Below are 54,217 nucleotides of genomic sequence, written 5' to 3'. Positions count from 1 at the left end.
ATTGCAGCCGATAACGAAGTCGAGCTATGACCAGTTTCCCATACATCATGCTCACTCTCGCAACGTTTCGGGAAACCACATAGACCTTGATATTGCCTTAATGTACCAAACTCTTTCGCGCGTCCAGTTAAAATTTTATGTACATAGGATTGATGTCCTACATCCCATAAAAATTTATCTTGCGGGCTATCAAATAATTTGTGCAGAGCAATTGTGAGTTCTACTACACCTAAATTAGGTGCAATATGTCCACCTGTTTGAGAGAGCTCTTCAATTAAAAACTTACGAATATCCTCACTCAATCCCTCTAGTTCACTGATAGACATATCTTTCAAAAAACTAGGGTTTTGAATTTGCGTTAGATCCACATGGATCACTCACTTTCATTTCATAATCTGTCAACATGTCAAATATTATAAAAAACATTTACACAAAACAAGAAATTCTCTTTTCTATTTTTCGTCTTGTCCCGCTATTAACCAGTCTATTGCGCCTTAATCCTATTATAAACCATATTTCTTTAGGCGATGAAAAAAATAGCCGCTAACACGAAGTGATAACGGCAATGTAATCTACATATATTTTTGCCAATAACAAGAAAAGAAAAACCTTTTCCTACATTTATATCATAAAATGATGAATGACTCAACAAATGAAAACGCTGTTATATTAGTTATTACGTTTTGCAATCAAATCGCAAATAGATAGTAAATATTCATCTTGTAATTGCAAGGAGCTAATTGCACCTTTTGCTTCTGCAATTGTTTCTTCTAAAATATCCTTTGCTCTATCTACAGTAAACAACGTCGTATATGTGCTCTTTTCATTAGAAAGATCGCTACCAATCGGTTTTCCAATCTCTTCTTCGGTGCCTTCGACATCTAAAATATCGTCTCGAATTTGGAAAGCTAGACCGATATATTTAGCAAACGTAAGCAACTTTTCTTCTTGCTCTTCTGTCGCATCAGAAAGTATCGCACCCGCAAGTACAGCAAATTCAAGCAGTTTTCCGGTCTTATGTTTATGGATGTACTCCAATTCATCAATCGTAAGGCGTTTCCCTTCAGCTTCCATATCTGCCACTTGTCCGCCAACCATTCCTTCTGGTCCTGCTGCTTTTGCAAGTTCAAGTACAAGTCTTACTTTTTTTTCTGCAGAAATTTCTTTTTGCTCATATGCCATAATAACTTGAAAAGCATACGTCAATAAGCCATCTCCTGCTAAAACTGCCATCGCTTCACCAAATACTTTGTGATTTGTGGGCTTTCCTCTTCTTAAATCATCATCATCCATACAAGGTAAATCGTCATGAACTAACGAATATGTATGAATCATTTCAAGAGCACAAGCTGCACCTACTCCAAGATTTCTTTCTTTCCCAAAAGCTTGTAATGTTGCAAACAAAAGTAACGGGCGGAGACGTTTTCCACCCGCTTCTAAAGAATATGCCATCGCTTCACGAAGTACATTTGGACATTGTAATTCATTTGCATAGCTTACAAGTTTCTCTTCTACGAAAGTTTTACTTTCCTTCAAAAAAGTATCAAAAGCAATCGTCACTATGCTTCATCTCCTAAAGCAGTAAACGGTTCAAGCTCTCCATCTTCCCCAAGAATAACTGCCATTTGTTCTTGTACATTCTTCAACTTCTCATCACAAAGCTTAGATAATTCCATACCCTCTTTAAAATAAGAAATCGCTTCTTCTAAAGGTACGTCACCTTGTTCTAGCTTAGAAACAAGATGCTCAAGTTGCGAAATTGCCTCTTCAAAGCTTAATTTATTTTCCATTATTCAATTCACGCTCCTCTATGCCTGATACGCTACAATCTAGTATTCCATCTTGTAATTGAACTGAAACAGCATCTCCAAGGCTTACATCTTTCACACTTTTTAACACTTGCTTCTCTTCATCATATACAAGCCCGTACCCTCTCATCATTACTTTAAGCGGACTTAACGCTTCAAGTTTTTGAGCAGCTCTTACAAAGGCAAATTCTTTCGTTTGAAGTAACGTTTGCATTTCACGTTGTAATTGCTTTTGCAACGTTTCAACAGCTACCTTCGTTTGAATAATTTTTTGAGATGGGTGGTGCTTCTCTAAATAAAATGAAAGTTGCTTTAACTGATTCACCTTTTTATCAATATAGCGCTCTTTCGCTAAAACAAGCTGTTCTAGCGCTCTATCTAATTGCTCTTCCTTTTGCTCATATACTTGTCTTGGATAACGGAACGCATACGATTTTTGCAACACTTGTAGTTTTTCTTCTTTTTTATGTACTAACTCTTTCATTGCTCTTTGCAATCTCAGAGTTCTTTGTAATACCTTTTCTTGTAACTCTATAATATTAGGTGCTGCTAGCTCAGCTGCTGCAGTCGGTGTTGGCGCGCGTAAATCTGCAACAAAATCTGCGATTGTAAAATCCGTTTCATGGCCTACTGCCGAAATAATAGGAATTTCACTCTTAAAGATTGCTCTTGCAACCATTTCCTCATTGAAAGCCCATAATTCCTCAATAGAACCTCCACCACGACCAACGATTAGTACATCTATCTCTCGCATTTCATTCGCTGTACGAATCGCTTGTACAATCGAGGGAGCCGCTGACTCCCCTTGTACAAGTACCGGAAATACAATAACATTCCCAATTGGATAACGACGTTTAATCGTTGTTATAATATCACGAATCGCTGCTCCTGTTGGCGACGTAATCACACCTATTGTTTTAGCGTAAGGAGGAATTGCTTTTTTATAAACTTGAGAAAAAAGTCCTTCTTCTTCTAAGCGAACTTTTAACTGTTCGTACGCTAAATGTAAATTTCCGACTCCGTCAGGCTGCATGTCTTGAATATAAATTTGATAAGAACCACTCGCCTCGTAAACAGAGATTTTCCCTTTCACGAGTACCTTCATCCCATTTTCAGGTTTGAATTTAATATTACGATTATGACCCGCAAACATAACCGCTGCGATTCTTGCATTTTCATCTTTCAATGTAAAATACATGTGGCCACGGCTATGATTTTTAAAGTTGGAAATTTCACCTTTTAACCAAACAGACTGCAAATGCGGATCATATTCTATTTTTGTTTTTATATAGCGTGTTAACGCTGTAACGGTTAAATATTGCTTCTCCATTTCTCTCTCCTCATAGCCGACTCAAATTATTTACAAACGACACCTGCACGTTTGGCAGATTCAACAGTATTATGAAGAAGCATTGTGATTGTCATTGGACCAACACCCTTTGGCACAGGTGTAATGTAACCCGCAACATCTAACACGTTGTCAAAGTCAACATCACCACAAAGTTTTCCTGTTTCTAAACGGTTAACACCAACGTCAATTACAACCGCTCCTTCTTTAATATAATCCGCTGTTATCATTTTAGGTCGTCCAACAGCTACGATTAAAATATCAGCTAACTTCGATAACTCTTTCATATTTTGCGTCTTAGAATGACAATATGTGACAGTGGCATTTTCATTTAAAAACAATTGCCCCACTGGTTTACCGACAATATTACTTCTTCCAATTACTACTACATGTTTTCCAGAAATATCAAGATTTGTTTCTTTTACTAATTCTACAATACCATGCGGTGTACATGGAAGGAATGTATCTTGTCCCGTCATCATACGTCCCACGCTGATTGGGTGAAATCCGTCTACATCCTTTTCTGGTGAAATTCTTTCAATGATAGCTTTTTCTTCAATATGTTTTGGTAAAGGTAATTGCACCAATATGCCATTAATACGGTCATCGCCATTTAAGCGATCGATTTCAGCAAGCAAACGTTCCTCAGTAATTGTTTCAGGAAGTTCAATTAGCTCTGAGTAAATCCCTACTTGTTCACAGCCTTTTTCTTTTCCTTTCACATAAGAACGAGATGCTGGATCTTCTCCAACTAAAATAACTGCTAACCCTGGTACAATACCTTGCTCTTTCAACTTCACAACTTCTTCTGTTAATTGTGCTCGTTTTTTCTCCGCAACTTCATTTCCTTTGATGATTACTGCTACCATTTTAAGATTCCCCCTTAAAGAATTTACAGTGTATCTTTTATATTAGATAAAACGCCGTTAATAAAACGACGAGATTCCTCATCCCCAAATGTTTTAGCAATTTCAATTGCTTCGTTAATTGTTACGTTGTGTGGAATTTCTTCCATGTATTTCATTTCATACACAGCTACACGTAAAATACTGCGATCAACAATGCTAATACGCTCAAGCTTCCACTTTTTTAAGTTTTGACGAATCGCTTCATCGATTGCTTCTTTATTTTCTACAAAACCTACTACAAGTGACTCTAGAAACTCATTTGTTTCTTCGCCTTCATCTAGCGTGTTTTCCACTGCTACTTTCGGTTCTAATTCACCTGTAATATCCATTTGGTATAATGCTTGCATTGCTCTTTCTCTAGCCGTCCTACGTTTCATTGTAACTCTCCTTTATGCTTCAAGTCTTTCCTTATACTTTGTTATATTATTATAATTTATAAGCCGTCAATTCACTTACTCTTACAGTTTTCATTGATTTTCCAACCTTATAATACAATGATAATAACACAATTTATCGTTTCACACACGGGTTACAAGGCTGAAAAATAATAAAAAGATTAACTTCAAGTTCCATATCTTATCACAATGTACGTTTTTTGGAAAAACGACACATTTCCTTGTTTATTTCTTATTTTTTGAAATAGTATAATAATTAGAGGGTTGTAATTTGTGAAGAAATGAAACGATAAAAAAGATGCCTATGTTACTAGGCACCTTTTCATTCTTACACTGGTTCGATTTCTGTTTTTTGTGTTTCGAATGTTACGCCAACGATGTGAACATTCACTTCTTTTGGCTCAAGTCCTGTCATCGTAAAGAGTGCTTGGCGAATATTGTCTTGAATCTTTTGTGCAACAACTGGAATTGCTACACCAAAATACATTACAACATAAAGGTCAACGATAATATCTTCGTTTGCTAATTCAACCTTTACACCTTTACCATGATTTTTCTTACCTAACTTCTCAACAACATCTGTAGCAAAATTACCGCGCATTGCCGCTACACCTTCTACTTCAGCAGCTGCAATACCTGCAATTACTTCAATTACTTCTGGTGCAATTTCTACTTTACCAAGAGTTGTATCTTGACCCATATCTAACATATGTTCAGCCATGAAAAAAACCTCCTTTAATGTATCACTGCGTCACAAGTTCATGCTCTTCCAAAAATTTCGTATTAAACTCACCTTTTACAAAATCAGGATGATCTAGCAATTGCAAATGGAACGGGATTGTTGTATGTACGCCTTCAATGACAAATTCACTAAGTGCGCGCTTCATTTTTGCAATTGCCTCTTCACGTGTTTTTCCGTGAACAATTAATTTAGCAACCATCGAATCATAGAAAGGTGGGATTGAATATCCCGGATATACAGCTGAATCGACGCGAATACCAAATCCTCCTGGTGGTAAGTACATTTCTACTTTACCTGGAGATGGCATAAATTTTTTGGCAGGGTTTTCCGCATTAATTCGACATTCAATTGCCCAACCATTAAATTGTACTTCTTCTTGCTGTAACGATAACTTTTCTCCTGAAGCAACAAGAATTTGTTCTTTAATTAAGTCCATTCCCGTTACCATTTCAGTAACCGGATGCTCAACCTGAATTCTCGTATTCATCTCCATGAAATAAAAGGTTTTCGTTTTATATTCATAAATAAACTCAACCGTACCAGCACCTGTATAATCAACCGCTACCGCCGCTTTAACTGCCGCTTCACCCATCTGCTTGCGAATATCTTCATCAAGTGCAGGTGATGGACTTTCTTCTAATAGTTTTTGCAAACGGCGCTGAATTGTACAATCACGCTCTCCTAAATGAATGGCATTTCCGTGTGTATCTGCCATTATTTGAATCTCAACATGGCGGAAATCTTCAACGTACTTTTCTAAGTATACACCAGGGTTCCCAAAAGCGGTACTAGCTTCTTGCTGTGTAATTTGAATTCCTTTTATAAGCTCTTCTTCATGGCGTGCAACACGAATACCTTTTCCGCCGCCACCTGCAGTCGCTTTAATAATAACTGGATATCCAATTTGATTAGCAAGCTCGATCGCTTCTTCGGTATTTTTAATAATCCCTTGTGAACCTGGTACAATCGGAACCCCTGCTTCTTTCATTGTATCACGAGCAACGTCTTTTGTGCCCATCTTTGAAATAGCTTCTGGACTTGGACCGATAAAAATCAAGTTACATTCACGGCATAACTCTGCGAAATCTGCATTCTCTGCTAAAAATCCGTATCCCGGATGAATAGCATCGCAGCCTGTTAACTTCGCAACGCTAATAATGTTCGTCAAATTTAAATAGCTTTCTTTCGAAATCGTTGGTCCTACACAATACGCCTCGTCTGCAATCTGTACGTGAAGTGACTCTTTATCTGCTTCTGAATAAATTGCAACTGTTTCAATATCCATTTCTTTACAAGCACGAATAATTCGTACAGCAATTTCCCCACGATTGGCTATTAATACTTTTTTTATCATCACAAAGACTCCCTTATTACGCTTTTACAAGAAATAGCGGTTGTCCATACTCAACAAGCTGTCCGTTATTAACAAGAATTTCAACAATTTCGCCCTCTACATCAGCATCAATTTCGTTAAATAACTTCATAGCCTCGACAATACATACGATAGAATCTTTCGATACTCTATCCCCAACACTTACATATGGAGGTGTATCAGGTGAAGAAGAAGAATAGAATGTACCTACCATTGGTGAGGTGATCTTATGTAGGTTTTCATCTTGAACAGTTTTCTTCTCTTCTTGTTTTGGCGCTTCTGCTTGCGCTGCTGCTACTGTCGTTTCAACTTCAACAGGCGCTACTGGTTGCATAGCTTGTTTTGCTGCAGGTGCTTGCACAGCAACAACTTCATTACCACGCTTTTTCATTTTGATTGTTGTACCGTCTTTTTTGTATTCAAATTCATCAATATTAGAGCTATCAATTAATTTAATTAATTCACGAACTTCTTGAATTTTAAACATGTAAAATCCACTCCCATACTCTTGTTTGTCCCGTTTTTACAGATTCTCGTCACGAAAACTAGATTGACTGTAAAAATACGATGTATTCTATTAGAAAATATATTTCATTAACTAATAGAAATATTTACTATTTCCATCTTACGATAAATTTTTTAAACATTCCAATTTATATTTCTTTATAATAAATCGAAACTCCTGTAAAAATATTATTCCAATAAAAATTTAATACCTAGTAATAATACCAAGTTTCACATGAAATTGGCAAGACCACTTCTTAAAAAACATTCACTACTTTAGCAAAACGTTACACAGCAAACATGCCATTCCCTCTCCACTCTTCACTACACCTATAGTCAATAACATATTTTTACCAAATATTATTTTTTTGTTTACACGCCGTTCATCATTCCTTCATATAAGAATAGTATGTTCAAAGCGTAGAAAATATATTGTGTCGAGGTGTGGAAATATGATATGGCTCATTCTCTTTTTACCTGCTGTAATCGTTTGGGCATGTGTTCTTTGCATCCACGTCAAATCCGGAAAAAGTAATCATCAGTACCATGAACCATTAATCTTTTACTCGCAACGTGTTTCTCCATTCCGAGTTGAACATAGTAAAAATAACTACAAAGACGAAATAGAAAAAAGCTATCGAAAATGATAGCTTTTTTCTATTCACACATTTACTTACATACTCTATTTTACTATTTGCATACCCTTTGCTTAGTAAAAGATAATAATCCGCAGGGAAATCCCTGCGGATTAAAGTTTCACTTATTTCGCTGGTGGATCAAATTTCACACCTACATCTTTTGATCCGCCTTCACTTCTTACAAGTTGAATAATTTTATTTGCTTCTTTCTGTGAATGTTTTGCCGCTTTAACCGTTACTCTAATGTCAGTACCATCAGCTCTTACAAGAGCATCTGGATATCCTCCTTGAGATTTAATTACTGTCTCAAGTAATTCTTGCTTCGTTTCCATTGTCGTAATGGCATCAAAATTTTCTTTTGCTTTATTCTTTTCTGTTGCTGAAGCTTTTGTTGAACTCATCACTTCTTGTAATTTTGCTTTTTGTTCACTACGCTGATCTTCCATTTGCATACGTAAAGCTGTGAAATTCTCATCACTTGATTGAACTGATACATTGCCCTCTTTTTTACTTGTTTCTTTTTTTGCATTTTCTTTTTTGTCTGTTTCTTTATTTGTTGTTTCCTTGCTTGTATTTTCTTTTTTCGGAGTTTCTTTAGGCGCTTCGTTTGTTACTGCTTTATCAGTACCTTGTTTTTCTTGTCCAATCTTTTCACCTGTTGCCGGCGATGCTGTATTCATTTTGTCAGGAGTTGTCACGTAATACACAGATAGTACAACAACTAAACTTAACATCGTTAATAACCAAACTGTTTGTTTTTTTAACACTTTATTTCCTCCCTATCAATTTTTCGGTGAAACTGAAACGCGATGGGCTGGTACATCTAGCAGCCTTATCACAGCTTCTTTTACCATTGCTTTAACTTGTATATTATCCACTCCCTTTGCTACGACAAGAACACCACGTACTTTCGGCTTCTCTGTTCGTAAAACAACAGGAGTTTCTTTATCCCCTTCACGTATAATGACAGTCTTTTCATCAAGAGACTCGTCCTCTACTTCTCTCTTACCGCCTGTTTTATCTGTTTCACCTGTTGTTTGTGAGCGTTTCACTGTATTTTTTTCTAAAATTTTTTCTTCAGATGAATCTAAATTCACTTTAATCGTTACGTCTTTTACTCCTGCTATTTCTTCTAAAGCAGTTTTTAATTCTTGTTCATACGCTTTTTCATATTTTTCTACATTTGACATACTATCATTACTTTTTTGTCCGAAAGTTGGTACGTCTTTTTCTTGATTTTGAGTTTTTTGTTCTTTAAATACAGGTACTTCTTCTTTTTTACTTGAAAAGAGACTACTAGAAAACATAAGCAAAATTCCAAGTATGAGTAGGACAAGTAAAAACTTAGGTGTTACCTTTTTACCCTTCTCGTTGCTTTCTTTTTGATCCCCATTCAATAAGTTTCGAAAAAATGAGAACTTCGAATTTTTATCTTTATTGTCCATTTACTCTACCTGTCCTCCCTTCCATTTGAACTTGGATTTGTTTACCCTCTAGTTGCCACCTGCTTGAAAAGAAATCTTTCATTTCTACATTCGTTTCTTCCACTTTTTTTGGCGGCTCTTTCGTGTTAATTTCAATTGGCTTTACTGTTTCGATTGCATCATTTTTACTACGTTCTTTTTCTTTCAACGTCACAACAACAGATTGAATATCTTTCGCTGACTTTACTTCTTCTGTATTTTCTGCTGCGACTATTTGTATTTCAGAGACAGTCATACCATACTTTTTCTCAAACTCTTTTCCTACTTCTTTTTTCATTTTGGTAGCCATCTCTTCTAAACTATATGCACGTGTTAGAGCTTGTATTTCTTTTTTCTTCGAATCTATTGAATTTTTTACAGATCCTTCTGCTACGTACTTTTCTTCATTAAAATTTGCAATTACTTCATTTACATCTGTCTGCAATAGTTTAAAAAGGGGCGTTAAAATTAATACAACTAACAAAAGACTTACAACGAATTTAACGTATTTTTGCAAATTCGAATTTGGAAGAATAAGATGAAGCATTGTTGCTAAGAGCAAAAAAACGATAATATTTCTGATCCACTCTGTAACAAATTGCATACTCTTCACCTCCTACCGCATCATAAGTGTAATATTCCCCGCAGCAATAATAATTGTAATACTTAAAAAGAACATAAATGATACGATAGCTAAGCAAGCAAATACGTAAATGATGCTTCGTCCAATAATGTCTAAACATTGAATAATTGCTCCGCCGCCAACCGGTTGCAATACTGCTGCTGCGAATTTATAAATAAATGCAATACAGAAAATTTGAATCGCTGGAAAAGCAACAATTAAGCATAAAATGACGAGCCCAATAATTCCGACTGTGTTTTTCAATAATCCTGATGCGCTAATAACAGTATCTGCCGCTTCTGTAAACATCCTTCCAACTACTGGAATGAAGTTTCCTGTTACAAATTTAGCAGTTTTCACAGCTATTCCATCAGCAACAGCTGTTGCTGTCCCTTGTACAGATAATACTCCTAAAAAAATTGTTAAAAAGACACCGATAATCCCTACGCTAACGTTTTGCAGAAGCTTGGATAATTTCGTCACTTTATATTGATCACTCATTGTACTTACAATACTTAATATCGTTGCCAGTAATAAAAGTGGTAGAACGATATAATTCATAAGAAGCCCACTCGTATTCATTAAGAAAATGATAACCGGATGAAAAAATGATACAGATACAACCCCGCCCCCAGTTGCTATAAGCGCCAGCAAAATTGGCAATAACGCTAATATGAAATCTACCATTGTTTGTATCGTTTCTCTTGCATATGTCATAACGACATAAAAACTATTTAAAGCAAAAATAATAAGTACCATATACACAACAGCATCAGCAATTTTACTTACGCTACTTTTTGAAAAAGCGGATTGCAGTGATTGCAACAATGCACTAAAGATTGTGAGCATAATAAGTGTGCCAAGCAGTTTTCCATTAGCAGCAAGCTCATGAAATAAATATTTTAATAACCCTATCATCCACTCTTTTAGAGAGAATTCTTTTTCTCCCTTTACAAACTCCATAAAGCTCCCTTTTTGACTCTCTGGCAAATAGCCTCCATATTTTGTAACAAGCCCGTCCCAAAATTGCTTCACATCTTCAATTCCGAGCTTATCCAATTGTTGATCAACGACGTTTGTTTCTACAGGAGAAGCTTGTACAACAACCGGTAAAGAAAAGAAAAGGAAGCAAGCAAATAGCAGCTTAGCTCCAAACCTCCTCAACATTCACTCCCCCTTATCCCGTCGGTAAAAATCCGAGAATAGTTTCAATTACAACCGTCAAAATAGGAATCGCCATAACGAGAATTAAGATTTTCCCAGCAAGTTCAATTTTCGAAGCGATGGCACCTTGACCAGCATCTTTTGTAATTTGGGCTCCAAACTCAGCAATATAAGCAATTCCAATAATCTTTAGTAACGTTTCCACGTAGACGTTACTAACTTTCGCTTCACTTGCTACTCTCTCAATCATTTGTAAAATAGAATGAATTTGATCGATTAAAATAAGAAACATCACGCTACCTACGAACACAATAAATAAAGATGTAATACTAGATTTATGCTGATTCAAAACAGCAGCTAAAAACGTAGCAACGAGGCCTAATCCGACAATTTGTATAATTTCGATTCGAACCGCCTCCTTTACTGGAAGAGAAAGACACTTTTAATCTTGTCAAATAGCGTGTTAATTAAAAATGCAACATGAAATAAAATGACGACAAAACCGACAAGGATAACCCAATTTGCAATATCCTCCCGCTTTAATTCTTTTAGTACAGTATGAATGAAAGCTAAAACAATGCCGATTCCGGCGATTTGAAATATTAATCCAACATCAATGGACATCGCCTTTCTCCCCCCTATAGCAGTAAAATTACAATAAGTAGCCCTGCTAGTACCCCTAAGCTCTTAATCATTTTTTCGTATTGCAGTTGTAGCGCTTTCGCTTCTCCTTCTTCTCTCTCCAAATGTGTAATACATAAGCGAATATGTTTTTGTTGTGATTCACGATCATGTTGTCCGAGCGTTTCACCAAATTGCTGCAGTATTTCATACTCAGTTTGTTGAAATGCAGTTAACTTCCAGTTCTCTTTCAAACTATCTATCCACGCTTCTCTTACTGTTTGTTCCCCGCTTTGTAGTCTTCTGGCGAAACTTTGAAATATCCAATTTAATGGCTTTGGCATTTGTTTAACTAATCGCTCGGCAGCCTCAGATAAAGGTGTGTGTCCATACATAATTTCTGCTTCTAATGATTGAAGTGCTGATTTTAATAATCTAAGTTGCCTCGGCCTCTCACTATATCTTTTAGCGTATGAAAACCCGAAAAAGGTGCTGACCGCAACGATTAACACTGCACCGAATATTTTCACCATACGCCCTCAGCCTTTCTACTTGATAACACTGGTTTTCCATATTTATCTTTCACCTGCATGACCGTTCCTGGACCCCTCGCTTTTGACAACTCCACAAACCTATCAAATATACCAAGCTCTAGCACTGCCTTTAGCGATGGACGTCTCACAACATCCTCATAGGAAAATCCGTGTGCACTTATAAAAAGCTGAACACCTGCATGCACTGCCTCCATAATTGCTTCACTATCTTCTTTACGGCCAATTTCATCTACGATCAAAATATCAGGACTCATAGAACGAATCATCATCATCATTCCTTCTGCCTTTGGACACGCGTCTAACACATCGACTCGGGTACCAAAATCATATTGCGGGATCCCTTTCACACAGCCAGCAATTTCTGACCGTTCATCAACGATCCCCACTTTACAAGAAGGAATTTCCGAAGCACTTACTCCTTGACTCATGCAACGAGCTACATCTCTTAAAAGTGTCGTTTTTCCCGTTTGCGGAGGGCCAATTACCATCGTGTTTAACCATCTTTTTTCATACAAATATGGCAAAAGCGGTTCAGCAATCCCTATTTTTTGACGAGCAATACGAATATTAAAGGAAGAGACATCACGAATCATTTTCACTGCGCTTTTTTCTGTAATGACTTTTCCCGCTAATCCGATTCTATGCCCCCCGCGAAGTGTCACATACCCACGTTTTAATTCCTCTTCCATCGTATAAATTGAGAATTGACTTAACTTATTCAGTAAGTAAATAGCATCCTCTGCAGTAGTGATATAGTCATAAAAAAACACCTTTCCGTGTGCAATACACTCTAGCGGTCTTCCAATTCGAACACGAATTTCCTCTAAAGCATCGTATTGCTTACATTCTTCAATTAAGTACTTCATCGTTTTTGGTAAAACTTCTAATACCTCTTTCATCGGCTTCTCCCCACTATACTCGACTTACTATTTCAGTAATGCGATAAAAATACAGCAAATTCCAAGCGCTAGAAAAAAGAGCTTCAAGAAAGAAATTTCACTTGCTACACTCGCTATCCCAATTGTCATTGTTAAAATTAATACGGTAGGTCCAACAAACGCTAACATACCATTTATAAACAACGCTTTCTTCGCATCATTCACATAAAGCATAAGCAAAGCAGCAAATATCTCCGCACTACCTGAAAATAATCGAAGTGCTCCCATAACAAGCACGGATGTTTCCATTGCCGCTAGCCACTGTTTCATTCTTCCACCTTCTCCCGTAACAGTTACTAACTTCGTATTCTTAAAAAGAATATATTTGTACAACCATATGCAGAGGTTGTCTATTTCAGAAGTAAAAACATAATTTTTCTCTAAAGCCCGAATTAGAATCTGAATATTCATATTATTTTATGGTATATTATGGTACATTTAGTTTAAAAGGGGTATAAACCATGCAGCACGTTACTTTATTACCACTCGATTTACGCTATACAAATGTGATTTTCGAGCTATCAAGTGATCCACATATAAAAAATGCATTAGGGATAACGGTAGAAAACATCGAAGACACAAAAGCATTTCTTCTTTTCGCAATAGAAGAAGAACATCAAAAGAAATCCTTATCGAGAATGATTGTGAATGAAGAGAATGAAATAATTGGCCTCACCACACTTAAACATATTAATGATGAGAAGAAGCAATCTCACATTGGTAGTTGGCTCGGCTATCCGTACTGGGGAAAAGGCTATAACGAGACTGCTAAAAAAGAAATCTTTAAAATCGCCTTTTTAGACTTACAACTTTCCTACGTATTTGCTGGTGCTAAAACGAATAATACCCGCTCGTTAAAAGCACAAGAAAAACTACCTTATATTTCATTGCATGTGGAAAACAAGTTTCCAGACGAATACGCTGCACTAGAGAAAGAAGTAAAGTCAACTTGCTCTTTGCATGTCGTGTCACGTGAAAATTTTTTAAACTGGTTGAGATTACAGAATGAGGGGGAAAAATATGAAGACATTGAAAATTAGTTTAACCGTTGTAGTAGAATTAGCTCTTATTTATCTTTTTTCCTTATTGGTCGGTTGGTCATTTATAGAGACATTTTTCCTTGGTAGTTTAGGGATATTCGGTACAATTTGGCTCATTGCTTTAAATATAAACCAAAATGCCAACATTGATCACACTATATATAAAACAGGTGAAGTAAAACCTTTTCGTATGACATGGAGCCCTTACACAGTAGGTGCTGCTAGTCTTACAGCTTTCAGTTTTATTGTAACAGCTATTTACTATCTACCCTATTTCCTATAAAAAAAGCACTCGTGAATTATCACGAGTGCTTTTCTACTATGCACGAGAAACGTATTTACCTTCACCAGTGTTGATGATAAGCATTTCGCCTTCGTTAATGAAGATTGGTACTTGTACAACAAGACCAGTTTCTAATGTAGCTGGTTTTGTTACGTTAGAAGCAGTATCACCTTTAATACCAGGCTCTGTTTCTGTAACTTGTAATTCAACTGTGTTTGGAAGTTCAACACCAAGTACTTCGCCTTGGTAAGTCATGATTGCTACTTCCATGTTTTCTTTTAGGAATTTAAGCTCGCGCTCGATTTGTTTTTCACCAAGCTCGATTTGCTCATAAGTTCCGTTATCCATAAATACGTGAGCCTCACCACTTGCGTATAAGTATTGCATACGACGGTTTTCGATGTGTGCTTTTTCTACTTTCTCACCTGCACGGAATGTTTTCTCCTGAACAGATCCTGTGCGAATGTTACGTAGTTTAGAACGAACGAATGCAGCACCTTTACCTGGCTTTACGTGTTGGAAATCAAGTACTTGCCAAAGGGCATTGTCCACTGAAATTGTTAAACCTGTACGAAAATCGTTTACTGAAATCATGTAAAAAAATCCTCCTGTGTATTACAAAATAATAAGTTCTTTTGGTGATTTCGTAATTACTTCATTACCTTCACTTGTCACAATGATATCATCTTCAATACGTACGCCGCCAATACCTGGAATATAAATACCTGGTTCTACTGTTACAGCCATACCGGGTTCAAGTACTGTATCAGAACGGAACGCTAAACCTGGCGCTTCATGGATTTCAAGACCTATTCCATGACCAGTAGAGTGTCCAAAGTATTCACCATATCCTTTTTCCGTTATGTAATCACGCGTTAGCGCATCAGCCTCGCGACCTGTTAAACCAGCTTTAATACCGTTCACACCACGTAGTTGTGCTTCTAAAACGATATTATAAATTTCTTTTAATTTATCAGATGGTTCACCGACTGCAATCGTACGAGTAATATCAGAGCAATATCCTTTGTAATAAGCGCCGAAGTCTAATGTAACGAAATCTCCTGTTTCTATCACTTTTTCAGATGCCACGCCGTGCGGTAATGCCGAACGAAGACCTGAAGCAACGATAATATCAAACGAAGAAGATGTTGCTCCTTGTTTTCTCATGAAAAATTCAAGTTCATTTGACACTTCAATTTCAGATACTCCCGGACGAATGAATGATAGAATATGCTCAAAGGCAGCATCTGCAATCTGTGCAGCTTCCTTTAATATCTTAATCTCTGAATCAGTCTTTATCAAGCGTAACTTTTCTACAAGTCCAGAAGTTGGGATAAATTCAGCATCAATCGCTTCCTTATGCGCTGAATAAGAACTATATGTAAGAGTATCTTGCTCAAAACCAAGCTTTTGAATTCCAAGCTCTTTCACTTGCTTTGCCACTTCATCAATGATTAATCCTGCGTGCTGTACAATCTCATATCCAACCGCTTGTTTACTTGCCTGCTCGACGTAACGGAAATCTGTAATAAATTGCGCACGATCTTTTGAAATAAGAACTACACCTGCTGTTCCTGTGAAGTTAGCCATATATCTACGACTATGTTCATTTGTTAACAAAATACCGTCAATGCCAGCCTCACCAAATGCACTTCGTAATCTTTCAATTTTCTCCATTACTTTATGCCTCCCTCAATTTCTCCATTAATGCAAATAACGCTAACTTATAGCCATAAAAACCAAATCCAACAATTTGTCCTGCACAAACAGCTGCCGTCACAGATTCGTGACGGAACGATTCACGCTGATGAATGTTAGAAATATGTACTTCAATAACAGGAATCGAAATGCTCGCAATGGCATCACGAATCGCATAGCTATAATGCGTAAATGCTCCCGGATTTAAAATGATCCCTTCATATATATCTTCCGCTTCATGAATAATGTCGATAATGGCACCTTCATGATTCGATTGGAAACATTCTAACTCCACTCCCATTGTTTCCGCTTCTTGCTTCATATCTGCTTCAAGTGTCGCTAGCGTGCCCTTTCCATATACATTTACCTCACGAACACCGAGGCGATTTAGGTTAGGACCGTTTACGAGGAGTAACTTTTTCATATTCTTAAAACTCCTTAATATTAAATATCTATACAATATTTTAACATAGGAGTTACTTATTTGAATAGTTCGTCTTCTCTCGCCCTTCTTGTTCTACTTTATTGCTATTTACTGCGTAAGAAACAGAATATGCTATAAACACACCATACAATATAAAAATACATATTGTCGTTACAATTGTCTCTTTTGGTAAATGGAGCGCACTTTTAATAACAGGAGCCATTAAACCCATCCCCAAAAACAGTAATGCCCACCAAAATAATCCATAAATAATTCCCGCAATAATCCCTTCAAACTTCGCAAAAAATGCTTTATACAAAAAGGCAATCAAAATTGAAAGAAGTCCCATACAAACTATTCCTGACACATTCCCCCATACACCTTCCTTCCAACTTCCAAACGCAAATGGTAAAAGGAAATAATTCGGTCCCGCCTCCGTGAATGAAAATATATGAAGGAAATACCATATCCCACCCCAAAAGATTCCACCAAACAAACCGATTTGTACAAAATTCCTTGTTCCTAATTGTTCTTGACTCACATCGACACCTCCGCTCAATAGTATGCCCGAAACTATTTTGAAGCATGTTTAAATCCTGCGAAATTTGTCTATAAAAAGAATAAGAAATGTCCGACTCTCATAACATTTTCCCTTGTCATCTACTTGTATTTGCCGATAAAATAAAGGAAACTCGGTGATTGTCTTATTTCAAAACGACAGAACCCAGTATGACAATTGCCTCTTTTTCTACATAAGAGAGAAACAAATACAGGTTGGTGTTAACATGGCAGAAGAGTCAAAACAAATATATGGCGGGCAAGCGGTCATAGAAGGAGTTATGTTTGGCGGTAGAGAATATACTGTTACAGCGGTTCGTCGTAAAGATAAATCGATTGAATTTTATCGATTACCACGCGTTCGTAATAAAGTATTATCTATCCTAAAAAAAATTCCATTTTTACGAGGTATTGCCGCTATTGTGGATGCAAGTGCGAATGGAGCAAAGCATTTAAACTTCGCTTCAGAACGATTTGACGTCCACCCAGAAGATGATGAACAAATTGCAAATAAAAAAGAAGAACAATCAAAATTAACGATGGTATTAGGAGTTGCAGCTGTTGGCGTTTTATCTTTCATATTCGGTAAAGTCATCTTCACAGCAGTTCCTGCACTATTAGCTGAATTAACGAGACCGATTTTCCCATCTCATACTGGGCAAATCATTGTCGAAAGTGTCATTAAGCTCATGCTATTATTGAGCTATATATACTTTATTTCTTTAACCCCACTTATTAAGCGGGTATTTCAGTATCACGGTGCAGAGCATAAGGTAATCAATGCTTATGAGAATAACCTTCCTCTGACTGTAGAAAACGTTCAAAAGCAAACTCGCCTCCATTATAGATGCGGCAGTAGCTTTATTATATTCACAGTCATTATTGGAATGTTCGTTTATTTCCTAGTACCTACAGATCCTCTTTGGGCACGAGTTATAAACCGAATTTTATTAATTCCAGTTGTACTTGGTATTTCTTTTGAAGTATTGCAATTTACAAATCGATTAAGAGATATTCCCGTATTACGCGTACTTGGATATCCTGGGTTATGGCTACAACTATTAACAACGAAAGAACCAACAGATGACCAAGTGGAAGTAGCAATTGCATCGTTTGAAGAATTATTACGTTTAGAGAACAAACAATAATTATTTAAAAATGGTGTTCAACTCCTTTCCTCATCGTTAATATACTAATTTTAATATACGTTTTTAGGAGGTGTCCCTTATGAACGGTCATTCGTTTACTTTCGCTATATTTGTGCTTATTATTGGATTGGCAATATTCGGCCTTGTTTCATCTGTTATTACAAATCCCATGGGTGTATTAAGAAATATCGGGTACATGTTACTTGTTGTCGGTATCTTTTACTTGCTATACAAGATGTTTACAAATTCCAGTGGTTCCGCAAATTCGCAAAGCTCATATAAGCGTGCGGCAAAACAATCGAACCGCAAACATGGGAAACAAAATGTAGCACCCCTAGGCAATTCTTTCTTTAAGTCAAATACTTCTAATGACAAAAGTAAAAAAGGGAATTCTTCCACTTTGAAACGAAAAAGAAAACAGTCTCATTTAACTGTCATTGAAGGCAAAAAAAGTAAAAAGAAAGACCGTGCTTCCTTTTAGGAAATACGGTCTTTTTTTATACTTTGAAGCACTTCTTTTAAACTTTTCTCTCTCATACTTTCAATTCGAAGATGATGATTTTTAAATGGTAAATTCCGTGTCACATCATTAGGTACAACAACGCACGTTAATCCCGCTGCAACTGCTGCTCTCAATCCATTTAATGAATCTTCAAATACAACAGCTTCAGATGGCTTAATTCCTAATTCTTCTATTGCAACTCGATAAAGAGCTGGATCTGGTTTTACCTTCTCAACATCTTCTCTCGTTTTAATTACTTCAAAATATTCTCGAATCTGTAGCTCTTCTAAAAAATGAATAACCCATTCTCTAGACGAACTAGAAGCTAGTGCGATTTTTAATCCCATTTCTTTCGCTTCTTCTAAATATTCTTTTACCCCGTCACGAGCTTCTGGTATTTTCATTTTCTCTTTATGTAAAGTTGCCACTTTTTCTTTTAATACACTTTTGTTAAACTTCTCTTTTAATTGATCATTTAAATATGCATAAAGTACCTCATCTGTTGTTCCAATGCATTTCTCAAATTCCTCTAAAGGTAGTTCCCCGCCGTATTCACGAACAGCATCTCTGAAAGAGTGAAACCATATCGTTTCTGTGTCCACAATTAATCCATCAAAATCAAAAATAATTGCTTTCATAATTCTCCCATCCTTTTCGAATTGAAATAAAAAAGGAAACGCCATCCGTTCCCCTTAATTACTTTTCTCTTCATTTGCTTTTTGAACACCACGAAGTGTTTCCACTCGAACCTCATCTTGTTCAAAGTATTGTACTAAATCACCGATACGGTCAATTGATTCCCAACTTAAATGATGTTCAATTCCTTCTACATCATTATAAATTTTACTTTCATCCACACCGATAATGCGCATAAACTGTTCTAACAATTCATGTCGATATACGAGACGTTCCCCGATTTTTTTACCTTTTGATGTTAATACAAGCCCTCTATATTTTTCATAAATTAGATATTCGTCTTTGTCTAATTTTTGTACCATTTTTGTTACAGAGGATGGATGTACACTAAGCGCTTCAGCAATATCAGATACACGGGCATAACCCTTTTCATCAATCAACAAATAAATTTGTTCAATATAATCTTCCATACTAGGGGTAGGCATCGGTTTCCTCCATCCAATTTCATTTTGCTTATTCCGTACGAAGCAATCAATAAAATGATACACCAGAAAGAATAACGTGACAAGGTGGAAACGAGCCTAAATCTGCAAAAGTGAAAAGAACCTGTATTCAAATACAAGTTCCTTTCATGTAAAATATTGAATTTCTGCGTCAGGAAAAAAGTGATGAATATATCCTCGAATCGTTTCCTCCAATACTTCTGCTTCATCTTTTTTATATACATATTTCCCAATTCCATATCGTCCCCATTTATACTTTCGCTTCTCTTCATCCATTTCAAGCTTCGTATTTGGATAACGCTCTTGAATAACCTTTTTCGCTGGTTTCGTAAAACGATGCTGAATTAATTCAAACGTTAAATTTGGTATCGTCATATCTTTCAGCGCATTGTACAGTCGCTCAAATAGTTCACGATATCCTTCTTCCCATCCTTCATGCATATAAAGTGGCGCGACTATAAAACCAAGTGGATAACCTGCACCTGCTACTTTACGTGCCGCCTCAATTCGCTCCTCAAATGGCGATGTCCCTGGTTCAAAATTTTTAATTACATATCGTGAATTTATACTAAACCTGAAACGAGTTTTCCCATTATGCTTTGCATCTAATAAATGATCAACGTGCGAATATTTCGTGACGAAACGTAAGCGCCCATATTCACTTTCTCCAATGAATTCAATCGCCCGCTTTAATGCATGTGTTAAATGATCAATCCCAACAATGTCTGATGTACACGCTGCTTCAAATCTTGTTATTTCAGGTGCCCTTTCATCCATATATTGCTTTGCCTTCTCAAATATTTCATCAAGATTGACATACACACGAACGTAAGGCTTACTCCCAAGTGTTGTTTGCAAATAACAATAATGACAATGTCCCATACACCCTGTTGCGAGCGGAATTGCATATTCAGCTGACGGTTTTGACGTATCAAACTTTAGCGTCTTCCTTACTCCAACGACAAGCGTAGCCTTTGCATTACGATACTTTTGCAAATCATTTTCTCCTGGCAAATTTCTAATTTGATTATGTGATGTCGTTTCACGAATTTCTAATCCCATCTTCGTAAACTTCTCATAAAGCTCTTTTCCAAGCGGATATTCAAGTGCCTTTGGTTCAAAGTAAACGAGTTTTGGCATAAATGGTTTCATGTGCTTCCCTCCCTCTCGTTAGTATGGGAAACGTTGAAAAATTAACACGCATTAAAGTTTTCCACTTCAGTAACTTGCGTTGCAAGTTACTGAATGTTATAATTTGGATAACAGCTACCTTGCAACGCAAGTTACCTGAGTAAAAGGTGGTGAAATCATGCACAGCCAAATGTTAAAAGGTGTGCTCGAAGGTTGCATCCTATACATCATTTCACAAGAAGAAGTGTACGGATATGAACTGAGCACAAAATTAAATAAACACGGATTTACATTCGTAAGCGAAGGAAGCATATATCCGTTATTGTTACGTATGCAAAAAGAAAAATTGATTGAAGGAACATTAAAAGCCTCCTCACTCGGTCCAAAACGAAAATATTATCACGTAACCGATAAAGGATTAGAGCAGCTTGAAGAATTTAAACAAAGCTGGGGAATGGTTTCAACTACGGTAAATAACTTATTACAGGGGGAGTGATAGGGATGAATGCACAAGACATGATTGAATTGAATAATAAAAAACGTGAGCTTCTAACTTCCGAAAACGAGGCTGCTTATGGTGATATGTTAGTATATCTTCGAATATCAAACGTACCCGAGCAACAAATGGAGGAACTGTTACTAGAAATATTAGATCACCTCATCGAAGCACAAGGAGAAAATAAAAACGCTTATGACATCTTTGGAGATAATTTACAATCTTATTGCGATGAACTTATATCAGCTTTACCAACTCAAACAAAGTTAGAAAAAACCTCTTTAATTGGATTTTCTATTAGCTTACTTCTTGCTATACAGTTTGGCATAAATGCAATTATTTCATTTTTTATGTTTCTATTTGAAAAAAACAATACATTATCAAGTCCGCCTTTTAGCATCCTTGGAACTACTTTGTCTGTTTCAATAATTATACTAGGTATACTATTTCTTTTATATTTATTAAAGCGTTACTCCTTTGATCAGAAAATGAATTGGAAAAGAAGAATTCTATTTGGATTCGCATTTGCTACTCCATTTTGTTCCGCTGTATTCTTAAATATTTATTTCCAAAAGCAACCTTATCTCATTTATCATCTAAATTTCTGGCAAAATGCTTTAATTGCTATCTTATTTTTTATTTTATATAAATTACTATATAAAAAATCAAATTTTTAACAGCCCTTCAAAAGGCTGTTTTTTCTTCTGTCTAATTTTACAAATTGAAAAATTTCATAAAGAAAATAAGAAAAATGCAAAATAATTAAAGTTAATTGTTGACGTGATGCTTTTATTATCGGTATCATAAATCTTCGTGAGCAATTATTTTTCGTTATACGATTTTTTTATTATTACTGAATTTTTGAGAGGAGAAATTAGATGTCAGTTAAGAAGAAAACGCAAGTACGCACCGGCAAAATGGTACGTGAACTAATGTTAGCAGACGAAGATGTAAATGCTTCGCTAATTATGGTATATAGTGAAAACGGTGTAAACGCAGAAATTAAAATCGAGGGCTTAACGCCGAAATGTAACGAAGAATTATTTTTGAGCGGAAACGTGGATTGGAACAAGAGTGTTATTTATAAAATTGTTGATTTCACTGGAAACGCTGAAGTTGGTAAAGTTACATTAACAGCGATGAACAAAAACAATGTTTCTCTAGAAATTGAACGCGTTATGTGGAGTAAAGAAAATAAAGAAGCTGCCGAGCAAGAAGAAACACAGGTAGAAGCAGCACCAAAAAAAGAAGTAGTTGTAGAAGCTCCAAAAGCAATTACACCTGCTCCTAAGCCTGTTACGCGTGTGGAAACACCTGCTATGGCACCTAAACCTACTCCGGTACCGAAGCCAGTAAGCGTAGAAGCAGCTGTAGAACTAGCTACTCCAGCGCCTGTAAAAAAAGCAGTCCCTACTCCAGTTACAAAGCAAGAGACAGCACCGGTTGCTCCTGCAAAACCGAAGCAGCCTGCTTTGACTGAAACAAATTCAAAACTACAAGAAAATTATGTTAAACTCGTGAAAAAGACAATTGAAGTTTGTCAAGATTACGAGCTTGGCATCGACATAGATGATTCTATTGAAAGCTTAAAAGAAGAACTACAAAGCCAAGGTATTAGCGTTACATTTGACAAAGAAATTATGGACGTTGTAAGTCGCCTTCGTTCTTTACAAGATAAAGGAATCAAAGTAGAAAAAGTACTTAATTTACTATAAAAAAATAAGAGGTGGCAATTGCCATCTCTTATTTTTTATAATTCCACTCATTACTTTCATACTTTTCTTTCGCTAACGTTTGAACTTCATGTAACTGTTCTTCTGTTAATTCATATGGAACAAGTTCTACATCCAATCCTTTTTCAAAACCAACTTCAAACGCTTTAATTAACTGTTCTATCGTAAATGTACGGTCTGTTAATTCATTAATTGCTACTGCTTTAGAAGAGAACATACTCTTCATACGTTCCTTCACACGTTCATTTGGGAATAAAAATAGATCATATAGTTCATCTAAATCAATTTCTAATGGAATCGATCCATGCTGTAAAATAACACCTTTTTGACGTGTTTGAGCACTACCAGCAATTTTTCTTCCTTCCACTACAATTTCATACCAAGATGGTGCATCAAAACATACACCTGAACGTGGATTTTTCAAATTTTCACGATCTGCTTCTGTTTTTGGAACTGCATAATATGCTTCTAACCCTAATGCCTTAAAACCATCTAATAAGCCTTGCGAAATAACACGATATGCTTCTGTAACTGTTTTCGGCATATTCGGATGATCTTCAGACACAATAACACTATACGTTAACTCTTTGTCATGTAGTACACCCCTGCCGCCTGTTTGACGACGAACGAATCCATATTTCTTTTCGTTAACTACATCCATATTAATATCTTTCTCAACACGTTGAAAATATCCAACTGTTAATGTTGGTACTTCCCATTCATAAAAACGAATTGTTGGTGGCATTTTCTTTTCACTTTGCCAATTTAACAAACATTCATCTAACGCCATATTAAATGCCGGTGAACATTGACCAGAGTTAATATAACACCATTTTTCTTTTCCCATCCTGCACCTCATATAACCAATTATTTTTCACATTCTCTAGTCTACCAAATTCGACAAAATTTGTGAAAGAATACGAAATTTCTTCTTATATGCAAATGAATCTGTTGCATAAATACATATGGGCATTATAATATTGAAAGTAGGATAAGAAAAAAGGGAGCGATAGAATCGTGTCAACAACTTGGATTATTTTATTAGCCGTAATCGTAGCATTTATCGGCTACACTGTATGGATGTACTTCTATCAGAAAAAATTAATTAAAACTCTTACAGAAGAAGAATTTCGCGCTGGCTACCGTAAAGCACAGCTTATCGATATTCGTGAAGCAGACGAATATAACGCAGGGCATATTTTAGGTGCACGTAACATTCCGTTATCACAAATTCGCCTTCGCCATAAAGAACTTCGTCAAGATCAACCTGTTTACTTATATTGCCAAAGCGGATTCCGTACAGGTCGTGCAGCGCAATACTTAAAAAAACAAGGCTACAAAGATTTCTACCAATTACAAGGTGGATTTAAATCTTGGACAGGCAAAATTAAAAAGAAATAATAACATACAAAAAACTAGCTGAATAAATCAGCTAGTTTTTTCATTTCATCTTATTCGCAATGTATAATAAATTCTGCTTGATTACCTTTTCATCGTTCTCTTCTACATTCCGATACAGCAGCTGATATTCAATTTCTTTCTCTTTCCATATAAGCGTAGCAAATTCGTCACCACGTTCATAATCATCTTTATTTTTAAAATAAGCAGACGTTCCATTATTCAGTTTCATTTGTTCTTGAAATCGCTTCTCTTCCATAAGATCCGGAAAACTATAAGGAAAGTTCGCGACATTTAACTCAATATACTCATTTCTACCTGGCTCCTTCTGTTTATATTTAATCGTTAAGACAGCGTTCTTTTTCCCAAGCGTTCTTACTTCACCCTTCACATCACTTGTAATGTCGTACGGTAAAAACGTTGGAACTTTAAACTTCACCGGAAAATATTTTGGAAGTTCCTTTAGCGGAATAGGATCCGTAACACGATCCATAGCTCCTCCTGTTGTTCCCACAAAGTGTTTTTCTTCTTGCATCGTTTGCTGAAACGAACACGAACTAAGTACAAAACTAGAAAACACGAAACAAATGATTCTTTTTTTCAATTTGTTTCCGCCCTTTCATACCGCTCTCTTAACGAACGAAGCGTTGATATGCTCTTCATATTCGCTTTGTCATCAAACTCCACCTTTGAAAACTTTCTACGTTATTCTCACACATTTTGACAACACTTTTTGCAAACAAAAAAGACCCCCTATCATTCTTACGCCCAAGTGAAAAGGTTACGCGAATAAAAAGAAGTCTTATTAATACCATAGTTTGTGAAAAGCTTTTCAGGTCAAGATTTTTTCTTTCTTATTATTTTCCCTTTATAATAAGTGAAAGAGGTGATACATATGGCCAATATAAAACAAATTGCTAAAACTGCTGGTGTATCGATATCAACTGTTTCTCGTGTCCTGAATAATCACCCTTACGTAAAAGAAGAAAAGCGTAAGCGTGTTCTAGATGCTGTTGAAGAATTAAACTACGCAAAAAATATAAATGCTGTCCATTTAATAAGAGGGAAAACATATACAATTGGCGTTATGCTTCCTTTCATTAACCTCCCCTACTTCAGTACCATTATTGAAGGAATCGGTAACGAAGCATTATTAGCTGGATATCACATTAATTTATGCCAAACAAATTACGATAGCCTTGAAGAAATTCGTGTTCTTGAAATGATGAAAATGAAACAATTTGATGGGATGATTATTTGCTCCCGAACGAGCTCTTGGGAACAAATCGAACCTTTCGCAAAATTTGCCCCTATTATTTCATGTGAAAAAATGAAGCACCCCCTCATTTCATCCATCTACGTAGATCATTATGAAGGTTTCCGTCTCGGTACTGCCTATTTACTAAGTAAAGGCCATGAAAAAATCGGAATTTGTTTAGCAAGAAAAACAAGTGTAAATTCCATGGAGCGCGAAAAAGCGTTCGCCGATACCCTTCGTAACGAAGGGAAAACGTTGCATCCTGAATGGATTTTCCACCAATGCTATACAATGCAGGACGGAGCACAAATACTCCATCGTATTTTAAATATGAAAAATCGTCCAACTGCTATTTTTACAGCGAACGATCAAGTTGCAGCTGGTTTATTAACAGAGGCTCGAAAACATGGCATTCGAGTACCTGAAGACCTTGCTATCCTTGGATTTGATAATCATGAAATTTCAAAGGCATTAGAAATTTCCACAATTGAACATCCCGGTCTCGCAATGGGCTCACATGCTTTTTCTTTATTCCATAAGCAGATCCAAAGCGAGCAAATTGTTGGCAGTGCAAAAGAACTTTCATTCCATTTAATTGAGCGAGAGACTGTCTAAAAAGAGCGTTACCTATAACGCTCTTTTTCAGCTCTTCACCTATTGACATTATATTTTTCATCTCATATAATGGACCTAACGAACGGTAGGTAGGGGATGAAAATGACAGCAAACCGCATTAAAGCTGTAGCACTTTCTCATTTCGCACGCTACGGCTATGAAGGAACTTCATTGGCAAATATTGCTCAAGAAGTTGGGATTAAAAAACCATCGATTTACGCACACTTTAAAGGAAAAGAAGAGCTATATTTCATATGCTTAGAATCTGCTCTCCAAAAAGATTTGCAGAGCTTCACAGGCGATATTGAAAGCTTTTCCAATTCGTCTACTGAAGAATTGCTTTTAAAATTATTAAAAGGCTATGCAAAACGCTTTGGTGAAAGTGAAGAATCAATGTTTTGGTTACGAACTTCTTATTTTCCGCCTGATGCATTTCGCGAACAAATTATTAATAAAGCAAATGTACACATTGAAAACGTCGGAAAACTTTTATTCCCTGTATTTAAAAGAGCAAGCGAACAAGATGAGCTGCATAACATTGAAGTAAAAGACGCCTTAGAGGCTTTTCTATGCTTACTCGACGGTCTTATGGTTGAACTACTATACGCAGGTTTAAATCGTTTTGAGACACGTTTAGACGCTTCTTGGAAAGTATTTTGGCGCGGACTTTCAAACTGACGGATTGCTCCTTTGCAATGCGTCGTTTTTAAGCCCTTTACCTAACGACTGGTAGGAAGGAGAAATGACATATGGCATGGATTTATGTAATCATCGCTGGTATTATTGAAATCTTTTGGGTGATTGGACTAAAAAAAGCAGAGGCACCACTTGAATGGGCTGGTGTTGCTCTATTAATTACAATTAGTTTCGTCTTATTATTTAGAGCTTATAAAGATTTACCTGTCGGCACTGTATACGCAGTCTTTACAGGAATTGGAGCTGGTGGAATTGTTCTTACAGAGATTTTCATCTTCGGAGAACCTTTCTCTATCGTAAAAGTTTTATTAATCGGTTTAATCTTCTTCGGAGTAATTGGTTTAAAACGAGTAACAGAAGAAAAAGAAGCGAAGGAGGCCGCATAAAATGGCTTGGGTATTTTTAATTCTAGCTGGTATTTGTGAAATTATTGGTGTACTCTTTATGAAAGTAGCCACTGAAAAGAAAGGCTGGGCACCAAAAGTTATTTTAATCGCTAACTTCGGCGTAAGCTTCTTCTTCTTATCTCTTGCGATGAACACATTACCGATGGGAACTGCTTACGCAATTTGGACTGGAATCGGAACTGCTGGAAGTGCACTTCTAGGCATTCTCATTTTCCGAGAATCAGCGGATTGGCGTCGTCTTGCTTTCTTAAGCTGCATTCTATGCGGCGCTGTTGGCTTAAAACTATTAAGCTAACGTGAGGTGAATGTCATGTGGAAAGAAAAAGGAAAGAAAATATTAGCATGGATCACACTTGGTATCGTCATTCTATTACAAATAAGTTTTCATATAATAGAATGGTTGTTTCATAAAGTAGTATCCATTCTTACCTTCCTTCCTAGCATGGCACTTGAAATTGCATCTATTGCTTGGTCAATTATTGCCTCCATTGCAATCGTCATTATATGGAGTATCGCCAAGCTATGGAATAAGTTATTTAAAAAGGACAGTACTTCTGAAAAAGAGTAACTGTCCTTTTTTGTATTCATTCAGATTTTCTATAAAAGTTAGATGCAATAAGACAAAGAAGACCAACTATGACAATACTTATACCAATTCCTTTATGCAAATTAGGAAACGGTGATGGTATGTCTGAATAAAAACTTGCTAATATGAGACCGATTGAAACAAAAAGTACCCCTATTCTATATAACCATTTTCTTTTGTTCATCATTCTCCCCTCCTAAAATTTTTCATACACTCCTTTCTTTTGGACATACTACCTAAAAAAGGAGTGAATAATATGCAAAATTCTATACATAAGCAAATCCTATTTTTATTTTTCCTATTTCTTATTCTCATCATCGTTTTCAGCTTTATATTACATACTCCGAAAGATGTACCAAATAGCGTTTCTTTTTATAAACTACTGCTCTCGTATTGTCGTTATTGAAGAAGGTGCCTTTTTTAAGGCACCTTTTAAAATTCTCTTTTTTCATATATTTTTACTGAAACGAAGATAGATGCTATGAACATGCATATTGAACCAATGAATAACAAGCTGTTATATAGCTGAATTTGTTCTAGGTTGATTCCAAAGAAAATAGAAGAAACAGCCATAGATGCTATTAGTATAAAAATCGCAATAAAAATAGTTTTCTTATACCCTAGCCAAAAGGATAGCGGTAAAACCAAACTTAAATACACTAAAATAAAGCTAATACTAGCAACTATTGTCGTTTCAATAAATTCAAATAAGTTAACCCCACTCTTCATTCCCATCGTGAAACAACCGACCGTTACACTTATAAAAAGAATAATAATTGCTACTATATATTTCGCATACACAATTTGTTTTCTCAATATTGGTAAACTATTTACTATAACTTCACTCTCATTTTTACTATCTGCTTCAAATGTTTTTACTGTTGCCCCAATTGTAATAATTACTGACATAATGATGAATAAATTTTCCGTATCTGTTAAGGCCATATAAAAGAAAACAGGATACAGTATGTACCAAATTAAAAATTTCCATTGAATGATGAAATCTTTTAAAATTAGTTGCTTGATCATGTATTACACCTCCTAATATGCAAATGTCCCTTCTATAACTCTGCCTCCTGAAACATTTTCATTGAGAGGAACATTGATATGAATATACTCACTAATACTCCGATACCAAGAACACCCATTGCTAGTGTAGCCTCTTGAGAGTGGAGTACTTTTAGCATAATTATTTTATCACCAAAAATATTGCACATAAGGCCAATCATACCCATTAAAGGAAAAAACATAATCACATTCAAGGCAGTAATAGCTTTATATCCCCCAATGTAATTAACAGGTATCGTTACTACACAATAAATCAAAGTTGCTACTATTGCTGAAAACACTGCATATCCAGGCATGACTATATCCCTGCCCAATAAAATATTTCCTAATATTAAGACTATAAAAGTTACACTCAAACCAGCCATAATAAATAATGTGCTTGAAATATATTTAGCTATAATTATCTCTTTTCTCGTTATAGGCAAGCTCACTAATACTTTTTCCGCTTTACTTTTCTCTTCATAATAAAAAGAAATATATATAATCGTACTACATGTTATAAATAATCCTATTGCAATCCCCATTGGTTCGACGGAATCCTTAAAAATAGATAAAATGGGTATTAAAAAATAGAAAGGAAACATCTTCTTCTGTAAGAAAAACTCCTTCAAAATCAATTGTTGCATATAGATTCTCCTCTCTATAAATCACGTGCTCCGTAAATTTTAATTGTAAGAAACATAGAAGCGATATAAATACTAACTAATGTAATGAATCCAACTATAAATACACCAAGATGTAATGGATTCACAATCCAATCAATGAATGATGTCGTAGCGCTTTCTCCGTCACCAATAAACATTCCAATAATAACACCTATCCCAGCGGCTCCACCTGTAAATATTCCACGTACTACTTTTGATTTTGTCCCATAATAACTCGGGAATAATGCTGTAATATAAACTAAAGAATATACAGCACCTCTGACTACTACATACCAAGGAATTTCAATATACAAATTTGGATGATACACTCCAATATCACCAATGACGGCGATACCTCTTATAAGAAAAACAACTAGCATAGTAGAAATCATGCCACCTACAATGAATATTACACCCGAAATATATTTAGCAATAATGATATCCTTTCGTCCAACAGGTAAACTATTTATAATAACATCACTTTTATTTTTTTCATCCATCGCTATTAGTATCATAGAAGATGATATCGTTATGAGTAAGCAACTCATCGGAAATAACAATTCACCATCTGGATCTAATCCAAAGAAAACAAGGGGCATAATAAAATACACTAACCACATAACCCGAAAAAAGAACAAATCTTTATAGATTAGCTGACGCATAAGCACCTCTCCCTTTCGCAGTGTAAACGATGATATCGTCTAATGTAGGCTTTTCTAGTACAACCTCATTTCCAAACCAATCGATAATTGCTTGTTTATCCTTCGCTAAACCTTCGAAACCGAATTTATTTTTTCGTAATCCAACAAATAGTTCTTTTCCTTCTCGATCTAATAAATCATTGCTTCCCTTTACGATTACGTAGTTCTCCATTAATTCATCTTTTTCACCAGTAAATATAATTTCTCCATCGTTGATAAACGTAATATAATCTGCAATACGTTCTAAATCCGTTGTAATGTGGGTTGAGAATAATACAGATACTTCATCTTCCATTACAATTTCTTGCAACATATCAAGTAATTCACTTCGGACAACTGGATCTAATCCTGCTGTCGGCTCATCCATAATGATAAACTCTGCATGATGTGAAAGTGCGATGGCAATCGCAAACTTCATTTTCATCCCTTTAGATAGCTCTTTAATTTTTTTATACTTTGGAACTTGCAATCTTTGCATATACGATTGGTATTGATTTTCGTCCCACTTTTTATATAACGGTGCAATAATACGTTTCATTTGTTCACACGTTAAATCTTCGTAATAATGATTTTCATCATATACAAAACCAATATTTTGTTTTATGTCCTTTTCAGCTTTCTTATTGTCTTTGCCAAAAATTTTTATATCGCCGCTATCTTTTCTAATTAAATTCATAATCATTTTGATCGTTGTACTTTTCCCAGCACCATTTGGTCCGACAAACCCCATAATATATCCTCGTGGTAATGCAAAACTTATATTGTTCACTGCAAAATCTTGATAACTTTTACAAACATTTTTTAGCTCTAACATCTCTTATTCCCCCTTATATAAACACGCAATCATCTGCTGCAATTCTTCAAGTGAAAGCTGCAACACTTTACTTTCTTTTACGATTTCTTCAGCCTTACTTTCCAATAGACGTAGCCGCTGTTCTTTTAATAGTTCATTATTTTTACGTGAAACATAAGTCCCCTTCCCAGCAACAGTTTCTATATATCCTTCTTTTTCAAGCTCCTCGTACGCACGCTTCGTTGTAATTACACTAATTTGCAATTCCTTCGCTAAGCTACGAATAGACGGTAATTGGTCTCCACCCTTTAAACCACCATTTAAAATAAGCTGGCTTAATTGTTTTCTTATTTGCACATAAATAGGGTCTTGGGAAGAATTCGAAATAATAATATTCATGTTTTCCTCCAGTGTGTGTATATACTGTATATACCTTATATATACAGTATATACACAGCATCCTATTTTTGGCAAGAAAAAAAGACCAACATTTTCCTGTTGGTCTTTCGTATATGTATCACTTTTCAAAGCGATCTAACATCTCATCTCTCATTCCGAAACTTACTACTGCAATTCCTATATACATAAACAGAAGGAATGCCGGATGAACCGTGTTGTACCAGCTGCTGTCAACGATTAAATAAATCGTTAATGCCACAACAAGAACAAACGCTAAGATAAACATATAAAAGTGTCTTGTACTACCCATGATAAACTCCTCTCTTCTCACTTCACCATTCAACAGTTTATTTTATCGAATAATTCGATATGACTCAAGGTTAACTTTCTGTTATGTAATCAAGTTCCACCTTTACAATGTCCTCACATGCTATTGAAATGATTGTTCCTTGTTTATCAATCGCCGTCACTTCTCTATTATCCATTACACGATTTGCTACTCTTTCTAACACTTTTCCTTGGTCTCGATAGCAAAATTCTTTTACATCTTTAATTGTTTCTCCATTTTCTAAATGGTATACCATTCTATAACATCGATATCCCACACTTTCACCCCCGTCTTGTTCGTTTTTTCACATATACATAAAAATGAGTAATCTTTGCCTCATCACATCTTCTTAATTTCAATAAAATTCTAACAAAAATAAATACTTTTATCAAACCGACTTTTTCAACAAAACTACCTATAAAACTACACCTTTACACCATTAGGAAACAAAAAATATAATTTTTCAACATTTTCTTCACTATTTCTGCACAAATTCTCCATACAAAAAAAGAACCCGCCGCAGCGAGTTCTTCTTTTGTTATTCTAATCAAACTTGTACAGGAGCCGGCTTTGCATAACGTAAAACTGGTTTACGTGCAGCCATCGTTTCGTCTAAACGTTTAATGACTGTCGTATGCGGTGCTTCTTGTACAACTTCTGGATTTTCTTCTACTTCTTTAGCGATTTGAATCATCTTATCAATGAAACCATCTAATGTTTCTTTTGATTCTGTTTCTGTCGGCTCAATCATAATACATTCTTCCACATTTAATGGGAAGTAAATTGTTGGTGGATGGTAACCGAAATCAAGCAGACGTTTTGCAATATCTAATGTACGTACGCCAAGTTTCTTTTGACGACGACCTGATAATACAAATTCATGCTTACAATGTCTATCGAATGGAAGATCGTAGAATGGCGCTAATCTTCTCATCATATAGTTCGCATTTAATACAGCATACTCAGTTACTGCACGCAAGCCATCTGGACCCATAGAGCGAATATACGTGTATGCACGAACGTTAATTCCGAAGTTACCATAGAATGGCTTCACACGACCAATTGCTTCTGGACGGTCGTAGTTGAAGTGATAACCATTTTCCGTTTTTTCTAAAATCGGTTTTGGTAAGTACGGAATTAAATCAGCTTTCACACCTACTGGACCAGAACCTGGGCCACCACCGCCGTGAGGACCTGTAAATGTTTTATGAAGGTTTAAATGCACAACGTCAAATCCCATATCTCCTGGGCGTGCTTGGCTTAATACCGCATTTAAGTTTGCACCATCATAGTATAACTTACCGCCTGCATTATGGACGATTTCTGCCATTTCTAAAATATTTTCTTCGAATAGACCTAATGTATTAGGATTTGTTAACATAAGTGCTGCTGTTTCTTCGTTTACAACACGTTTTAAGTCTTCTAAGTCAACAAGGCCATTTTCATTTGATTTTACTGTAATTGTTTCAAAACCAGCTACAGTTGCAGATGCCGGGTTCGTTCCGTGAGCAGAGTCAGGTACAATTACTTTCGTACGGTTAAAGTCACCTTTCGCTTCATGGTATGCACGAATTAACATTAAACCTGTCCATTCTCCGTGTGCACCAGCTGCTGGTTGTAAAGTAACAGTATCCATACCTGTAATTTCAATTAAATGCTCTTGTAAGTCATACATTAATTCCATTGCACCTTGTACTGTCTTTTCATCTTGCAGTGGATGAATATTTGCAAATCCTGCGAAACGAGCTACACTCTCATTAATTTTCGGATTATATTTCATCGTACAAGATCCAAGTGGATAGAATCCAGAATCAACACCGTGGTTACGGTTTGAAAGTGCTGTATAGTGGCGCATAATATCAAGTTCAGATACTTCTGGTAGCTCTGCATCTTCTACTCGAATATAATCGCTCTCAAACACATCTTCTAGTTTCACTTCTTCTACATCTAATTTGGGTAAGCTATATCCTATGCGTCCTTCTTTACTCACTTCAAAGATAAGTGCTTGGTCTTGATTCTTCATTGGATAGCCCCCATTTCGTTTACAAGTGTGTCAATTTCCTCTTTTGTACGAAGCTCAGTTACTGCTACAAGCATATGGTTTTCATGCTCTTTATAATCACGGCCTAGATCGTAACCACCGATAATATTCTTTTGTAATAATGCATCGTTTACTTCTTTCACTGGACGTTTGCAATCTACAACAAACTCATTGAAGAATGGTCCAGCAAATGTTACTGTGAAGCCTTTCGCCTCAAATTGACGTTTTGCATACTGTGCTTTAGAAATGTTTTGACGTGCCATTTCTTTCACACCTTGTTTGCCAAGTGCCGTCATTGCAACAGAAGCTGCTAATGCATTTAACGCTTGGTTTGAACAAATATTAGACGTCGCTTTATCACGGCGAATATGCTGTTCACGTGCTTGTAACGTTAATACAAATCCACGTTTACCATCTGAATCTACAGTTTGTCCAACAAGACGTCCTGGAATTTTACGCATAAATGCTTTCGTTGTTGCAAAGTAACCACAGTGCGGTCCACCAAACTGCGTTGGAATACCGAATGGTTGTGCATCACCGATTACAATATCAGCACCAAATTTCCCTGGTGGTGTTAATGCGCCTAATGATAATGGATTTGAAGAAACGATAAATAATGATTTTTGTTGATGAACGATTTTTTCAATATCAGCTAATTTTTCAACTTGTCCGAAGAAGTTTGGATATTGAACGATTACACAAGCAACTGTATCATCTACTTCACTTTGTAATACGTCTAAATCTGTTACACCATCTTTATGATTAATTTCAACAACTTCAAGATTTTGACCTTTTGCATACGTTTCAAGTACTGCTCTTGATTCTGGATGAACCGCGCTAGATACAAGAATTTTCTTTTTGCGAGTATGGCCAGCTGCTAACATTGCCGCTTCAGCTAAAGCTGTACCCCCGTCATACATAGAAGAGTTTGCTACATCCATTCCTGTTAATTCACAAATCATTGTTTGGAATTCAAAGATTGCTTGTAATTCCCCTTGTGAAATTTCCGGTTGGTATGGTGTGTAAGCTGTATAAAATTCTGAGCGAGAAATAACATGATCTACAATTACTGGAGCATAATGATCGTATACGCCTGCTCCTAAGAAAGAAGCGTATTCTTTTAAGTTAGCATTTTTACTAGCCATTTGAGATAGCTCTTTTAAAAGCTCTGGCTCTGATTTTGCTTCTTTAATTTTTAAATCCCCTTTAAAACGAACACTCTCTGGAATATCAGAGAATAATTCATCGATCGTTTGAACGCCGATCGTTTGTAACATTTCTTTTTTGTCTTCTTCTGTCATTGGAAGATAACGATGCAACATGAAATCTACCCCTCTCCCCGTTACTTTGAACGTTTGTAAAATGGTGTTGGAACAACTACTGCTTTGACGCGTTTATTACGAATTTCAATTTCTACTTCTGTATCAACTGCTGCGTATTTTACATCAATTAGTGCTAAACCAATGCTTTTCTTTAACGTTGGAGATTGTGTACCACTCGTTACTTCCCCAATTTTTTCTTCACCAATAAATACAGGGTAATGCGTACGAGGAATTCCACGTTCGATTACTTCGATGCCGACTAATTTACGAGGCGCACCGTTTTCTTTTTGCTCTTTTAACGTTGCTTTTCCAAAGAAGTCTGCTTCTTTATTTGTTTTTACCGCAAAGCCAATTCCAGCCTCAATCGGTGTAATATCTTTTGATAATTCTTGTCCATAAAGTGGTAATGTTGCTTCGAATCGAAGTGTATCACGAGCACCTAAACCACATGCTTTTAAGCCCTCTTCTGCTCCAACTTCAAGAAGTTTCTCCCAAAGTTTTGCAGCATCTTCACTCTTACAGTAAATTTCGAATCCATCTTCACCTGTATAACCTGTACGAGATACAAGTGCTGAAATTCCATCTACAAGAATATCGTTTTTAAATTTAAAGAACTTAATTTCTTTCAAATCTTCTGACACAACTTTTTGTAAAATGCCTTCTGCTTTTGGTCCTTGAATTGCAAGCTGTGCAACTTCACTAGAAACATTGACTACTGTCGCATCGCCAATTACATGACTTGCTAACCATTCGTAATCTTTCTCGATATTTGATGCATTGATTACTAATAAATAGTCTTCTTCACCACGTTTGTAGATTAATAAATCATCTACTGTACCACCATTTTCGTAGCACATAGCTGTATATTGTGCGCCCCCTACCTTTAAGGTAGATACGTCATTTGTAACAACACGTTGTAAAAATGCTAAACTATCTACACCTTTTACTTCAACTTCTCCCATATGAGACACATCGAACAAACCTGCAGCTGTACGTACAGCTTCGTGTTCTTCTTTAATGCTTGAAAATTGAACTGGTAATTCCCAACCACCGAAGTCGATTGTTTTCCCACCATACTTCGCGTATACATCAAATAACGGTGTACGTTGTAATGTAATCATGCTCTCTCCCCCTTATGCTTTGACAAATCAATAAAAGTTGCTTCCTTTTTCTAAACATTTTCATTCTGAAAAGATAGGATATACGGAATCTCATTATATTTTTTTATGAAAGCGTAAATAAAAAATCACTTTCTTGGATAAAATACGAAAGATTCCACACATTTCACACCATTATCCTAACATCATTCGCTATATTTCATCAATATTCTAGCATAAAAAATAATTTAGAATTTTTTATTTTAAAACACAATAAATACAGCTTTTGAGATTTAATACTTTATTATTGTCTATCATATAGCCTTTAATAACGATAATTATGCCTTCTTTTGAGGCAAATCATCATACATTAAAAAATAATTACTTTAGTTTATAAAAGGTGGGAGAGTCGTAATGAATGTCGATATTTCCGTAGATCGGACGTGGCAAAACAATTTTTTAAATAGAATTGATGAAGATGGTCCTTGGACAAACTGGGATTTATATCACTTAGCTTATGAAACAGAAAAATCGTTACTTGTTCCTACTTTTGATGGACTACAAGCACCGAAACATTTATCCCATTTCACGCCGCTTCCGCATCAATTAGAAGTCGCTCAAAATGTGATTGAACAAATGAATGGTAAAGCGATTCTAGCAGATGAAGTAGGTCTTGGAAAAACAATCGAAGCTGGACTTATTTTGAAAGAATACATGGTCCGCGGGCTTGTGAAAAAGGTACTTATACTTGTCCCAGCCTCTCTCGTATCACAATGGGCATACGAGCTGAATACAAAGTTTTTCATTCCCGCTGTAGCACAAAAGAAAAGCTACTCGTGGGAACAAGCTGACGTAATCGTATCATCAATTGATACTGCGAAACGTTCACCACATCGCGATATCGTGTTGAACTTAGAATATGACCTTATTATTATCGATGAAGCACATAAACTGAAAAATAATAAAACAAAAAACTATGAATTTGCACAACGACTAAAAAAGAAGTTTTGTTTATTACTAACCGCTACTCCTGTTCAAAATAAGATTGATGAAATTTTTAACCTTGTTTCTTTATTAAAGCCAGGACATTTAGGCAATCAATCCAACTTTGAAGAATATTACGCTTCCAAAAATCGCTCAGCCAAATCAGATGAAGACTTAAAAGCTCTCATTAACAAAGTAATGGTGCGAAATAGACGACATAATACCGGTATCGATTGGCCGAAGAGACATGTACGTACAATTTTTGTTGAGTTTAATGAACAAGAACAAGCTCTATATAATGATATCGAAAATTGGCGAGGACAAGACGCCTTCACATCTGCTTTCTCATCGTTAACTTTAAAACGGGAAGCGTGTAGTAGTCGTGAGGCTGTTTACTATTCATTGAAAAAGCATGTAGAAAAAAGACAGAAAGAAAATGAACATTATATAAAAGATCCACATATCGATGTGCTAATGGACAAAATTAATCATATTCCTTTCAACTCGAAAGCAACTAAAGCTCTAGAGCTTATAAAAGAAATTGACGATAAAGTCGTCATTTTCACGGAATACCGAGCATCACAGATGTACTTACAATGGTTTTTACAACAACACGGTATTTCTTCTGTCCCATTCCGCGGTGGATTTAAACGCGGGAAGAAAGATTGGATGAAGGAACTTTTCCAAAATCGTGCCCAAGTGTTAATTGCAACGGAAGCTGGCGGAGAAGGCATTAACTTACAGTTTTGTAGCCATATGATCAATTATGATTTGCCATGGAATCCAATGCGTCTTGAGCAAAGAATTGGACGTATTCACCGTCTCGGTCAAAAGAATGATGTTCATATTTATAACTTAGCTACAAAGCATACTGTTGAAGAACATATTCTGAAACTGTTATATGAAAAAATCAACTTATTCGAGCGTGTTATCGGTGAACTCGATGAAATTTTAACGAGAATTAATATGAAAAACATCGACGCGCACATTCAAGAAATTTTCGCGCAATCAAAAAGCGAAGGTGAAATTAGAATTAAGATGGAAAACTTAACATCTATAATCGACTTTGCGAAACGAAATGAAGCTGAGGTGCAAGGCTATGCAGCAACATGAAATTCATAATTACTTATACAATTTCTTTGAGGCGAATAACTGTGAAATTTTAGAACGTTCTCCTCATTTATTAGATGTACAGTTAACAATTGAGATGGATAAATTATTAATGAATCGCCCTTTTTATTGGCACTATCTTGAGAAAACAGGAGGCGTACCGAATCCGATGCGCCTTACTCTTATTACAAATCCAGAAAATGAAGAAAATGATGGTGAGCTTATTCACTACGGTTCACCACGTCTACATCAAATTTTCCAAACGACAAAAGAATTAGGCTCTTACATACGTTTATATGAGGATGTAAGACATAATGGGGCAACACATACACCGCTCCACCCTTGGCTCGGTATTAATATAAAAGTTTCCTATCAATGTGATCGAAAAAAAGACATCCTTCACTCGATTGGCATTCATCTCATTTCTGGAACAATGATGGCAAACTTTCATGAAACATTAACAAACATTAAACTTACACCAAAAATACCTGATTTTTGTTTTACGCTCTCGCCCATCATTAAACCTCAAAGTGGTTTACAACGCATAGAAGACGCTTTAAAAAATATAATTGCAGAAGATGACCATACGTGGGCAAAAGAAGCAAGAGTGCGTTGGAATCATGATCTAGACCTTTTAAACCGTTTTTATGAAGAAAGTGACGAACTTCCTGAGAGCTATGAAATTGAAAAACAAGCTCTGCAAGAACAGTATGAACCACGTATTACAGTGCAAATTATTAACGGTGGCCTTTTTTATGTTACCGCGAATCATTTTCTATCTTGAAGAAGCTCCTTCTGCTTTAGAAGGAGCCTCTTTTGAGCTATTTTCTACCCTACTCGCTATCGCCACTACGCTCTTGCTGTTTTTTCTGTGCCATACGTTTCTGCTGTGCACGATCCTTTGCGCTCACATGATTTGCATCAGTTGGAAGATTTTCTTTCGAACGTCCAATTCCATTGCTCATCTTTCCCACTCCTTTTTGCGTTTTTCAAAATACATGTTTATTTTCAGCTAGAGTTACAATCCTTATACAAAAAAATAAGAGCAGCCATTGGCTACTCTTACTCGCTCACATATTTTTGAAACATATCATGGATGCCTTTATTTACTAGGTTCGAGATCTGCTCGTCAGATTTATTCGGATAACGATCACGCAATCTGATAGATGCCTTCACCATTAAATTTTCTAATACAGAACGGCCACCTTCTCCATAAATAATTTCAGCATATTTAACAAGCCTTCCATCCTCTACTGTTGCTGGATTATGATTGAAGAAAAATTTACTCATTGTCTCCACCTCTCTCTTTTGATAACGTTTACATTTATATAGATTATTTATGTTATTTATTTCACAATATTGTATGCATGTATATTTAATTAGTTTCATTATAAAGCAACATATCGATAGTAAATATGTGATTTTCCGTCCATTTTGTGAACAAACTAAAAATGAAAGCGTTTCCTTTATTATATACTAAAAAAACTTACTACGCTAGGGGCAATTTTTTTCAATCTACTAATCCCTCAAAAATTGATATATTTTTTCTTTTCCCATTAAACCTTATACAATTTTCAGAAATTATATTATAAAATATATGTATGACTTAAGGAGGCTTTGTATGAATCAAAATAAAAAAGCTATATTAGATCTTGTCTTTTATCTCGTAATCCCATTCCTCATTTGGAAATTTGCAAAACCTTATATCGATCCTTATTACGCGATGTTACTTTCCTCTGTTCCGGGGATTATTTATACACTGTATACCTTTAAAAAAGAAAAACAGTTTAACGTGACAGGGTTCTTTATTTTAATTACACTCATTTCTAATACAACGGTAGATCTATTATCTGGGTCAGCTGAACGAATGTTATGGAATGATGCATATTATCACATCGTACTCGGTATTATCGTCATATGTACAATTTTTATAAAAAAACCACTTATGTTATATTTCGCAGCAGATATTGCCGCACTTCAAGGTCATGACCGTGATAAAAGTCGTGAGCTTTATCGTGATAGTCGTATATATCCAGCACTGCAATATTTAACGTTATTTTTCGGGCTACAATTTATATTAAAAAGCTTTTTAAAAATTTATTTCATCTCTGTTTTTGGTGTAGATGGCTACGGTGAAATGAGAGCGATTATGACCGCTGTCGGCTGGGGCATTTCTATTTGTATCGGAATAGGGTTCGTATGGGTGAACAATAAAATACATGCCGTTACGGAAGAACAAGAATCCGTGCAGTAAACAAAGATCCCCTAGTGTATTACGACACTAGGGGATCTTTATTTTGCTAGACATATGACTAAAATTTAACTTGATTTTTTTCTTTTACTTTTTACATTTCGATAAAACAAAGCAGCACTCAGCGGCATAACACCAAACCACTTATTCATAAATGGCTCTTTTTCAGCACGGCGTTGTTCTTTCTTTTGTTTTCGATCTTCTTTTGGAGCATCCATATACGACACAAACTGCTGCGTCACAAAGCGAACATAATCATTAGTAGACATATTATCATCACCTCTACTTGATTAGTATGTCCACTTTTTTATACATTAATCTTTTCCTTTAATTCATTCATAATTTGCTTTACAGACTTATTTGTCGTATCGATATGAATATGAGCCTCTTCATAATAAGCTCGGCGTAATTCAAATTTCGTTACAAATGCATCTATATCTTTCTTTTGAAATAATGGACGTGTCGTATCTTCACGAAGCCTTTCTGCAATTACATGCGGATCACAATATAAATACACGACAGTTCCGTTCTCTTTCATCCACTTGCGATTTTCCGCTCGTTCAATAATTCCCCCACCAGTTGTAATAATGACATTATGGACTGGTAGCGAACGTAACATTTCGCTTTCATATTCCCGAAAAGCCGTTTCGCCTTCTTCGGCAAAAATATCACGAATTGCCTTCTCTTGCTTCTCTTCGATTTTTTGATCAGTATCTACAACATCCATTTGAAGTTCTTTACTTAACGCTTTTCCAATTGTTGTTTTCCCTGCTCCCATGTAGCCGGTTATGTATATAGATTTCATTTTCTGTCCTCTCAATCGTCATTTATTAATTGTTATTATAACGAAAGATGCTACTTTGTTTAATAAAAAAACGTTTTGTTCTTATACTATGAAGAACAAAACGTAACACTCGCTTTTACTTATAAGTACCTCTTCTCACCCACTGCGTTGCAATCCATTTCTCGCCTTTCGTTACAGGTGCCCCTCCGTGTAACGTAAGCTCATTTAGTGATTGATCTTGATAAAAATACTCAAAGTATACTGCCATTCCCTTTCTAGGATGTACAGAAAGATTTAATTTCGGGAAGTACGTTTCCCCGCCTTCTTCTACATCATTTAAGTACATTACAAGCGTACTAATACGATTGTTAGCAGCTGATCTACTATGTTCCGCAAAATAATCATAGTGTGCTTTATATTGTTGATCCACTTCATAATTTAAAATGTGTAATCCTTCACCATGCGACGCAGGAACATTCATGATAGATGAAATTCGTTTTTCAATCTTTGAAGTAAGTTCATTGTCTTCCAAAAATGCACCGCTACTTGTTCGAATATCATTTACATCACGTGATGAACCAACTTTAGACCGCTTCATTTTATTTTTAGACATTTCAATCAATTCACCACACTCTTCATCACTTAGTACATTTGCTAATACGACAATAAGAGGTTCTTCGAATTTTGAAATAATGTGTATTTCTCTATCCTCTGTCATAATCTTATTTCCTTTATGATCAAAAATAGTTTGTTCCTTATTTTCACCTATTTGATTGTTGTTTGTCATTTCCCTATTCTCCCTAAAAATAATGATTGGATAGCATGAATATATCACATTCTTTCTACCTTTCTCTTTTTTGAGAAAATTTAAACTTTTAATCGTTATATTTATCCATTTCTTCTAAAAAATCAATTCAATTTACAATAGAAATCCCTGGTTTTTCTTCTTATTTTTACATATTATCCTTCTATCCAATCGACTATTTTTCCATCCTTCTTTCTATACCGAAAGCTCACCGTATAGAAAGCTTCCTGTTTGAGTGTACACTGCAACGCAACGAGAATTAAATCATTTTCAAAGATATAATTTCCACTCACTTCTCCCTTTTCATACTGAAAGAAAAATGCACCTTCTTTTTCTTTTTGCTGTAAGTCTTTTTTTATATCTGTAATAGATCGGTTAAGTAGTTCATCCAGTAAAAACTTTTGTTCTATTTCTATATAAAAATTTTTATCTGTAAACAACATATTTGTTTCGTATATAAAAAAAGAAGTTAATAAAATAAGAAAGATGAGTGTTCCAGGCATTGTAAACCCATTTTTCCCTCTCATACATTCATTTCCATTTCACTATATCGCATAACTACACCTTCATATATTTTTCCGCTAGTATCTTTCACATTTATAATGAGTACATGAGGTGTTAGTTTGTAAGAAACCGTTCCAATATTTTGTAAAACAACTTCCCTCCCGCGCCTATTTACCTTTCTTATAAGACGACTATTCTCTTTTTCATACGATACTTCACTCCCATTACGCGATCGAAATCGTAAAATACTTTCTCCATTTTCAAATGCTAGCTGTTCTCCAGATGATACTTCACGAAACTCCAATTGCATTTGACCTAAAAATACATCCCACTCCCAATCATTTAATCCTTTTGACTGTTTATTTTCCATTTCAATGAAATGTAGGCGGGGAAAGAGCAAAAAAAATATTGATAATAGAAACAGACATACAATCATTTCTATTAATGAAAAACCAAATTCTAATTTATTTTTTCTCCTACATAAAAGCATTGTTCCATCACTCTGTCTTTCACATCTCTCCACATGGTACAAACTTCATTGCCTCCCCAATATGTGTAATACACAATTCCATTTATATTCTTTTCTATTATTCGCTTTTCTTCATTTCCATACATATATATAATTGCTTCCTTTTTTAATAATCCAGATGCCTTATAACGAATTTGTATATTTTTTCTTTCTTGCATAACTAATACTGTTTGCGGTAGTAGTAACGATACAGCCATCATTAAAATACTTAACGATACAATCATTTCAGCCATTATGGATCCTTTTTGACATTTCACGATACGTAAATCTCCCTCTTCCAAGCTGAAATACAATTTCATATTTATAATTTCGATATGAAATTATAATCGTACCACCTCTATTAATATTTCCACTTGGATTATATGTCATCGGATTTGGAAACGTATGCAAATCAATTTGTATATCTTCTTCATACTCCCGCTTGACGATATAATACTTTGTACCTGACTCTTTTATAGCATACATATTTCTATCTTTATGCCAACGTAATGTATAGTGCTTTTGACGATTTATCGCTAATTGCTGCATATACAAAATATCATTTGAAAACTGTCTCAAAAATTGTTCAACTTTTTGTCGCTCGTATAAGGAATGAACACTAAAATACGTAACTACACTTAATACAGAAATAGCAAATAAAACGAGTAACATTTCTAAAAAAGTAAACCCCTGTTGTTTCACAATGCCCTAATTGATACTGCGCCATCATCTGAAATATGAATAGATTCGCCATTCGGGCACTTATCAGTTGTAATATACTTTTCATCTGTCAGTTCTTTTAACGATGGAATTTTATTATGTTGTAATTGATATACTTGTATTTGTGCTTCTATAGATTTCACGTAAGCTGCACACCCTTTTCCTTGGACCGATGAACGCTGTGTAACTACATTTGGAATAATTAATAGTAATAATATAGTTATGACAACCATTACTAATAGCATCTCTAACAGAGTAAATCCTTCCTCATTCCGCATACAAATGCCCCCTAAATAGAATTCATCATTTGAAACATTGGCATAATCATCGCTAAATACATAAGGACAACGATTCCTCCAATACATGTAAATAAAATAGGCTGAATGATAACTAACATATGTTTAATTTTCCGTTCCATCTTTTCCATAATAAGATCGCTATAGTCACCTAATTCAATCGCTAAATTGCCGTTTGCTTGTCCATGCGTAATAACATAAGAAAGTTCTTTCTCGTAATACCCACTTTTAGCAATGATAGATTGTAACCGTTCTCCTCCAATTAATTGTCTTTCAATCCGGCTCGCTTCATATTGAAAGAACGGATGATATCTTTGCTCCATCATTATTGTTAAAGCTTCGCATACTGATAGTCCACCATTTAATAAACCACTCAACTGAGTAGCAAAATAATGTGAATGCTTTAAAATAAGAAATGTTTTGATGAGGGGCATACGAAGCATGATTTTTACCTGGCTAATATGTGGAAGTTTCCTAAAATACAACATATACAAACTACATCCAATAATAACAGTTAAAATAACGGTTAAAATAATGTAAGGCAGCAGTTTTATTGCACTTAAAATTTGTTCTGTAAGTAGTGGTGTATTAGAACCGAACGAACTATAAACCATTTCAACCTGAGGTAATAAAATGAGGTTGAAAATAAAAAGCATGATTAGTAGAAAAAACATTAAAAACATAGGATACTGCATGATTTTCATCATGTCTCTCCTATACTTATCTTTCTTATAAAGAAGTGCACTTCCTTGTTGCAAAGCAAAAGAAATATCACCATGTCGCTCGGCATAAAATAAATAACTTAACATGTCCTGATGAAACTTTAACTGATGAAAAGAATCGTGTAGACTTTTCCCATCTTTTAACCCCTCAATCATGTGCTGCAATTGTACTTTCTTTTCTACAGGTAATTGAAACTGTAAAAATTCTAATGCTTGTAAAAGAGAGTAGCCTTTTTCTAGTAATTCTCCTAAACGTTTCAACAATACTACTTGATCACTTAAACTCCAAGTTTTCTTAAACATAAACATCATCTTCTAAAAAACCTAAAGCATATCCTTTTCTTATTGACGATTCTAAAGTCTCATGTTTGTAAGTAACACATTCTCCATCTGCTTCTTTAAGCGCTTGTTTTAACTCATATCCATATAGCAGCTCATAAATGCTTGCTTGCCTTACTTGCCTCATTGATTTACATAAAGTTGAGCACTTTCCTCTGCAAAACGGACACTTCAATTCGACAAGTCGCTGTGCAGCTACAGCCAATAAAGACTGTTCAATCTCTTGCCTCGTTATACCATAATCCATGAAACGAATGATTGCTCCTTTCGCATCATTCGTATGCAACGTTGTCATGACTAAATGTCCTGTCAAACTTGCTCTTATAGCTATTTTTGCTGTTTCTTCATCACGGATTTCACCGACTAAAATAATATCTGGATCATGACGTAAAATAGCCTTTAATCCTGTTTCATATGTGAGACCCGCTTTTTCATTTATTTGAATTTGTAATACATCGTCACTTCTTTTTTCAACCGGATCTTCAAGTGTAATGATGCGACGTGTTTTCTTTTTTCTAATTACCTCTAATAATGCATACATTGTCGTTGTCTTCCCAGAACCAGTCGGTCCAGTAAACACGAGTAGCCCCTGTGAATAGCGTAAAAACGAGAGTAGTTTTGCTGCCGTACTTGGAAATAACGAAAGATGTGATAAGGGCTGCACAGATGCTTGTAAATGAAGGCGAATAACGAGACTTTCTTGATATACTGTTGGAAGTGTTGAAAGGCGTAAATACACTTCTTGTCCATCAATTTGCAAATACAACGAACCATTCTGTGGCTTCCGTTTCTCTCCTATGTCCATAGATGCTAAAAATTTAAAATGTGAGACAAGTTTTTCTCCAAACTCCTTTTTAATACAATGTCTCGTCATTAAATCTTTTCCTATACGTAGTTGCACCGCTACATCCTTCTGCCGGGGCACAATATGTAAATCTGACGCTTGTACCCTACACGCTTCTTTTAAAATTGTATTCGCAAAAATTTCAATCCCATTCATCACTTTTCCCTCCTCACTATGTATATAGCATGAAAACATGCACAATAAAAATTTGGAATTTTGTATTTTGACTAGAACAAAAAGGAAAAATATGTTTGTGAAATTATGAACAATTTCCGAATTATTGTCTGAAATTACCTATACTCATGTTTATCTGTATTATAATGTTATTATCTTGGATAAAGTGATAAAGGTGGAGATCCTCATGGAACAAGCTTTAAAAATTACAGGTGTATTATCTGACCCAACTCGTTATTACATTTATAAATATATTTCGCAAAAACATAGTTACGTAACGGTACAAGAAATTGCAGATGAGTTTGACATTCATCCAAACGTAGCGCGTTTACATTTATCTAAACTAGAAGATGTTCATATGCTAAAATCGGAAACGAAGAAAACTGGAAAAGGCGGACGACCGAGCAGATTGTATGTCTTATCTGAAGATGTTATCCAATTACAATTTCCATTCCGTGATTATCAATTGTTAGCAAGAATCGCATTTAATTCTTTACTTAGCCTTGGCGCTGCTGGTGAAAAAGCGCTATACGAAACAGGAAAACAATTCGGGGCCGAATTAATGCAACAACATATGCAACGTTTAAATGTGAGTGAAGATGCTTTAACAGTAGAGCAAAAAGTTCAAATTGCAAAAGAAGCTTTCTCAACAGCCGGCTTATCACCTGCATTTGAATTAAGTGCAGATGGAACAAAAATTTTCTATGATGTACACAATTGTCCATTTAAAGAAGTTGCTGTTCATCATCCAACTGAAATTTGTAACATGCACGGAGATATGATGAAAGGCATTTTTGAAATCCTATTCCCTAACATGGAATTAACTCGACATGATAGTCTATTAGATGGATGTAAATCTTGTAATTATAAACTAACAATTTAATTTATCATATAAAAAGAAGCCAATAATAATTGGCTTCTTTTTATATGAACGAATATTTACAATAGTAAGAAAAATAAACTATAATGAAAAGAGGTTTTACTTTTTCTAGAAAAGGAGGGAAATAGCATGGATCGCATGTTTCGCGTTCTCGGCTTTTGGACTGGAATTTTCTCGGTTATGTTTTACGTAGGAGATATGCAACAGGCTGCACTACTATTTTTAGGACAAACAGGTTTCTTCGTACTTTTAAGCTATTTAAAATTAACAGAGCGTATGTATATATACGTATTCGGGGCATATTTAACTGTTTTCTTCATAGGATTTACATACTACACGACATTTTTACTTGTCCCTGGGGCTGGACATTAAAAGATGGCATTTTGCCATCTTTTTTTTAATCCCGGAATTTCCTAGTTGACTTATAGGTTTTATTACCTTATATTCTATATAACAGATTGGAATTAGGGGGAATCAACATGAATACACTGCTTGTCGGAATTAACGTTGCAGTCATGCTCATCTTAGTTGGCGTATTATATTATATGCAACGTAAGCATGTATCTTTTAATAAACGTGTATTTACCGCTTTAGGAGTCGGAATTTTATTCGGTCTTATATTACAATTCATTTATGAGCCAACTTCTAAAGTAATTATTGAATCAAATACTTGGTTTGGCTTAATTGGTAACGGTTATGTGAAATTACTTCAAATGATCGTTATGCCACTTATTTTAGTATCTATTATTTCAGCATTTACAAAATTACAGTTAACGAAAAACCTTGGTAAAATTAGTGGTCTTATTATAGGAATTTTAATTCTTACTACAGGTATCGCTGCAGCTGTCGGTATCGCTGCAAGTGCAGGATTTGATGTATCTGCAACAGGCTTGCAACAAGGTGATGCAGAATCTGCTCGTCTGAAACTAGTTGAAGAAAGATTTACTTCTATTGAAAAGACAACAATTCCAGATAAATTATTAGAGCTATTGCCTACAAATCCGTTTCTTGATTTAACAGGCGCTCGTCCAACATCAACAATTTCTGTCGTAATATTTGCAGCCTTTATCGGCATTGCCTTTATAGGTGTAAAACGAAAATATCCAGAACAAGCAGAGCTATTTAAGAAAATGCTTGATGCTGTATATGCAATCGTAATGCGTATGGTAACATTAATTTTACGCCTTACTCCATACGGCGTATTAGCTCTTATGGCAAAAACAGTTGCTGGTAGCGATATAAATGCTATTTTAAAGCTTGGTAACTTCGTGTTAGCCTCTTATGTAGCACTTATCGTAATGTTTATCATTCACTTATTATTAATTGCATTGTCTGGTTTAAATCCAATTCAATATTTGAAAAAAGTGTTCCCTGTACTAACTTTTGCATTCACATCTCGCTCTAGTGCTGGTGCGATGCCATTAAATATTGAAGCTCAAAAAGAAAAGCTTGGTATCTCCGAAGGAATTGCAAACTTCGCAGCTTCATTTGGGGTATCTATCGGACAAAACGGTTGCGCAGGTATTTATCCAGCAATGCTTGCAATGATGGTCGCTCCAACTGTAGGAATTGATCCATTACAACCACAATTTATTTTAACTTTAATCGCTGTTGTTGCTATTAGCTCATTCGGTGTTGCCGGAGTTGGTGGCGGTGCAACATTCGCAGCTTTAATCGTACTATCTACAATGAACTTACCAATCGGTATTGTTGCTCTAGTTATCTCGGTTGAGCCATTAATCGATATGGGTCGTACAGCTCTTAACGTAAGTGGTTCTATGACAGCAGGTCTTATTTCAAGTAAATGGCTTGGTGAATTAGATCAAGATACGTACAATCAAGATGATACAAAAACTGGTGAAATTGCTTCATAATGAAAAAAAGACGCTAACATACAATTGTTAGCGTCTTTTTTATTCCGTTCCCTCTTTATAAATCTTATCTTGAGAATTATCACTCCAAGTATTCTTCTAATTGCTCTTTTAACTCTTCCTCAATCTCATAACAAGATTCATCAGCGAGTTCTCCTACTTTCTTACTACCCAAAATGTTTGATTGAATTGGCATTCCTAAAAAGATTCTTTCACATTCCTAAATTGGAATATTGTGAAATTTAATCATCTCTTTTTCTTCATCTAATATAGCTATAGCAACTGTTGAATAATAACCCACCTCAAAGGGATTCTCTTTTTCTCTTGCAAATCCCATATCTAATTCCATGTTTTTTTCTATGTATAAATGCGAATACTCTTTATACAATTTAAGTGACATTCGCTCTATTTCCTTCTCCATACATTGAATGTTCTCTTTTAACTCCAACGTAAACTCCTGTTCTTTATATTTCATTTTCGCCTCCTTAAACATAGAAAAAGAGAATACAATAATATATTCTCTTTCCTCAAATATATTTCATTATCTCACAGCCCGTCCTTTTCACAAATAACCATTTTGTTCGCACCATTTATGAAATTGTCCTACGTCTACTCCAACTAACACGATATCCTTTAGCTCTACATCAATAATTTGTTCTCCAATTACAATAGCAAACTGCGATGCTAATTTTGTCTCGTTTTTCTTTACAATTCCAATTCGGTTCCGATGCGGTCCATCTTTTATATATGCTTTTTGTCCTACAATATCAAAGTTCAAGATTCTCACCTCTTTTACTGCGCTCAAATTGGAAATACGATCTCCACCTCGGAAAATTTCCTTTCATTGCACTATTTCTCTATATATATGACGAAACAATAAAAGAGTCCTTCCTTCTTTACAATTATTTTTTCTTTGTTTCATTTTTGTGATTGAAACGTAAAGTTTATAATAAAATACACTTGGAAGCGCTTTCTATGTAATTTTTTATGTTATAATATAAAAGTAGAACTTCGTAAAGAGGGTTAAAAAAATGAATACAAAAATGATTAAAAAAGTAATTGAAGCATTAAAAGTATATGGCTTTCAGGATGTATCATTCTGTGACAAAACGAGGCAATTTTTATTTCATAACGAAACCGATATTATGAGCGGCTATGCAGAAATAACATATAGTAGTCAATTTGAAAAATTCAACGTACAAATTCATCCAATTGAAACACATCACCAAGCAGAGTTACAAGAGGTTGAAAGACATATACAAGCTTGTATAAGAAAAGTGGAATATTTAAACGCACTTCTTACCGGGCAGACAAAACTAGATGATAAAATTATTATTATGTAAAAAAAGAACGTGATTGAATCACGTTCTTTTTTCATTATATGTTCATCTTTTCCTTTAGTTGTAATCCTGTAACAGATTCTAATACATCCATCGATTCTCCAAATGTCATATCAAAAATTGTATTGTCCTCTATGTACGGAAACTGTCTGAAACGCTTTTCTAACACCTTTACAGCATCTGATGTAAAGTTTGCACTATCAATGCCAAATTCTGTTTCAAGAAGAACGATCCAATCTAACACATGAAAACCTAATCCATTGACGAATGCAATAAGTTTTTCTTCTGGGTTTGAAGATAAGAATACTTGGCGTTCCATCTCACTAAAAAGTTCTTCTCCTAAGATTTCAGCTAACTCATCATCATGTTCACGTTCAACAAGTTCTTCGTAGCCGTAATCATCCACAAGCTCTTCTACTTCTTCACTATCCTGACAAAGCAATTGACTAAGAAGTGCCTCTTTCTTAAATTCACTATTTTGTACGACTTCTAAAAAGCTCGTTTCCCATCCATTTTCTAATTTCATATTATGTACTCCTTTATATACGTTTCTTATCATCACTGTACCCAAAAGATCACTTTTATAACCTTTTAGGTAGTTACTATTATTTCACATGATTCATAACATAAGATGCAAACTCAGCTACATCTCCTTCAAAAATATTTATTTCTGGCAAGTGATAGAACGTTGTTTGGAGCGGGTTTCCTGCATGATATACATATATCGTTTTCTCTAGTGCAATCGCCATTCCAAACTCTGTATGGCTCCCGTTTCCGCCATCTAATATAAGTAAAAACACATCCGCTTCTTTTACAGCATTTTTTTCTGCCTGACCAATTTCTCTTAATTGTTCTTGATTCACTGCTCTTTCGTTTTTGGTCCAATCATATGTATGGTGCCATCCTGCATGTTTCAGTTCATTTGCTACGGAACATACTAGATGTTTATTTTGGAAACCTGAGGCGATATAAAAATTCATTTATATACACTCCTTCATTATGTATCGGGAAACTCCTTTTTAGCGTTATTTGTTATAGCTATAATAAATAACAACTTCAAAAAAAATCCCCATCTTTAAAACTTATTTGCGTTTAAATGATGGGATGCTTCATGGTCTTCTTTTATTTTTTGTTTTTTATAACTTTCATCAGCTAACATTTCTAGTTCAGCTGTTATCTCTGATTTTTCAAGCTCTCTTTCTTGCGAAAATTTCCTTGAAATATAAACAATAACACTACCAACGTACAACACAAAGCATATAATAAGTGCAGTATTTTCATAGAGACTTAGCTCCAACACAGTCACTCCTAATCCATTCGTATTTTCACGCTTCATTAATTGGAATTTCCCTATTAACCCATTTGTTATCCCGCTATTTGAGGGCAGTAAACCCCCCTCCTCAAATTCCAGTGAAAGCAAAGAAGTTAGATGGAGGATGCCCCCAACTGATTAAAGTTTCACTTTATTGTAACATAAAAATATCAATTCTTGGAATCTTTCACCCTACTAAAAGAGGCATGATTGTTTCATCATGCCTCTGAAATATTTTGAATGATTGTTTTAATTGCTTCTTTTCCATTATATTTTTTTAGTGCTGTTTTATACTTCTCATTATTTTGATTCAATTCTTCGACATACTTTATAAGAGATTTTACAGTTACATCTTCTTCATATAATACGGAGGCATACCCTTGCCTTTCAAAGGACTCTGCATTTAATATTTGATCTCCACGGCTTGCAAATTTCGATAATGGAATTAAAACCATCGGCTTTTGTAATGTTAAAAATTCAAAAATTGCGTTGGAACCCGCGCGTGAAATAACAAAATCTGTTACCGCTAATATATCTGGCAGTTCTCCATGTACATATTCAAATTGTCTATATCCTTCTTTATTTTGTAAACTTTCATCAAGGTTACCTTTTCCGCAAAGGTGAACAATTTGATACTTTTTAAGAAGTTCTGGTAATGCTTCTCGAGCCGTATCATTAATTTTTTTCGCGCCCAAGCTACCTCCCATAATCGTAATAACTGGCTTTTTACGTGAAAAACCTAAAAATGCTAAACCTGTTTCTCGATTTCCCTTCAGCACTTCTTCACGTACAGGAGATCCCGTATATATTACTTTTTCTTTCGGTAAATGTTTCGCTGCTTCTTCAAATGTAACAAATATTTTCGAAGCAAAACGAAGCGCAATTTTATTTGCTAGTCCTGGCGTCATATCAGATTCATGTAATAAAACTGGTACTCTATTTAGCCATCCTCCAATTACGACTGGTACAGATACGAAACCGCCTTTTGAAAAAATCACATCTGGTTTTAGTTTTCGAATCCTTACATACGCATCCATAACACCGATACGATAAACTTAACTAAATCTATACAATTCAATCAAATTTACACGAGTTAGTGCTTCATCGTGTTCTCGCAACCCCAAAGGGACGAGGGGTATAACACTCCACACGAGGCAGTATCGTTACCTCCTATTATCAAGCATTTATTTTACCCATCTTGATAAATTTATCGCAGCATTTACATCCCTATCGTGATAGCTATTGCATGAAGCACAACGCCATTCACGAATCTTTAAACTCCACTGTCCTTCTGGTTGAACTGAATGGTCGTATTTCACTCCGCAACATGAGCAAATCTTGCTTGAAGCGAACCATTTATCAGCTTTTACATACGCAATGCCGTACTTCTCGCACTTGTATGACAAACATTGAAAGAAGAAGTTTAATTTTTGAAATGAAAATGCTTTCGATAGTTTTTTGTTTTTTAACAGGTTTGAAATAGATAAGTCTTCCACAACAATCCTCATTGGTTTGGTTTTCACCAATTTAGCTGTTGCTTGATGGATATGGTTATTTCGGATATTCATAATTTTCCTAGATAACCGCAGGTGCTCAGCTTTCGCTTTTTCATATCCAGCAGATTGAATTTTCACACCTTTTTTAAATCTCCTAGACATATCTCTTTGCGCTGACTTTTTCCTTTTCAAAAATTTTTTAACCTTGGCATCTTTGTTTATATTTCGTTCTTTCGTACCATTAGAAGCTACAAAAAGCTCTTTTAAACCAACATCCACACCAATCGACTCATCGGTTAATTCTTGTGATTCAAAGTCTTCTTGGAACCCTACACTCATCCACCAGTGACGACCGTCAAAGGTAACTCTTGGATTGGATGGTTTTTTATTCCTTGGTAGTTGTTGGCTTGTTTTCACTTCTCCAATAGACTGAATATGAACTACTTTCTTTCCTATAACCAGTCTTTCATAATTGGCATAAAATCCTTGGATTAAATCTTTTTTGGATTTATAAGAAGTGTGATAACCATTTTTGTACTTTTTGAACGAATGTTTTCTCGCCGTATCAAAATCTTTTGAAGCCTGTTTGGGAACTTGTGCGTTGATGTCATTTAACCACTCATATCTATTTCGCTTCTTGATCTTTGTAAATCGTTTCTGTAAAGCTAACTGTGAAACAGATTTTCCAAATAGCT

Annotated in this window: 77 protein-coding genes and 2 pseudogenes (1 of these 79 cut by a window edge); 22 read left to right on the top strand and 57 right to left on the bottom strand. The window is 35.4% G+C overall.

The genetic code is table 11. The features are described 5' to 3' along the window. The 9 genes from dxs to accB all read right to left on the bottom strand — a co-directional run. Positions 1-368: the 5' end (the start) of a 1-deoxy-D-xylulose-5-phosphate synthase gene (gene dxs, locus CQ064_RS14290; protein WP_000366452.1), read on the bottom strand. The gene continues 1,525 nt to the left of window position 1, outside the view; 368 of the gene's 1,893 nt are visible here — the first part of the coding sequence; its start codon is at positions 366-368; the stop codon falls past the left edge of the window. Between the two features lie 301 nt (positions 369-669). Next, entirely contained in the window at positions 670-1,560 is an 891-nt protein-coding gene (gene ispA / locus CQ064_RS14285) for a (2E,6E)-farnesyl diphosphate synthase (RefSeq protein WP_000150374.1), read from the bottom strand. Beyond that, positions 1,560-1,790: an exodeoxyribonuclease VII small subunit gene (gene xseB / locus CQ064_RS14280; RefSeq protein WP_000428423.1), complete on the bottom strand. Its 231-nt coding sequence runs from the start codon at positions 1,788-1,790 to the stop codon at positions 1,560-1,562. The genes ispA and xseB overlap by 1 nt, the downstream gene beginning before the upstream one ends. Then, on the bottom strand, positions 1,780-3,138 hold the full coding sequence (gene xseA, locus CQ064_RS14275; RefSeq protein ID WP_000415253.1) for an exodeoxyribonuclease VII large subunit: 1,359 nt from the start codon (positions 3,136-3,138) through the stop codon (positions 1,780-1,782). Before xseA ends, xseB begins: the two co-directional genes overlap by 11 nt. 26 nt (positions 3,139-3,164) lie before the next feature. After that, positions 3,165-4,025, bottom strand: coding sequence for a bifunctional methylenetetrahydrofolate dehydrogenase/methenyltetrahydrofolate cyclohydrolase FolD (gene folD, locus CQ064_RS14270; protein ID WP_000226732.1), 861 nt, complete (start codon positions 4,023-4,025; stop codon positions 3,165-3,167). Between the two features lie 23 nt (positions 4,026-4,048). After that, positions 4,049-4,441 (bottom strand): N utilization substance protein NusB, encoded by a 393-nt coding sequence (nusB, locus tag CQ064_RS14265; protein ID WP_000830247.1) that lies wholly within the window; start codon positions 4,439-4,441, stop codon positions 4,049-4,051. A gap of 346 nt (positions 4,442-4,787) precedes the next feature. Further along, positions 4,788-5,180 carry an Asp23/Gls24 family envelope stress response protein gene (locus CQ064_RS14260; protein WP_000807630.1) on the bottom strand — a complete coding sequence of 131 codons (393 nt, stop codon included), beginning with the start codon at positions 5,178-5,180 and terminating at the stop codon, positions 4,788-4,790. A gap of 22 nt (positions 5,181-5,202) precedes the next feature. Further along, positions 5,203-6,555: an acetyl-CoA carboxylase biotin carboxylase subunit gene (accC, locus tag CQ064_RS14255; protein ID WP_000592870.1), complete on the bottom strand. Its 1,353-nt coding sequence runs from the start codon at positions 6,553-6,555 to the stop codon at positions 5,203-5,205. A gap of 16 nt (positions 6,556-6,571) precedes the next feature. Next, entirely contained in the window at positions 6,572-7,060 is a 489-nt protein-coding gene (gene accB / locus CQ064_RS14250) for an acetyl-CoA carboxylase biotin carboxyl carrier protein (protein WP_000472863.1), read from the bottom strand. A gap of 469 nt (positions 7,061-7,529) precedes the next feature. Between accB and CQ064_RS14245 the strand changes: the two genes are divergently transcribed. Next, the gene (locus tag CQ064_RS14245) at positions 7,530-7,724 is read left to right on the top strand and encodes a hypothetical protein (RefSeq protein WP_002000935.1); all 195 of its coding nucleotides are present in this window, start codon (positions 7,530-7,532) and stop codon (positions 7,722-7,724) included. Between the two features lie 113 nt (positions 7,725-7,837). On the opposite strand, the gene CQ064_RS14240 is transcribed toward CQ064_RS14245, so the two are convergent. From CQ064_RS14240 to CQ064_RS14200, 9 genes are read right to left on the bottom strand one after another with little or no spacing between them, the layout of a single operon-like run. Then, a complete protein-coding gene (locus CQ064_RS14240; RefSeq protein ID WP_000914710.1) occupies positions 7,838-8,482 on the bottom strand; it encodes a SpoIIIAH-like family protein in 645 nt (214 codons plus the stop codon). Between the two features lie 15 nt (positions 8,483-8,497). Continuing rightward, complete coding sequence (spoIIIAG, locus tag CQ064_RS14235; RefSeq protein ID WP_000368890.1) at positions 8,498-9,160, bottom strand: stage III sporulation protein AG; 663 nt, start codon at positions 9,158-9,160, stop codon at positions 8,498-8,500. Further along, positions 9,150-9,782, bottom strand: a complete 633-nt coding sequence (gene spoIIIAF / locus CQ064_RS14230) for a stage III sporulation protein AF (RefSeq protein WP_001161037.1) — start codon at positions 9,780-9,782, stop codon at positions 9,150-9,152. The genes spoIIIAG and spoIIIAF overlap by 11 nt, the downstream gene beginning before the upstream one ends. Before the next feature lie 12 nt (positions 9,783-9,794). Then, entirely contained in the window at positions 9,795-10,967 is a 1,173-nt protein-coding gene (gene spoIIIAE / locus CQ064_RS14225; protein ID WP_000946113.1) for a stage III sporulation protein AE, read from the bottom strand. A gap of 10 nt (positions 10,968-10,977) precedes the next feature. After that, a complete protein-coding gene (gene spoIIIAD / locus CQ064_RS14220; RefSeq protein WP_077393170.1) occupies positions 10,978-11,361 on the bottom strand; it encodes a stage III sporulation protein AD in 384 nt (127 codons plus the stop codon). A 23-nt stretch (positions 11,362-11,384) separates the two neighbouring features. Then, on the bottom strand, positions 11,385-11,588 hold the full coding sequence (gene spoIIIAC / locus CQ064_RS14215) for a stage III sporulation protein AC (RefSeq protein ID WP_000020914.1): 204 nt from the start codon (positions 11,586-11,588) through the stop codon (positions 11,385-11,387). A gap of 14 nt (positions 11,589-11,602) precedes the next feature. Then, the gene (gene spoIIIAB / locus CQ064_RS14210) at positions 11,603-12,118 is read right to left on the bottom strand and encodes a stage III sporulation protein SpoIIIAB (RefSeq protein WP_000238703.1); all 516 of its coding nucleotides are present in this window, start codon (positions 12,116-12,118) and stop codon (positions 11,603-11,605) included. After that, entirely contained in the window at positions 12,112-13,038 is a 927-nt protein-coding gene (spoIIIAA, locus tag CQ064_RS14205; RefSeq protein WP_000665907.1) for a stage III sporulation protein AA, read from the bottom strand. The genes spoIIIAB and spoIIIAA overlap by 7 nt, the downstream gene beginning before the upstream one ends. Positions 13,039-13,065: 27 nt before the next feature. After that, a complete protein-coding gene (locus CQ064_RS14200; protein ID WP_000816050.1) occupies positions 13,066-13,347 on the bottom strand; it encodes a YqhV family protein in 282 nt (93 codons plus the stop codon). 191 nt (positions 13,348-13,538) lie between these two features. Here CQ064_RS14200 and CQ064_RS14195 point away from each other — a divergent pair, with 191 nt between their 5' ends. Then, on the top strand, positions 13,539-14,117 hold the full coding sequence (locus CQ064_RS14195; RefSeq protein ID WP_001165000.1) for a GNAT family N-acetyltransferase: 579 nt from the start codon (positions 13,539-13,541) through the stop codon (positions 14,115-14,117). After that, complete coding sequence (locus tag CQ064_RS14190) at positions 14,098-14,400, top strand: hypothetical protein (RefSeq protein WP_000854112.1); 303 nt, start codon at positions 14,098-14,100, stop codon at positions 14,398-14,400. The genes CQ064_RS14195 and CQ064_RS14190 overlap by 20 nt, the downstream gene beginning before the upstream one ends. 36 nt (positions 14,401-14,436) lie before the next feature. Here CQ064_RS14190 and efp read toward each other — a convergent pair whose 3' ends face one another. The 4 genes from efp to CQ064_RS14170 are packed head-to-tail and all read right to left on the bottom strand — an operon-like array spanning position 14,437 to position 17,063. Next, positions 14,437-14,994 carry an elongation factor P gene (gene efp / locus CQ064_RS14185; protein WP_000626513.1) on the bottom strand — a complete coding sequence of 186 codons (558 nt, stop codon included), beginning with the start codon at positions 14,992-14,994 and terminating at the stop codon, positions 14,437-14,439. Positions 14,995-15,015: 21 nt separating this feature from the next. Then, complete coding sequence (gene pepQ, locus CQ064_RS14180; protein ID WP_000411057.1) at positions 15,016-16,077, bottom strand: Xaa-Pro dipeptidase; 1,062 nt, start codon at positions 16,075-16,077, stop codon at positions 15,016-15,018. A 4-nt stretch (positions 16,078-16,081) separates the two neighbouring features. Next, positions 16,082-16,522 (bottom strand): type II 3-dehydroquinate dehydratase, encoded by a 441-nt coding sequence (gene aroQ, locus CQ064_RS14175; protein WP_000735140.1) that lies wholly within the window; start codon positions 16,520-16,522, stop codon positions 16,082-16,084. Positions 16,523-16,574: 52 nt separating this feature from the next. Beyond that, the gene (locus CQ064_RS14170) at positions 16,575-17,063 is read right to left on the bottom strand and encodes a YqhR family membrane protein (RefSeq protein ID WP_000076886.1); all 489 of its coding nucleotides are present in this window, start codon (positions 17,061-17,063) and stop codon (positions 16,575-16,577) included. 244 nt (positions 17,064-17,307) lie between these two features. Between CQ064_RS14170 and CQ064_RS14165 the strand changes: the two genes are divergently transcribed. Continuing rightward, complete coding sequence (locus CQ064_RS14165) at positions 17,308-18,228, top strand: DUF1385 domain-containing protein (protein WP_000807120.1); 921 nt, start codon at positions 17,308-17,310, stop codon at positions 18,226-18,228. Between the two features lie 79 nt (positions 18,229-18,307). Next, positions 18,308-18,709 (top strand): SA1362 family protein, encoded by a 402-nt coding sequence (locus CQ064_RS14160; protein WP_001013156.1) that lies wholly within the window; start codon positions 18,308-18,310, stop codon positions 18,707-18,709. Here the strand turns inward: CQ064_RS14160 and CQ064_RS14155 are convergent. The 3 genes from CQ064_RS14155 to splB all read right to left on the bottom strand — a co-directional run bounded on the left by CQ064_RS14155 (position 18,706) and on the right by splB (position 21,021). Then, entirely contained in the window at positions 18,706-19,368 is a 663-nt protein-coding gene (locus tag CQ064_RS14155; RefSeq protein WP_023523000.1) for an HAD family hydrolase, read from the bottom strand. The two genes, CQ064_RS14160 and CQ064_RS14155, sit on opposite strands and share 4 nt — an antisense overlap. A 54-nt stretch (positions 19,369-19,422) precedes the next feature. After that, complete coding sequence (gene mntR, locus CQ064_RS14150) at positions 19,423-19,851, bottom strand: transcriptional regulator MntR (RefSeq protein WP_001143080.1); 429 nt, start codon at positions 19,849-19,851, stop codon at positions 19,423-19,425. Positions 19,852-19,995: 144 nt separating this feature from the next. Next, entirely contained in the window at positions 19,996-21,021 is a 1,026-nt protein-coding gene (gene splB, locus CQ064_RS14145; protein WP_000802109.1) for a spore photoproduct lyase, read from the bottom strand. Positions 21,022-21,178: 157 nt separating this feature from the next. Between splB and CQ064_RS14140 the strand changes: the two genes are divergently transcribed. The 3 genes from CQ064_RS14140 to CQ064_RS14130 all read left to right on the top strand — a co-directional run bounded on the left by CQ064_RS14140 (position 21,179) and on the right by CQ064_RS14130 (position 23,211). Further along, on the top strand, positions 21,179-21,496 hold the full coding sequence (locus tag CQ064_RS14140; protein ID WP_000556083.1) for a PadR family transcriptional regulator: 318 nt from the start codon (positions 21,179-21,181) through the stop codon (positions 21,494-21,496). Positions 21,497-21,501: 5 nt separating this feature from the next. Then, a complete protein-coding gene (locus CQ064_RS14135) occupies positions 21,502-22,173 on the top strand; it encodes a DUF1129 family protein (RefSeq protein WP_000993586.1) in 672 nt (223 codons plus the stop codon). A gap of 201 nt (positions 22,174-22,374) precedes the next feature. Beyond that, complete coding sequence (locus tag CQ064_RS14130; protein ID WP_000111894.1) at positions 22,375-23,211, top strand: hypothetical protein; 837 nt, start codon at positions 22,375-22,377, stop codon at positions 23,209-23,211. A gap of 28 nt (positions 23,212-23,239) precedes the next feature. Here the strand turns inward: CQ064_RS14130 and CQ064_RS14125 are convergent, their stop codons facing one another. Further along, a complete protein-coding gene (locus tag CQ064_RS14125; protein WP_000514081.1) occupies positions 23,240-24,076 on the bottom strand; it encodes a lipoate--protein ligase family protein in 837 nt (278 codons plus the stop codon). Between the two features lie 170 nt (positions 24,077-24,246). Here CQ064_RS14125 and CQ064_RS14120 point away from each other — a divergent pair, with 170 nt between their 5' ends. Next, on the top strand, positions 24,247-24,630 hold the full coding sequence (locus CQ064_RS14120; RefSeq protein WP_000108653.1) for a rhodanese-like domain-containing protein: 384 nt from the start codon (positions 24,247-24,249) through the stop codon (positions 24,628-24,630). Positions 24,631-24,670: 40 nt separating this feature from the next. Here CQ064_RS14120 and CQ064_RS14115 read toward each other — a convergent pair whose 3' ends face one another. Further along, entirely contained in the window at positions 24,671-25,207 is a 537-nt protein-coding gene (locus CQ064_RS14115) for a hypothetical protein (RefSeq protein WP_033794950.1), read from the bottom strand. Between the two features lie 315 nt (positions 25,208-25,522). Here CQ064_RS14115 and CQ064_RS14110 point away from each other — a divergent pair, with 315 nt between their 5' ends. From CQ064_RS14110 to CQ064_RS14090, 5 genes are all read left to right on the top strand, one after another. Beyond that, on the top strand, positions 25,523-26,500 hold the full coding sequence (locus CQ064_RS14110; RefSeq protein WP_001273986.1) for a LacI family DNA-binding transcriptional regulator: 978 nt from the start codon (positions 25,523-25,525) through the stop codon (positions 26,498-26,500). Positions 26,501-26,596: 96 nt separating this feature from the next. Continuing rightward, the gene (locus CQ064_RS14105) at positions 26,597-27,178 is read left to right on the top strand and encodes a TetR/AcrR family transcriptional regulator (protein ID WP_002005730.1); all 582 of its coding nucleotides are present in this window, start codon (positions 26,597-26,599) and stop codon (positions 27,176-27,178) included. 71 nt (positions 27,179-27,249) lie between these two features. After that, positions 27,250-27,582, top strand: coding sequence for a DMT family transporter (locus CQ064_RS14100; protein WP_000312339.1), 333 nt, complete (start codon positions 27,250-27,252; stop codon positions 27,580-27,582). 1 nt (position 27,583) lies between these two features. Continuing rightward, positions 27,584-27,898, top strand: a complete 315-nt coding sequence (locus CQ064_RS14095) for a DMT family transporter (RefSeq protein WP_000312623.1) — start codon at positions 27,584-27,586, stop codon at positions 27,896-27,898. Between the two features lie 15 nt (positions 27,899-27,913). Further along, positions 27,914-28,171: a DUF3975 family protein gene (locus tag CQ064_RS14090; protein WP_000265371.1), complete on the top strand. Its 258-nt coding sequence runs from the start codon at positions 27,914-27,916 to the stop codon at positions 28,169-28,171. 16 nt (positions 28,172-28,187) lie between these two features. On the opposite strand, the gene CQ064_RS14085 is transcribed toward CQ064_RS14090, so the two are convergent. The 11 genes from CQ064_RS14085 to gcvT all read right to left on the bottom strand — a co-directional run bounded on the left by CQ064_RS14085 (position 28,188) and on the right by gcvT (position 36,606). Next, positions 28,188-28,376, bottom strand: coding sequence for a hypothetical protein (locus CQ064_RS14085; protein ID WP_003271658.1), 189 nt, complete (start codon positions 28,374-28,376; stop codon positions 28,188-28,190). Between the two features lie 245 nt (positions 28,377-28,621). Beyond that, positions 28,622-29,218, bottom strand: coding sequence for an ABC-2 transporter permease (locus CQ064_RS14075; protein ID WP_000595342.1), 597 nt, complete (start codon positions 29,216-29,218; stop codon positions 28,622-28,624). A gap of 32 nt (positions 29,219-29,250) precedes the next feature. Further along, the gene (locus tag CQ064_RS14070) at positions 29,251-29,883 is read right to left on the bottom strand and encodes an ABC-2 transporter permease (RefSeq protein ID WP_001186546.1); all 633 of its coding nucleotides are present in this window, start codon (positions 29,881-29,883) and stop codon (positions 29,251-29,253) included. 14 nt (positions 29,884-29,897) lie between these two features. Further along, entirely contained in the window at positions 29,898-30,563 is a 666-nt protein-coding gene (locus CQ064_RS14065) for an ABC-2 transporter permease (protein WP_001249424.1), read from the bottom strand. Further along, a complete protein-coding gene (locus CQ064_RS14060) occupies positions 30,544-31,416 on the bottom strand; it encodes an ABC transporter ATP-binding protein (RefSeq protein WP_000891323.1) in 873 nt (290 codons plus the stop codon). The genes CQ064_RS14065 and CQ064_RS14060 overlap by 20 nt, the downstream gene beginning before the upstream one ends. Before the next feature lie 3 nt (positions 31,417-31,419). Further along, positions 31,420-31,794: a GntR family transcriptional regulator gene (locus tag CQ064_RS14055; RefSeq protein WP_001021349.1), complete on the bottom strand. Its 375-nt coding sequence runs from the start codon at positions 31,792-31,794 to the stop codon at positions 31,420-31,422. A gap of 118 nt (positions 31,795-31,912) precedes the next feature. Next, complete coding sequence (locus tag CQ064_RS14050; RefSeq protein ID WP_000535933.1) at positions 31,913-32,104, bottom strand: hypothetical protein; 192 nt, start codon at positions 32,102-32,104, stop codon at positions 31,913-31,915. 70 nt (positions 32,105-32,174) lie between these two features. Next, positions 32,175-32,378: a DUF3929 family protein gene (locus CQ064_RS14045; RefSeq protein ID WP_000262496.1), complete on the bottom strand. Its 204-nt coding sequence runs from the start codon at positions 32,376-32,378 to the stop codon at positions 32,175-32,177. A gap of 291 nt (positions 32,379-32,669) precedes the next feature. Next, on the bottom strand, positions 32,670-34,145 hold the full coding sequence (gene gcvPB / locus CQ064_RS14035; protein ID WP_000795695.1) for an aminomethyl-transferring glycine dehydrogenase subunit 2: 1,476 nt from the start codon (positions 34,143-34,145) through the stop codon (positions 32,670-32,672). After that, positions 34,142-35,485, bottom strand: coding sequence for an aminomethyl-transferring glycine dehydrogenase subunit 1 (gcvPA, locus tag CQ064_RS14030; RefSeq protein WP_000903240.1), 1,344 nt, complete (start codon positions 35,483-35,485; stop codon positions 34,142-34,144). The genes gcvPB and gcvPA overlap by 4 nt, the downstream gene beginning before the upstream one ends. 20 nt (positions 35,486-35,505) lie before the next feature. Next, positions 35,506-36,606: a glycine cleavage system aminomethyltransferase GcvT gene (gene gcvT / locus CQ064_RS14025; RefSeq protein ID WP_000631775.1), complete on the bottom strand. Its 1,101-nt coding sequence runs from the start codon at positions 36,604-36,606 to the stop codon at positions 35,506-35,508. A gap of 390 nt (positions 36,607-36,996) precedes the next feature. On the opposite strand from gcvT, the gene CQ064_RS14020 reads away from it, so the two are divergent. Next, positions 36,997-38,679 (top strand): DEAD/DEAH box helicase, encoded by a 1,683-nt coding sequence (locus CQ064_RS14020; protein ID WP_001100042.1) that lies wholly within the window; start codon positions 36,997-36,999, stop codon positions 38,677-38,679. After that, positions 38,666-39,460 (top strand): YqhG family protein, encoded by a 795-nt coding sequence (locus CQ064_RS14015; RefSeq protein ID WP_001183963.1) that lies wholly within the window; start codon positions 38,666-38,668, stop codon positions 39,458-39,460. The genes CQ064_RS14020 and CQ064_RS14015 overlap by 14 nt, the downstream gene beginning before the upstream one ends. Positions 39,461-39,509: 49 nt before the next feature. On the opposite strand, the gene CQ064_RS34075 is transcribed toward CQ064_RS14015, so the two are convergent. After that, on the bottom strand, positions 39,510-39,641 hold the full coding sequence (locus CQ064_RS34075; RefSeq protein WP_000064665.1) for a hypothetical protein: 132 nt from the start codon (positions 39,639-39,641) through the stop codon (positions 39,510-39,512). Between the two features lie 97 nt (positions 39,642-39,738). Continuing rightward, positions 39,739-39,966, bottom strand: a complete 228-nt coding sequence (locus tag CQ064_RS14005) for a hypothetical protein (RefSeq protein WP_000032702.1) — start codon at positions 39,964-39,966, stop codon at positions 39,739-39,741. 73 nt (positions 39,967-40,039) lie between these two features. Between CQ064_RS14005 and CQ064_RS14000 the strand changes: the two genes are divergently transcribed. Next, complete coding sequence (locus tag CQ064_RS14000; RefSeq protein ID WP_003279814.1) at positions 40,040-40,156, top strand: hypothetical protein; 117 nt, start codon at positions 40,040-40,042, stop codon at positions 40,154-40,156. 141 nt (positions 40,157-40,297) lie between these two features. Beyond that, complete coding sequence (locus CQ064_RS13995; RefSeq protein ID WP_001073111.1) at positions 40,298-40,930, top strand: VC0807 family protein; 633 nt, start codon at positions 40,298-40,300, stop codon at positions 40,928-40,930. Between the two features lie 65 nt (positions 40,931-40,995). Here CQ064_RS13995 and CQ064_RS13990 read toward each other — a convergent pair whose 3' ends face one another. The 10 genes from CQ064_RS13990 to comGA form a co-directional block, all read right to left on the bottom strand. After that, positions 40,996-41,196, bottom strand: coding sequence for a YqzE family protein (locus CQ064_RS13990; RefSeq protein ID WP_000106083.1), 201 nt, complete (start codon positions 41,194-41,196; stop codon positions 40,996-40,998). Positions 41,197-41,234: 38 nt separating this feature from the next. Then, positions 41,235-41,732, bottom strand: coding sequence for a shikimate kinase AroK (gene aroK, locus CQ064_RS13985; protein WP_000836649.1), 498 nt, complete (start codon positions 41,730-41,732; stop codon positions 41,235-41,237). Positions 41,733-41,847: 115 nt separating this feature from the next. Then, a complete protein-coding gene (locus CQ064_RS13980; RefSeq protein ID WP_000183853.1) occupies positions 41,848-42,498 on the bottom strand; it encodes a 2OG-Fe(II) oxygenase in 651 nt (216 codons plus the stop codon). A gap of 173 nt (positions 42,499-42,671) precedes the next feature. Then, complete coding sequence (gene comGG / locus CQ064_RS13975; RefSeq protein WP_001214374.1) at positions 42,672-43,043, bottom strand: competence type IV pilus minor pilin ComGG; 372 nt, start codon at positions 43,041-43,043, stop codon at positions 42,672-42,674. Continuing rightward, a complete protein-coding gene (gene comGF, locus CQ064_RS13970) occupies positions 43,040-43,510 on the bottom strand; it encodes a competence type IV pilus minor pilin ComGF (RefSeq protein WP_000923097.1) in 471 nt (156 codons plus the stop codon). The genes comGG and comGF overlap by 4 nt, the downstream gene beginning before the upstream one ends. Beyond that, on the bottom strand, positions 43,480-43,782 hold the full coding sequence (locus CQ064_RS13965) for a hypothetical protein (RefSeq protein ID WP_000829462.1): 303 nt from the start codon (positions 43,780-43,782) through the stop codon (positions 43,480-43,482). The genes comGF and CQ064_RS13965 overlap by 31 nt, the downstream gene beginning before the upstream one ends. After that, the gene (comGD, locus tag CQ064_RS13960) at positions 43,775-44,230 is read right to left on the bottom strand and encodes a competence type IV pilus minor pilin ComGD (RefSeq protein WP_002094140.1); all 456 of its coding nucleotides are present in this window, start codon (positions 44,228-44,230) and stop codon (positions 43,775-43,777) included. Before comGD ends, CQ064_RS13965 begins: the two co-directional genes overlap by 8 nt. Then, positions 44,227-44,526, bottom strand: coding sequence for a competence type IV pilus major pilin ComGC (gene comGC / locus CQ064_RS13955; RefSeq protein WP_001243321.1), 300 nt, complete (start codon positions 44,524-44,526; stop codon positions 44,227-44,229). The genes comGD and comGC overlap by 4 nt, the downstream gene beginning before the upstream one ends. Positions 44,527-44,537: 11 nt before the next feature. Further along, positions 44,538-45,569, bottom strand: a complete 1,032-nt coding sequence (gene comGB / locus CQ064_RS13950) for a competence type IV pilus assembly protein ComGB (protein ID WP_000475180.1) — start codon at positions 45,567-45,569, stop codon at positions 44,538-44,540. After that, positions 45,562-46,605, bottom strand: a complete 1,044-nt coding sequence (gene comGA, locus CQ064_RS13945) for a competence type IV pilus ATPase ComGA (protein ID WP_001013177.1) — start codon at positions 46,603-46,605, stop codon at positions 45,562-45,564. Before comGA ends, comGB begins: the two co-directional genes overlap by 8 nt. A gap of 205 nt (positions 46,606-46,810) precedes the next feature. On the opposite strand from comGA, the gene CQ064_RS13940 reads away from it, so the two are divergent. From CQ064_RS13940 to CQ064_RS13930, 3 genes are all read left to right on the top strand, one after another. Then, positions 46,811-47,506 carry a helix-turn-helix transcriptional regulator gene (locus CQ064_RS13940; protein ID WP_000434124.1) on the top strand — a complete coding sequence of 232 codons (696 nt, stop codon included), beginning with the start codon at positions 46,811-46,813 and terminating at the stop codon, positions 47,504-47,506. A 126-nt stretch (positions 47,507-47,632) separates the two neighbouring features. Next, positions 47,633-47,875 carry a DUF2626 domain-containing protein gene (locus tag CQ064_RS13935; protein ID WP_000375619.1) on the top strand — a complete coding sequence of 81 codons (243 nt, stop codon included), beginning with the start codon at positions 47,633-47,635 and terminating at the stop codon, positions 47,873-47,875. Positions 47,876-47,982: 107 nt separating this feature from the next. After that, positions 47,983-49,377 carry an L-cystine transporter gene (locus tag CQ064_RS13930; protein ID WP_001094344.1) on the top strand — a complete coding sequence of 465 codons (1,395 nt, stop codon included), beginning with the start codon at positions 47,983-47,985 and terminating at the stop codon, positions 49,375-49,377. A gap of 79 nt (positions 49,378-49,456) precedes the next feature. Here the strand turns inward: CQ064_RS13930 and CQ064_RS34070 are convergent. Together CQ064_RS34070 and CQ064_RS13920 are read right to left on the bottom strand one after the other, a co-directional pair. Beyond that, positions 49,457-49,849 (bottom strand): annotated as a pseudogene (locus tag CQ064_RS34070) (hypothetical protein). A gap of 87 nt (positions 49,850-49,936) precedes the next feature. Beyond that, entirely contained in the window at positions 49,937-50,152 is a 216-nt protein-coding gene (locus tag CQ064_RS13920) for a DUF3912 family protein (protein WP_001008326.1), read from the bottom strand. A 253-nt stretch (positions 50,153-50,405) separates the two neighbouring features. On the opposite strand from CQ064_RS13920, the gene CQ064_RS13915 reads away from it, so the two are divergent. Beyond that, the gene (locus CQ064_RS13915; RefSeq protein ID WP_001093240.1) at positions 50,406-50,717 is read left to right on the top strand and encodes a hypothetical protein; all 312 of its coding nucleotides are present in this window, start codon (positions 50,406-50,408) and stop codon (positions 50,715-50,717) included. A gap of 34 nt (positions 50,718-50,751) precedes the next feature. Here CQ064_RS13915 and CQ064_RS13910 read toward each other — a convergent pair whose 3' ends face one another. The 5 genes and pseudogenes from CQ064_RS13910 to CQ064_RS13885 form a co-directional block, all read right to left on the bottom strand. Then, entirely contained in the window at positions 50,752-51,240 is a 489-nt protein-coding gene (locus CQ064_RS13910) for a hypothetical protein (RefSeq protein ID WP_000764263.1), read from the bottom strand. Between the two features lie 79 nt (positions 51,241-51,319). Beyond that, a complete protein-coding gene (locus CQ064_RS13905; protein WP_001012331.1) occupies positions 51,320-51,694 on the bottom strand; it encodes a nucleoside 2-deoxyribosyltransferase in 375 nt (124 codons plus the stop codon). A gap of 95 nt (positions 51,695-51,789) precedes the next feature. Next, complete coding sequence (locus CQ064_RS13900) at positions 51,790-52,050, bottom strand: DUF3966 domain-containing protein (RefSeq protein ID WP_000817964.1); 261 nt, start codon at positions 52,048-52,050, stop codon at positions 51,790-51,792. Between the two features lie 194 nt (positions 52,051-52,244). Next, a pseudogene (locus CQ064_RS13890) lies at positions 52,245-53,069 on the bottom strand (undecaprenyldiphospho-muramoylpentapeptide beta-N-acetylglucosaminyltransferase); the annotation flags it as partial. Positions 53,070-53,210: 141 nt separating this feature from the next. Then, positions 53,211-54,217, bottom strand: a 1,007-nt coding sequence (locus CQ064_RS13885; protein WP_105559668.1) for an RNA-guided endonuclease InsQ/TnpB family protein, incomplete at its 5' end; no start/stop codon positions are given.

The organism is Bacillus sp. MYb78 (genome assembly GCF_002975115.1).
In the GTDB taxonomy this organism is placed as follows: Bacteria; Bacillota; Bacilli; order Bacillales; family Bacillaceae_G; genus Bacillus_A; species Bacillus_A cereus.
The sequence above is the reverse complement of the archived record's forward strand: the minus strand, read 5'-3'. Positions and strand labels throughout refer to the sequence as shown.

What these genes read in the sequence shown, in the direction of transcription:
- CQ064_RS14125 (WP_000514081.1), bottom strand. Translation starts at nt 24,076, where the DNA reads ATGGGAAAAGAAAAATGGTGTTATATTAACTCTGGTCAATGTTCACCG.
- comGG (WP_001214374.1), bottom strand. Translation starts at nt 43,043, where the DNA reads ATGAGAGGGAAAAATGGGTTTACAATGCCTGGAACACTCATCTTTCTT.
- CQ064_RS14100 (WP_000312339.1), top strand. Translation starts at nt 27,250, where the DNA reads ATGGCATGGATTTATGTAATCATCGCTGGTATTATTGAAATCTTTTGG.
- aroQ (WP_000735140.1), bottom strand. Translation starts at nt 16,522, where the DNA reads ATGAAAAAGTTACTCCTCGTAAACGGTCCTAACCTAAATCGCCTCGGT.
- CQ064_RS14060 (WP_000891323.1), bottom strand. Translation starts at nt 31,416, where the DNA reads ATGTTAGAGCTAAAAAATGTTTGTAAAAGTTATCAAGATTTTGCAGTG.
- efp (WP_000626513.1), bottom strand. Translation starts at nt 14,994, where the DNA reads ATGATTTCAGTAAACGATTTTCGTACAGGTTTAACAATTTCAGTGGAC.
- splB (WP_000802109.1), bottom strand. Translation starts at nt 21,021, where the DNA reads ATGAAACCATTTATGCCAAAACTCGTTTACTTTGAACCAAAGGCACTT.
- accB (WP_000472863.1), bottom strand. Translation starts at nt 7,060, where the DNA reads ATGTTTAAAATTCAAGAAGTTCGTGAATTAATTAAATTAATTGATAGC.
- accC (WP_000592870.1), bottom strand. Translation starts at nt 6,555, where the DNA reads ATGATAAAAAAAGTATTAATAGCCAATCGTGGGGAAATTGCTGTACGA.
- aroK (WP_000836649.1), bottom strand. Translation starts at nt 41,732, where the DNA reads ATGAAATCTATATACATAACCGGCTACATGGGAGCAGGGAAAACAACA.
- CQ064_RS34075 (WP_000064665.1), bottom strand. Translation starts at nt 39,641, where the DNA reads ATGAGCAATGGAATTGGACGTTCGAAAGAAAATCTTCCAACTGATGCA.
- spoIIIAE (WP_000946113.1), bottom strand. Translation starts at nt 10,967, where the DNA reads ATGTTGAGGAGGTTTGGAGCTAAGCTGCTATTTGCTTGCTTCCTTTTC.
- spoIIIAG (WP_000368890.1), bottom strand. Translation starts at nt 9,160, where the DNA reads ATGGACAATAAAGATAAAAATTCGAAGTTCTCATTTTTTCGAAACTTA.
- CQ064_RS14070 (WP_001186546.1), bottom strand. Translation starts at nt 29,883, where the DNA reads ATGCAACAATTGATTTTGAAGGAGTTTTTCTTACAGAAGAAGATGTTT.
- CQ064_RS14000 (WP_003279814.1), top strand. Translation starts at nt 40,040, where the DNA reads ATGCATGTATATTTAATTAGTTTCATTATAAAGCAACATATCGATAGT.
- spoIIIAB (WP_000238703.1), bottom strand. Translation starts at nt 12,118, where the DNA reads ATGGTGAAAATATTCGGTGCAGTGTTAATCGTTGCGGTCAGCACCTTT.
- mntR (WP_001143080.1), bottom strand. Translation starts at nt 19,851, where the DNA reads ATGCCTACCCCTAGTATGGAAGATTATATTGAACAAATTTATTTGTTG.
- comGA (WP_001013177.1), bottom strand. Translation starts at nt 46,605, where the DNA reads ATGAATGGGATTGAAATTTTTGCGAATACAATTTTAAAAGAAGCGTGT.
- CQ064_RS14165 (WP_000807120.1), top strand. Translation starts at nt 17,308, where the DNA reads ATGGCAGAAGAGTCAAAACAAATATATGGCGGGCAAGCGGTCATAGAA.
- CQ064_RS14105 (WP_002005730.1), top strand. Translation starts at nt 26,597, where the DNA reads ATGAAAATGACAGCAAACCGCATTAAAGCTGTAGCACTTTCTCATTTC.
- CQ064_RS13995 (WP_001073111.1), top strand. Translation starts at nt 40,298, where the DNA reads ATGAATCAAAATAAAAAAGCTATATTAGATCTTGTCTTTTATCTCGTA.
- gcvPA (WP_000903240.1), bottom strand. Translation starts at nt 35,485, where the DNA reads ATGTTGCATCGTTATCTTCCAATGACAGAAGAAGACAAAAAAGAAATG.
- CQ064_RS14155 (WP_023523000.1), bottom strand. Translation starts at nt 19,368, where the DNA reads ATGAAAGCAATTATTTTTGATTTTGATGGATTAATTGTGGACACAGAA.
- CQ064_RS14195 (WP_001165000.1), top strand. Translation starts at nt 13,539, where the DNA reads ATGCAGCACGTTACTTTATTACCACTCGATTTACGCTATACAAATGTG.
- CQ064_RS14095 (WP_000312623.1), top strand. Translation starts at nt 27,584, where the DNA reads ATGGCTTGGGTATTTTTAATTCTAGCTGGTATTTGTGAAATTATTGGT.
- gcvT (WP_000631775.1), bottom strand. Translation starts at nt 36,606, where the DNA reads ATGATTACATTACAACGTACACCGTTATTTGATGTATACGCGAAGTAT.
- CQ064_RS14140 (WP_000556083.1), top strand. Translation starts at nt 21,179, where the DNA reads ATGCACAGCCAAATGTTAAAAGGTGTGCTCGAAGGTTGCATCCTATAC.
- nusB (WP_000830247.1), bottom strand. Translation starts at nt 4,441, where the DNA reads ATGAAACGTAGGACGGCTAGAGAAAGAGCAATGCAAGCATTATACCAA.
- comGF (WP_000923097.1), bottom strand. Translation starts at nt 43,510, where the DNA reads ATGCTTTTATGTAGGAGAAAAAATAAATTAGAATTTGGTTTTTCATTA.
- xseB (WP_000428423.1), bottom strand. Translation starts at nt 1,790, where the DNA reads ATGGAAAATAAATTAAGCTTTGAAGAGGCAATTTCGCAACTTGAGCAT.
- xseA (WP_000415253.1), bottom strand. Translation starts at nt 3,138, where the DNA reads ATGGAGAAGCAATATTTAACCGTTACAGCGTTAACACGCTATATAAAA.
- CQ064_RS14200 (WP_000816050.1), bottom strand. Translation starts at nt 13,347, where the DNA reads ATGAAACAGTGGCTAGCGGCAATGGAAACATCCGTGCTTGTTATGGGA.
- CQ064_RS14020 (WP_001100042.1), top strand. Translation starts at nt 36,997, where the DNA reads ATGAATGTCGATATTTCCGTAGATCGGACGTGGCAAAACAATTTTTTA.
- CQ064_RS14260 (WP_000807630.1), bottom strand. Translation starts at nt 5,180, where the DNA reads ATGGCTGAACATATGTTAGATATGGGTCAAGATACAACTCTTGGTAAA.
- CQ064_RS14055 (WP_001021349.1), bottom strand. Translation starts at nt 31,794, where the DNA reads ATGAATATTATTATTTCGAATTCTTCCCAAGACCCTATTTATGTGCAA.
- CQ064_RS14045 (WP_000262496.1), bottom strand. Translation starts at nt 32,378, where the DNA reads ATGGTATACCATTTAGAAAATGGAGAAACAATTAAAGATGTAAAAGAA.
- CQ064_RS14015 (WP_001183963.1), top strand. Translation starts at nt 38,666, where the DNA reads ATGCAGCAACATGAAATTCATAATTACTTATACAATTTCTTTGAGGCG.
- CQ064_RS14110 (WP_001273986.1), top strand. Translation starts at nt 25,523, where the DNA reads ATGGCCAATATAAAACAAATTGCTAAAACTGCTGGTGTATCGATATCA.
- pepQ (WP_000411057.1), bottom strand. Translation starts at nt 16,077, where the DNA reads ATGGAGAAAATTGAAAGATTACGAAGTGCATTTGGTGAGGCTGGCATT.
- folD (WP_000226732.1), bottom strand. Translation starts at nt 4,025, where the DNA reads ATGGTAGCAGTAATCATCAAAGGAAATGAAGTTGCGGAGAAAAAACGA.
- CQ064_RS14245 (WP_002000935.1), top strand. Translation starts at nt 7,530, where the DNA reads ATGATATGGCTCATTCTCTTTTTACCTGCTGTAATCGTTTGGGCATGT.
- spoIIIAC (WP_000020914.1), bottom strand. Translation starts at nt 11,588, where the DNA reads ATGTCCATTGATGTTGGATTAATATTTCAAATCGCCGGAATCGGCATT.
- CQ064_RS14190 (WP_000854112.1), top strand. Translation starts at nt 14,098, where the DNA reads ATGAAGACATTGAAAATTAGTTTAACCGTTGTAGTAGAATTAGCTCTT.
- CQ064_RS13940 (WP_000434124.1), top strand. Translation starts at nt 46,811, where the DNA reads ATGGAACAAGCTTTAAAAATTACAGGTGTATTATCTGACCCAACTCGT.
- spoIIIAA (WP_000665907.1), bottom strand. Translation starts at nt 13,038, where the DNA reads ATGAAAGAGGTATTAGAAGTTTTACCAAAAACGATGAAGTACTTAATT.
- CQ064_RS13930 (WP_001094344.1), top strand. Translation starts at nt 47,983, where the DNA reads ATGAATACACTGCTTGTCGGAATTAACGTTGCAGTCATGCTCATCTTA.
- CQ064_RS13990 (WP_000106083.1), bottom strand. Translation starts at nt 41,196, where the DNA reads ATGTCTACTAATGATTATGTTCGCTTTGTGACGCAGCAGTTTGTGTCG.
- CQ064_RS14160 (WP_001013156.1), top strand. Translation starts at nt 18,308, where the DNA reads ATGAACGGTCATTCGTTTACTTTCGCTATATTTGTGCTTATTATTGGA.
- CQ064_RS13915 (WP_001093240.1), top strand. Translation starts at nt 50,406, where the DNA reads ATGAATACAAAAATGATTAAAAAAGTAATTGAAGCATTAAAAGTATAT.
- CQ064_RS14005 (WP_000032702.1), bottom strand. Translation starts at nt 39,966, where the DNA reads ATGAGTAAATTTTTCTTCAATCATAATCCAGCAACAGTAGAGGATGGA.
- gcvPB (WP_000795695.1), bottom strand. Translation starts at nt 34,145, where the DNA reads ATGAAGAATCAAGACCAAGCACTTATCTTTGAAGTGAGTAAAGAAGGA.
- CQ064_RS14130 (WP_000111894.1), top strand. Translation starts at nt 22,375, where the DNA reads ATGTCAGTTAAGAAGAAAACGCAAGTACGCACCGGCAAAATGGTACGT.
- comGB (WP_000475180.1), bottom strand. Translation starts at nt 45,569, where the DNA reads ATGTTTAAGAAAACTTGGAGTTTAAGTGATCAAGTAGTATTGTTGAAA.
- CQ064_RS13980 (WP_000183853.1), bottom strand. Translation starts at nt 42,498, where the DNA reads ATGACAAACAACAATCAAATAGGTGAAAATAAGGAACAAACTATTTTT.
- CQ064_RS14050 (WP_000535933.1), bottom strand. Translation starts at nt 32,104, where the DNA reads ATGGGTAGTACAAGACACTTTTATATGTTTATCTTAGCGTTTGTTCTT.
- CQ064_RS13910 (WP_000764263.1), bottom strand. Translation starts at nt 51,240, where the DNA reads ATGAAATTAGAAAATGGATGGGAAACGAGCTTTTTAGAAGTCGTACAA.
- CQ064_RS14065 (WP_001249424.1), bottom strand. Translation starts at nt 30,563, where the DNA reads ATGCGTCAGCTAATCTATAAAGATTTGTTCTTTTTTCGGGTTATGTGG.
- CQ064_RS13905 (WP_001012331.1), bottom strand. Translation starts at nt 51,694, where the DNA reads ATGAATTTTTATATCGCCTCAGGTTTCCAAAATAAACATCTAGTATGT.
- CQ064_RS13900 (WP_000817964.1), bottom strand. Translation starts at nt 52,050, where the DNA reads ATGAAGCGTGAAAATACGAATGGATTAGGAGTGACTGTGTTGGAGCTA.
- CQ064_RS14075 (WP_000595342.1), bottom strand. Translation starts at nt 29,218, where the DNA reads ATGATCAAGCAACTAATTTTAAAAGATTTCATCATTCAATGGAAATTT.
- CQ064_RS13965 (WP_000829462.1), bottom strand. Translation starts at nt 43,782, where the DNA reads ATGGCTGAAATGATTGTATCGTTAAGTATTTTAATGATGGCTGTATCG.
- CQ064_RS13935 (WP_000375619.1), top strand. Translation starts at nt 47,633, where the DNA reads ATGGATCGCATGTTTCGCGTTCTCGGCTTTTGGACTGGAATTTTCTCG.
- spoIIIAF (WP_001161037.1), bottom strand. Translation starts at nt 9,782, where the DNA reads ATGCAATTTGTTACAGAGTGGATCAGAAATATTATCGTTTTTTTGCTC.
- comGC (WP_001243321.1), bottom strand. Translation starts at nt 44,526, where the DNA reads ATGCGGAATGAGGAAGGATTTACTCTGTTAGAGATGCTATTAGTAATG.
- CQ064_RS14085 (WP_003271658.1), bottom strand. Translation starts at nt 28,376, where the DNA reads ATGATGAACAAAAGAAAATGGTTATATAGAATAGGGGTACTTTTTGTT.
- CQ064_RS14135 (WP_000993586.1), top strand. Translation starts at nt 21,502, where the DNA reads ATGAATGCACAAGACATGATTGAATTGAATAATAAAAAACGTGAGCTT.
- CQ064_RS14090 (WP_000265371.1), top strand. Translation starts at nt 27,914, where the DNA reads ATGTGGAAAGAAAAAGGAAAGAAAATATTAGCATGGATCACACTTGGT.